Source organism: Methylobacterium sp. UNCCL125, assembly GCF_900116795.1.
Lineage (GTDB): Bacteria > Pseudomonadota > Alphaproteobacteria > Rhizobiales > Beijerinckiaceae > Methylobacterium > Methylobacterium fujisawaense.
In genome coordinates, this window is the sequence record NZ_FPBW01000017.1 from 54,458 (window position 1) to 110,565 (window position 56,108).

55 protein-coding genes (2 of these 55 running past the window's edge) are annotated in these 56,108 nt (G+C 71.1%); 32 read left to right on the top strand and 23 right to left on the bottom strand.

Annotated elements, in window-relative coordinates:
• The 4 genes from BM396_RS18150 to BM396_RS18165 form a co-directional block, all read left to right on the top strand.
• Positions 1–688, top strand: the 3' portion of a protein-coding gene (locus tag BM396_RS18150; RefSeq protein WP_043389017.1) for an ABC transporter permease. 56 nt of this gene lie to the left of the window's left edge; 688 of the gene's 744 nt are visible here — the last part of the coding sequence; its start codon lies beyond the left edge, outside the window; its stop codon occupies positions 686–688.
• Positions 689–945: 257 nt separating this feature from the next.
• Positions 946–1,158 (top strand): hypothetical protein, encoded by a 213-nt coding sequence (locus BM396_RS18155; RefSeq protein WP_043389020.1) that lies wholly within the window; start codon positions 946–948, stop codon positions 1,156–1,158.
• Between the two features lie 464 nt (positions 1,159–1,622).
• Positions 1,623–1,988, top strand: a complete 366-nt coding sequence (locus BM396_RS18160; protein WP_236952768.1) for a hypothetical protein — start codon at positions 1,623–1,625, stop codon at positions 1,986–1,988.
• Positions 1,989–2,040: 52 nt separating this feature from the next.
• A complete protein-coding gene (locus tag BM396_RS18165) occupies positions 2,041–2,493 on the top strand; it encodes a hypothetical protein (RefSeq protein WP_043389021.1) in 453 nt (150 codons plus the stop codon).
• 27 nt (positions 2,494–2,520) lie between these two features.
• Here the strand turns inward: BM396_RS18165 and BM396_RS18170 are convergent, their stop codons facing one another.
• The 3 genes from BM396_RS18170 to BM396_RS18180 all read right to left on the bottom strand — a co-directional run bounded on the left by BM396_RS18170 (position 2,521) and on the right by BM396_RS18180 (position 3,585).
• Positions 2,521–2,832: a hypothetical protein gene (locus tag BM396_RS18170; protein WP_043389023.1), complete on the bottom strand. Its 312-nt coding sequence runs from the start codon at positions 2,830–2,832 to the stop codon at positions 2,521–2,523.
• 85 nt (positions 2,833–2,917) lie between these two features.
• Positions 2,918–3,325, bottom strand: a complete 408-nt coding sequence (locus BM396_RS18175; RefSeq protein WP_043389025.1) for a hypothetical protein — start codon at positions 3,323–3,325, stop codon at positions 2,918–2,920.
• Positions 3,325–3,585 carry a hypothetical protein gene (locus BM396_RS18180; RefSeq protein WP_043357527.1) on the bottom strand — a complete coding sequence of 87 codons (261 nt, stop codon included), beginning with the start codon at positions 3,583–3,585 and terminating at the stop codon, positions 3,325–3,327. Before BM396_RS18180 ends, BM396_RS18175 begins: the two co-directional genes overlap by 1 nt.
• A 529-nt stretch (positions 3,586–4,114) precedes the next feature.
• Between BM396_RS18180 and BM396_RS18185 the strand changes: the two genes are divergently transcribed.
• From BM396_RS18185 to BM396_RS18200, 4 genes are all read left to right on the top strand, one after another.
• On the top strand, positions 4,115–4,528 hold the full coding sequence (locus BM396_RS18185) for a Ros/MucR family transcriptional regulator (protein ID WP_043389239.1): 414 nt from the start codon (positions 4,115–4,117) through the stop codon (positions 4,526–4,528).
• Between the two features lie 219 nt (positions 4,529–4,747).
• Positions 4,748–4,993 carry a hypothetical protein gene (locus BM396_RS18190; RefSeq protein ID WP_043389028.1) on the top strand — a complete coding sequence of 82 codons (246 nt, stop codon included), beginning with the start codon at positions 4,748–4,750 and terminating at the stop codon, positions 4,991–4,993.
• 250 nt (positions 4,994–5,243) lie between these two features.
• Positions 5,244–6,653 carry an MFS transporter gene (locus BM396_RS18195; protein WP_244538906.1) on the top strand — a complete coding sequence of 470 codons (1,410 nt, stop codon included), beginning with the start codon at positions 5,244–5,246 and terminating at the stop codon, positions 6,651–6,653.
• 124 nt (positions 6,654–6,777) lie between these two features.
• Positions 6,778–7,782 carry a helix-turn-helix domain-containing protein gene (locus BM396_RS18200; RefSeq protein WP_051045118.1) on the top strand — a complete coding sequence of 335 codons (1,005 nt, stop codon included), beginning with the start codon at positions 6,778–6,780 and terminating at the stop codon, positions 7,780–7,782.
• Here BM396_RS18200 and BM396_RS18205 read toward each other — a convergent pair.
• Positions 7,748–9,889 carry a peptidase domain-containing ABC transporter gene (locus BM396_RS18205; RefSeq protein ID WP_043389033.1) on the bottom strand — a complete coding sequence of 714 codons (2,142 nt, stop codon included), beginning with the start codon at positions 9,887–9,889 and terminating at the stop codon, positions 7,748–7,750. The genes BM396_RS18200 and BM396_RS18205 overlap by 35 nt on opposite strands.
• Entirely contained in the window at positions 9,886–11,202 is a 1,317-nt protein-coding gene (locus tag BM396_RS18210) for an HlyD family secretion protein (RefSeq protein ID WP_043389035.1), read from the bottom strand. The genes BM396_RS18205 and BM396_RS18210 overlap by 4 nt, the downstream gene beginning before the upstream one ends.
• A gap of 553 nt (positions 11,203–11,755) precedes the next feature.
• Between BM396_RS18210 and BM396_RS18215 the strand changes: the two genes are divergently transcribed.
• The gene (locus BM396_RS18215) at positions 11,756–11,986 is read left to right on the top strand and encodes a hypothetical protein (RefSeq protein ID WP_043357549.1); all 231 of its coding nucleotides are present in this window, start codon (positions 11,756–11,758) and stop codon (positions 11,984–11,986) included.
• 81 nt (positions 11,987–12,067) lie between these two features.
• Positions 12,068–12,958: an AraC family transcriptional regulator gene (locus tag BM396_RS18220; protein WP_043389036.1), complete on the top strand. Its 891-nt coding sequence runs from the start codon at positions 12,068–12,070 to the stop codon at positions 12,956–12,958.
• Positions 12,959–12,970: 12 nt separating this feature from the next.
• On the opposite strand, the gene BM396_RS18225 is transcribed toward BM396_RS18220, so the two are convergent.
• Positions 12,971–14,332: an NAD(P)H-dependent oxidoreductase gene (locus BM396_RS18225; protein ID WP_043389039.1), complete on the bottom strand. Its 1,362-nt coding sequence runs from the start codon at positions 14,330–14,332 to the stop codon at positions 12,971–12,973.
• Positions 14,333–14,628: 296 nt separating this feature from the next.
• The gene (locus BM396_RS18230; protein ID WP_043389041.1) at positions 14,629–15,522 is read right to left on the bottom strand and encodes a LysR substrate-binding domain-containing protein; all 894 of its coding nucleotides are present in this window, start codon (positions 15,520–15,522) and stop codon (positions 14,629–14,631) included.
• A 131-nt stretch (positions 15,523–15,653) separates the two neighbouring features.
• On the opposite strand from BM396_RS18230, the gene BM396_RS18235 reads away from it, so the two are divergent.
• From BM396_RS18235 to BM396_RS18310, 16 genes are all read left to right on the top strand, one after another.
• Positions 15,654–16,958 carry an MFS transporter gene (locus BM396_RS18235; RefSeq protein ID WP_043389044.1) on the top strand — a complete coding sequence of 435 codons (1,305 nt, stop codon included), beginning with the start codon at positions 15,654–15,656 and terminating at the stop codon, positions 16,956–16,958.
• A 32-nt stretch (positions 16,959–16,990) separates the two neighbouring features.
• Positions 16,991–17,854 (top strand): class II aldolase/adducin family protein, encoded by an 864-nt coding sequence (locus BM396_RS18240; RefSeq protein ID WP_043389046.1) that lies wholly within the window; start codon positions 16,991–16,993, stop codon positions 17,852–17,854.
• A gap of 236 nt (positions 17,855–18,090) precedes the next feature.
• Complete coding sequence (locus BM396_RS18245) at positions 18,091–19,533, top strand: CoA transferase (RefSeq protein ID WP_043389048.1); 1,443 nt, start codon at positions 18,091–18,093, stop codon at positions 19,531–19,533.
• A gap of 270 nt (positions 19,534–19,803) precedes the next feature.
• A complete protein-coding gene (gene fumC / locus BM396_RS18250; RefSeq protein WP_043389241.1) occupies positions 19,804–21,261 on the top strand; it encodes a class II fumarate hydratase in 1,458 nt (485 codons plus the stop codon).
• A gap of 46 nt (positions 21,262–21,307) precedes the next feature.
• The gene (gene poxB / locus BM396_RS18255) at positions 21,308–23,035 is read left to right on the top strand and encodes a ubiquinone-dependent pyruvate dehydrogenase (protein WP_043389050.1); all 1,728 of its coding nucleotides are present in this window, start codon (positions 21,308–21,310) and stop codon (positions 23,033–23,035) included.
• Positions 23,036–23,065: 30 nt separating this feature from the next.
• Complete coding sequence (locus tag BM396_RS18260; RefSeq protein ID WP_043389052.1) at positions 23,066–23,461, top strand: cupin domain-containing protein; 396 nt, start codon at positions 23,066–23,068, stop codon at positions 23,459–23,461.
• A gap of 31 nt (positions 23,462–23,492) precedes the next feature.
• Entirely contained in the window at positions 23,493–25,004 is a 1,512-nt protein-coding gene (gene mqo / locus BM396_RS18265) for a malate dehydrogenase (quinone) (RefSeq protein WP_043389053.1), read from the top strand.
• A gap of 107 nt (positions 25,005–25,111) precedes the next feature.
• On the top strand, positions 25,112–26,536 hold the full coding sequence (locus BM396_RS18270; RefSeq protein ID WP_043389056.1) for a cytochrome ubiquinol oxidase subunit I: 1,425 nt from the start codon (positions 25,112–25,114) through the stop codon (positions 26,534–26,536).
• Positions 26,537–26,542: 6 nt separating this feature from the next.
• Positions 26,543–27,529 (top strand): cytochrome d ubiquinol oxidase subunit II, encoded by a 987-nt coding sequence (cydB, locus tag BM396_RS18275; protein ID WP_043389059.1) that lies wholly within the window; start codon positions 26,543–26,545, stop codon positions 27,527–27,529.
• 47 nt (positions 27,530–27,576) lie between these two features.
• Positions 27,577–29,433 carry an FUSC family protein gene (locus BM396_RS18280; RefSeq protein WP_043389061.1) on the top strand — a complete coding sequence of 619 codons (1,857 nt, stop codon included), beginning with the start codon at positions 27,577–27,579 and terminating at the stop codon, positions 29,431–29,433.
• On the top strand, positions 29,430–29,645 hold the full coding sequence (locus tag BM396_RS18285; RefSeq protein WP_236952766.1) for a DUF1656 domain-containing protein: 216 nt from the start codon (positions 29,430–29,432) through the stop codon (positions 29,643–29,645). The genes BM396_RS18280 and BM396_RS18285 overlap by 4 nt, the downstream gene beginning before the upstream one ends.
• 1 nt (position 29,646) lies before the next feature.
• Positions 29,647–30,642 carry an HlyD family secretion protein gene (locus tag BM396_RS18290; RefSeq protein ID WP_051976360.1) on the top strand — a complete coding sequence of 332 codons (996 nt, stop codon included), beginning with the start codon at positions 29,647–29,649 and terminating at the stop codon, positions 30,640–30,642.
• A 111-nt stretch (positions 30,643–30,753) separates the two neighbouring features.
• Positions 30,754–31,785 (top strand): aldo/keto reductase, encoded by a 1,032-nt coding sequence (locus BM396_RS18295; RefSeq protein ID WP_043357881.1) that lies wholly within the window; start codon positions 30,754–30,756, stop codon positions 31,783–31,785.
• 197 nt (positions 31,786–31,982) lie between these two features.
• The gene (locus tag BM396_RS18300; protein WP_043389064.1) at positions 31,983–32,921 is read left to right on the top strand and encodes a pirin family protein; all 939 of its coding nucleotides are present in this window, start codon (positions 31,983–31,985) and stop codon (positions 32,919–32,921) included.
• A 168-nt stretch (positions 32,922–33,089) separates the two neighbouring features.
• The gene (locus tag BM396_RS18305; RefSeq protein ID WP_043389068.1) at positions 33,090–33,614 is read left to right on the top strand and encodes a hypothetical protein; all 525 of its coding nucleotides are present in this window, start codon (positions 33,090–33,092) and stop codon (positions 33,612–33,614) included.
• 31 nt (positions 33,615–33,645) lie between these two features.
• Positions 33,646–34,161, top strand: a complete 516-nt coding sequence (locus BM396_RS18310) for a hypothetical protein (RefSeq protein WP_043389071.1) — start codon at positions 33,646–33,648, stop codon at positions 34,159–34,161.
• Between the two features lie 141 nt (positions 34,162–34,302).
• Here BM396_RS18310 and BM396_RS18315 read toward each other — a convergent pair whose 3' ends face one another.
• Positions 34,303–34,728: a Ros/MucR family transcriptional regulator gene (locus tag BM396_RS18315; protein ID WP_043389073.1), complete on the bottom strand. Its 426-nt coding sequence runs from the start codon at positions 34,726–34,728 to the stop codon at positions 34,303–34,305.
• A gap of 139 nt (positions 34,729–34,867) precedes the next feature.
• Here BM396_RS18315 and BM396_RS18320 point away from each other — a divergent pair, with 139 nt between their 5' ends.
• Positions 34,868–35,824, top strand: a complete 957-nt coding sequence (locus tag BM396_RS18320; protein WP_043357887.1) for a helix-turn-helix domain-containing protein — start codon at positions 34,868–34,870, stop codon at positions 35,822–35,824.
• 7 nt (positions 35,825–35,831) lie between these two features.
• Here BM396_RS18320 and BM396_RS18325 read toward each other — a convergent pair whose 3' ends face one another.
• The 3 genes from BM396_RS18325 to ppk2 all read right to left on the bottom strand — a co-directional run bounded on the left by BM396_RS18325 (position 35,832) and on the right by ppk2 (position 37,840).
• Complete coding sequence (locus tag BM396_RS18325; RefSeq protein ID WP_043389075.1) at positions 35,832–36,059, bottom strand: hypothetical protein; 228 nt, start codon at positions 36,057–36,059, stop codon at positions 35,832–35,834.
• Positions 36,060–36,593: 534 nt separating this feature from the next.
• Complete coding sequence (locus BM396_RS18330) at positions 36,594–36,842, bottom strand: hypothetical protein (protein WP_124262955.1); 249 nt, start codon at positions 36,840–36,842, stop codon at positions 36,594–36,596.
• 80 nt (positions 36,843–36,922) lie between these two features.
• Positions 36,923–37,840 (bottom strand): polyphosphate kinase 2, encoded by a 918-nt coding sequence (ppk2, locus tag BM396_RS18335; protein ID WP_043357892.1) that lies wholly within the window; start codon positions 37,838–37,840, stop codon positions 36,923–36,925.
• Between the two features lie 154 nt (positions 37,841–37,994).
• On the opposite strand from ppk2, the gene BM396_RS18340 reads away from it, so the two are divergent.
• Entirely contained in the window at positions 37,995–38,270 is a 276-nt protein-coding gene (locus BM396_RS18340) for a hypothetical protein (protein ID WP_043389079.1), read from the top strand.
• A gap of 59 nt (positions 38,271–38,329) precedes the next feature.
• Positions 38,330–39,190 (top strand): hypothetical protein, encoded by an 861-nt coding sequence (locus tag BM396_RS18345; RefSeq protein ID WP_043357896.1) that lies wholly within the window; start codon positions 38,330–38,332, stop codon positions 39,188–39,190.
• Between the two features lie 115 nt (positions 39,191–39,305).
• On the opposite strand, the gene BM396_RS18350 is transcribed toward BM396_RS18345, so the two are convergent.
• The 5 genes from BM396_RS18350 to BM396_RS18370 form a co-directional block, all read right to left on the bottom strand.
• A complete protein-coding gene (locus tag BM396_RS18350) occupies positions 39,306–39,830 on the bottom strand; it encodes a cupin domain-containing protein (protein ID WP_043389080.1) in 525 nt (174 codons plus the stop codon).
• 95 nt (positions 39,831–39,925) lie between these two features.
• Positions 39,926–41,284 (bottom strand): MFS transporter, encoded by a 1,359-nt coding sequence (locus tag BM396_RS18355; RefSeq protein ID WP_081948911.1) that lies wholly within the window; start codon positions 41,282–41,284, stop codon positions 39,926–39,928.
• A gap of 44 nt (positions 41,285–41,328) precedes the next feature.
• Entirely contained in the window at positions 41,329–42,243 is a 915-nt protein-coding gene (locus tag BM396_RS18360) for an amidohydrolase family protein (RefSeq protein ID WP_043389084.1), read from the bottom strand.
• Between the two features lie 4 nt (positions 42,244–42,247).
• A complete protein-coding gene (locus BM396_RS18365; RefSeq protein WP_043389086.1) occupies positions 42,248–43,483 on the bottom strand; it encodes an MFS transporter in 1,236 nt (411 codons plus the stop codon).
• An 86-nt stretch (positions 43,484–43,569) separates the two neighbouring features.
• Positions 43,570–44,310, bottom strand: a complete 741-nt coding sequence (locus BM396_RS18370; protein ID WP_043389087.1) for a GntR family transcriptional regulator — start codon at positions 44,308–44,310, stop codon at positions 43,570–43,572.
• 141 nt (positions 44,311–44,451) lie between these two features.
• On the opposite strand from BM396_RS18370, the gene BM396_RS18375 reads away from it, so the two are divergent.
• Together BM396_RS18375 and katG are read left to right on the top strand one after the other, a co-directional pair.
• On the top strand, positions 44,452–44,697 hold the full coding sequence (locus BM396_RS18375; RefSeq protein WP_043389089.1) for a hypothetical protein: 246 nt from the start codon (positions 44,452–44,454) through the stop codon (positions 44,695–44,697).
• Between the two features lie 364 nt (positions 44,698–45,061).
• Entirely contained in the window at positions 45,062–47,380 is a 2,319-nt protein-coding gene (gene katG, locus BM396_RS18380) for a catalase/peroxidase HPI (RefSeq protein WP_043389091.1), read from the top strand.
• A gap of 106 nt (positions 47,381–47,486) precedes the next feature.
• On the opposite strand, the gene BM396_RS18385 is transcribed toward katG, so the two are convergent.
• The 7 genes from BM396_RS18385 to BM396_RS18415 form a co-directional block, all read right to left on the bottom strand.
• A complete protein-coding gene (locus BM396_RS18385) occupies positions 47,487–48,641 on the bottom strand; it encodes a M20 aminoacylase family protein (protein ID WP_043389094.1) in 1,155 nt (384 codons plus the stop codon).
• A 78-nt stretch (positions 48,642–48,719) separates the two neighbouring features.
• Positions 48,720–50,084: a DUF3100 domain-containing protein gene (locus tag BM396_RS18390; protein ID WP_236952765.1), complete on the bottom strand. Its 1,365-nt coding sequence runs from the start codon at positions 50,082–50,084 to the stop codon at positions 48,720–48,722.
• A 103-nt stretch (positions 50,085–50,187) separates the two neighbouring features.
• Positions 50,188–51,726, bottom strand: coding sequence for an aldehyde dehydrogenase family protein (locus tag BM396_RS18395; RefSeq protein WP_043389098.1), 1,539 nt, complete (start codon positions 51,724–51,726; stop codon positions 50,188–50,190).
• The gene (locus tag BM396_RS18400; RefSeq protein ID WP_043389101.1) at positions 51,726–52,610 is read right to left on the bottom strand and encodes an NAD(P)-dependent oxidoreductase; all 885 of its coding nucleotides are present in this window, start codon (positions 52,608–52,610) and stop codon (positions 51,726–51,728) included. Before BM396_RS18400 ends, BM396_RS18395 begins: the two co-directional genes overlap by 1 nt.
• Before the next feature lie 102 nt (positions 52,611–52,712).
• Positions 52,713–53,624 carry a LysR family transcriptional regulator gene (locus BM396_RS18405; protein ID WP_043354113.1) on the bottom strand — a complete coding sequence of 304 codons (912 nt, stop codon included), beginning with the start codon at positions 53,622–53,624 and terminating at the stop codon, positions 52,713–52,715.
• The gene (locus BM396_RS18410; protein ID WP_043389104.1) at positions 53,621–54,862 is read right to left on the bottom strand and encodes an amidohydrolase; all 1,242 of its coding nucleotides are present in this window, start codon (positions 54,860–54,862) and stop codon (positions 53,621–53,623) included. The genes BM396_RS18405 and BM396_RS18410 overlap by 4 nt, the downstream gene beginning before the upstream one ends.
• A 37-nt stretch (positions 54,863–54,899) precedes the next feature.
• Positions 54,900–55,349, bottom strand: a complete 450-nt coding sequence (locus BM396_RS18415; RefSeq protein ID WP_043389107.1) for an Lrp/AsnC family transcriptional regulator — start codon at positions 55,347–55,349, stop codon at positions 54,900–54,902.
• 148 nt (positions 55,350–55,497) lie between these two features.
• Here BM396_RS18415 and alr point away from each other — a divergent pair, with 148 nt between their 5' ends.
• A protein-coding gene (gene alr, locus BM396_RS18420) for an alanine racemase (protein WP_043389108.1) crosses the window boundary here: on the top strand, positions 55,498–56,108 show its 5' portion. Its footprint extends 523 nt past the window's final position; the window shows 611 of its 1,134 coding nt (coding positions 1–611); the start codon lies at positions 55,498–55,500; its stop codon lies off the right edge, out of view.

Here is a 56,108-nt window from a genome sequence, read left to right on the forward strand (position 1 = left end):
CCTGGTCGCTCCGGGCCGATTCGCGCCCCTGTTTCAGCCGTTCGCCCCCGGCGACACGCCGCCGATCTACGCGCAGACGCCGCTGCTGACGCTCGCCGTCAATCACCTCCTGCTGGTCGCCGCCGCGACCCTGACGGCCGCCGCGATCGCCGTCGGCCTGGCGGTCGCGGCCACCCGGCCGGCCGGGCGCGACGTGCTGCCGTTCGCCCGGTCGGTGGCCCGGATCGGGCAGACCTTTCCGCCGGTGGCGGTCCTGGCCCTGGCGGTGCCGATCTTCGGGTTCGGCGCCGTCCCGACCCTGATCGCCCTGGTGCTCTACGGGCTCCTGCCGATCTTCGAGACCGCGCTCACCGGGCTCGACGGGCTCGATCCCGCGCTGATGGAGGCCGCGCGCGGCATGGGCATGACCGACCGGCAGCGGCTCCTCCGCGTCGAACTGCCCCTGGCGCTGCCGATGATCCTGTCGGGGATCCGCCTCGCTGCCGTCATCGGCCTCGCGACGGCGACCATCGGCTCGACGGTGGCGGCCAGCACCCTCGGCGAAGTGATCATCTCCGGCCTCCTCACCGGCAACACCGCCTACGTGCTGCAGGGCGGCCTCGTGGTGTCGGCGCTGGCTCTCCTGATCGATGCCGGCTTCCGCCATGTCGAACGCAGGGCGGCACGCCGGGCTGGATTTCGTTCCTAGACGCGACTAAAACGCCAGCGGGGCCGTACGCGCGGCCCTGGGGCGTGGAACCCCCTGTCTGATGGTTGGTGCCGACCAGAACGGCACCCGCATCCTTGGCCATACGGTCGGGGAGCCTGCGACGCATGTCCAGGCGTTCCGGCGCTAAAGGTCGTAGGGACCGTTCAGACACGGTTTTCCAACTCCCCGACTCGGGATGGTCGAAGGCTCGTTCGCGGGGGCGCACCGCGGATCAGAGCCCGCCGGGGGGATGGACCATGGGCTCCAGCGATCCCGAAACGCGCGGACGTCAGCTCGCCCGGCTGCGCGCGGCCTACGAGGGCCGTCCGGGGCGGCCGGACCGCGCCGGCAGTGGCGCGCGGCACTCGCGGGCGCTCTTGGGACGGATCCTCGTGGTGCTCGGCGGCCTGCCGGACGGGACCGGCTTGCCGGTGATCGGTCCGGGCGGGGACGGACGCGCCCGCTCGTAGCATCGGCCCGCCCACGCGCCGGAATCGCGCGGCATGACCGGCCCCAGACGCACGGCGGGCCAGGCGCATATGGACCGCCAGCCGGCCCGGCAGTGATGGCGACGCGCAGATCGAGCGACAAAAACTGTCAAACTCCAAACATATTGAATATTTAAACTCGCTATAACAATATTAACTCGACACACACGATTCGTTCGGCCGTCGTCCAATTGCGCGATCGATGCCGACCGGTCTTGAAAGCGTCGGACTGGGAGGTCGCCATGACACGAAGGACCATCCACACAGCATTCGCCCCAGGACTCTCCGCTGTCGCGCTCGTCCTGATGCTGCCCGCTGCCATAACGGCCCGCGCCGAGGACATGCCGCGACAGGGCGATTTCAGGATAACTTACACATCGACAAATATCTCTGCGCCGAAACCTGTCACGATCGGCGACAACCGAACGGCTTCGGCAACGATCAACATGATGACCGCCGTCAACGAATCGGGCGGGCGGCTCCTGCACAACATGGCCGGACGCTGCACCTCCGCCCCGCTGATCGACACCGCCGCCAAGACCCTCGAGAATCACGGCTATTGCGACTACGTCGACGCCGACGGCGACCACGTCTTCGAGAAGTGGGACTATCCGGTCCAGCCCCTGGGCGCGGTCAACGAGGGCACGGGCGAGTGGATCGGCGGAACCGGCAAGTACGCCGGCATCTCCGGGACCATGAAGATCCGCTCCCGACGGCTGAACTCCCTCACGGACGGCGCCATCCAGGTGGTCGGCGAGAAGCTCGGCAGCTACAGCTTCACCAACGCGGTGGCCAGCGCGAAGCGGGACTGACGGGTTCGGGGCGACGGGACAGGCGGGCCGACTTGGCGGTAAGACGCCGTTCATGACGCCCGCCGACCGAGACCGGTTCGAAAAATGCCTCGCCCTCGCCGCCCAGGGCGCCACGATGGGTGAGCGCGCGGCCGCCCGGGCCGCCGCCGAGCGCATCGCCCGGGGCGCGGGCCTCACCTTCGCCGAGGCGGCCGAAGCGCTCCGGCGGACGGGACAGGAATCGGCCCACCGGGCGACCCGTCCGCCACCGCCCCGGCAGCCATATCCCTGGGCGCAACCCAAGGCGCCGGTGACGCCCATCACGGTCGAGGAACTGCTCCGCCAGAAGGCCGAGACGGAGGCGTGGCAGAAGCGGTCGGCGGCCGCCGCCGACCGCCGCCGGAAGCGGGAGCGCGCCGACCAGGACGCCTACGTGGCGGAGCAGCGCGCCCGGCAGGCGGAGCGCGACCGGGACTGGGCCCGCACCCGCACGGATCCTCCGGCCGCGCCGGGGGACGAGGCCTGAGCGTCCCTCGGCCGGCGGAGAGCCGTCTCAGCGGCGGGGCTGCGGACGTGCGCTCCGGTGCGCCCGCGCCCGGCGATGGCGCGGGGCGACCCGCGGCGTGGCCTGCGGCGCCGCTGCGGCGGCCGGGGGACCGGGCGCGACGCCGTCATGGGCCGCGACGATCCGGCGGGCCTCCTCGACGCTCATGTCGCAGGCGCTCGTCATGCCCTGCAGGGCGCCCAGGGCGCGGTTGTATTCGGGAAGGTTGGTGCATCCGGGAACGCCCCACGCCCAGGCGGACGCCGGCACTATCCCCACCGCCGCCAGCACGAGGGCGACAAGACCGTTCCTGATCGACACGGATGCTCCTCCGCTCCCCGAGACCCGATTCCGGCTCCCGGCGGGGAAACGCGGTCACACCGGTGGCGGGTTCACCGCCGCCGGGTCAGGCCCCGCCGCACATGTGCTGGGAGTCCGGCAGAGTCCAGGAATCCAGCGTGCGCAGGTTGGTCGTCGTATACATCTTGCCGCGATCGTCGCCCTTGGGGCAGCCGGTCGGCAGGGCGACGAGGCAGGTCATCACCCGATCGCCAACCCGCGACCGCGCGATCGCGTCGATATAGGCGTAGGAGACGCCGTAGACGCCGTTCTTGAGATCGACGCTCGTCCCCTCGTCGATCCCGTCGCCCTTCGGCTTCACGAGCTTGTCGCTGAACCGCGTCCCGATCCGCGAGATCGTGGTCGCCACGCAGGTGCCGACCCGTGTCGGCATCTGCGCCGCGGCGGTGCCGGGGGCGAGCCCGAGACCGACGACGAGCGCGCCCGCCAGAACCGCACCGGTCCGGCCCCCCATCAGGCGGCTTCGAGCAGGAAATTGGCCCGCCGGAACATCAGCTCGCGCCGGTAGAGGTAGACGCCGCCCCGCCGCATCGCCGCATGCGCCGCGTCCGCATCGAACCCGTACGGCTTGTCCCGCGCGGTATCGATGCAGCCCACATACATCCAGTGCACACCGTCGATGATCGCCGGGATCGGCTGGTCTTGTCGGACGGCGCAGAACTGCTCACCGTCCGTGGCCGCCACGAAAATGTAGAAGGTCTTCCGCGCGCACATCCGAACCTCCAGAGGTCTCGGGGGTGTAACCGCAAGGCAACGGTCAAGGGATAAACTGATTCCGCTACAATAGTCAAGCTTCTGCCACATTTTCGTCACGCCCGAGACAGAACCGGCGCAGCCTCACACCCACCACCCCTCGAAGATCGGCCGCGCCCGAGAGCCCGCCCCGTCCGGCGCGCCTCCCATCGCGAACGAGGCATGACCCAGCAAGGTCCGGCGCCGGCCTGGATCCATCGACGGCTCGGCCCCGTCGGACCGTCGCATCGGCCGCGCTCCTTCGCCCGGCTTCAGGCAGCCGCACATTCCCTGCGCCCGACGGTGGACCACCCCGGCGCGAAGGCTGAAAACCTCAGACAACAGCGCAGACCGATAAGCCTTCGGATCCGACTCCCTGAGATCTCAATAAAATTTTGTATGCATAATTAGAGGGTTACCGGACATGCGAACAAGTATTGACAGGCCATAATGTACGAGTAGTCATAAAGACCGAGCGAGGTTACCGGGACCAGAGATGCGATCGATCGCGTTGCCGAAAGACCAAGACCATCTCGAATCGACGATCAGCGAGGTCGCGGTGCGCGTCGTCACGGCCTACCTGTCTAACAACGCAATTCCTCACACCAGCCTGCCGCCGCTTCTGGCCACCGTGCACGGCGCCCTGTTCGCACTGACAGACCGGCCGAAGGCCGCCGAGATCCCCTACGAGCAGCCGACCCCCGCGCAGATCCATCGGTCGGTCCGCCCGGACGGCATCGTCAGCTTCATCGATGGCCGATCTTACAAGACCTTGAAGCGGCATCTCACGGCGCATGGGCTGACGCCGGCCTCGTATCGCGCACGCTACGGGCTGCCGGAGGACTACCCGATGACCGCGCCCGGCTATGCCGAGCGACGTTCGGAAATCGCCAAGGCGATCCGGCTCGGCCGCAACGCGGCCTGACCGGCGCGATCCCCGGCGCCGCTCCCGGCTGCCGCGCGGCACCCCGACCGCGCCCGCGCACGATGGCCGGGCGGGCTCCCGCCGGGAGCCTCACCGGGCTCGGCGGACCAGCCTCGCGCTCGCTTGTGAACCGATCGTCCGCGTGGACGTAGATACCATGGACCTATGACGCGCGCCGGCGACGCTGGGACGACGCGATCAGGCGAGGGGAATGCGGGCATGAAGGGTCTGTCGGGCTGCGTCGTCCTCCTGTCCCTGCTCGGCGGGGGAGCGGCCTCCGCACAGACCGTCCTGGCGCCATCCGGCGACTCGGCCGTGACGCAGCCCGGTGGGACGGCCGGTCGCTCCGCACGACGCAACATCCGGGAGGCCTACCGCAACGGCGACGTGATCGGCCATCGGCCCGGCCCGGTCGCTCCCGTATCGCAGCGCGATCGATCTAAGCACACGCAACCGCGCTTCTAGCCGGCGGCTGCGGACCCTATCAGCGCGGCGCGCGCCCAGGCCGGCTTCGCTCCGTCGGCGAAACGAGCGGGAGGCAGGGACGTCCGCGGCAGCCGGCCGGCCTGCGCGGCGCCGGATCTCGTGTGACCCGCGACAGCAGCGCATTGTGCGTTTGTGAGCGCCACCACGTTTCCCGGTTCGAGGCGCGCAGCTATGGCGGTGCGGCACCGGTTGCACGCACGCTCCGGTCGGGAGAGGACAAACGCCCGTGATGGACGCCCGCCTGCAGGCTGCGACGCCCTCCGATAGCGCCGCGCCCGCGGCCGGATCGGTGGCGGTCGTCACGCGGCGGCTCGATTCCCTCCCGATCACGCGGCTCCACGTGGCGGCGCTCGCTGTCTGCACGCTGGGCCTGTTCACCGACATCGCCGAGGTCGCCTTGAGCAACGCCTTGGCGGCCATCTTCCTCGCACCGCCCCACAACATGCCACGGGGCAGCCTCTCGCTGCTCCTCGCCTCCGTCTTCGCCGGTGGGGCGGTGGGCGCCCCCTTCTTCGGGATCCTCGGTGATCGCTTCGGCCGCAGGCGCGCCCTTCAGGCCTCCCTGGCGCTGATGGCCGCCGGATCTCTGGCGGCCGCCGCGAGCCAGGGGCTCACGGCGCTGACGCTCGCCCGCACGGTCTCGGGTTTCGCGATCGGCGGGTTTCCGCCCCTCGTCGCGACCTACCTCGCCGAGGTGACGCCGGCGCGCCACCGCGGCGCGACACTGATGGTCTGTGCCGGGATCGGGCTCCTCGGCGGCTTGGCCGTCCTCCTCCTGGTGCAGGCGCTCGCACCGGGGGCTCCCCTCGGCGTCGAGCCGTGGCGCTGGGCCCTGATCCTCGGGGGCGCCCTGGCGGCCCTGGGCAGCATCCTGTTCGCGGGGCTGCCGGAATCGCCGCGATGGCTGGCCTCGGTCGGGCGACCCGTCGAGGCCGACGGGGCCTGCCGCCGGTTCGAGCGCGCGGCCGGCCGGGCGCCGGTCGTCGGAGCAGCCGACCTCGCCCCAGCGCCGGCGATACACGGGCCGGCGATACACGGGCCGGCGGGCTTTCGCGCCCTGTTCACCGGGACGCGCCAGACGCGCCAGACGGCCCTGTTCGTGGGCCTCTTCACGCTCGCCCCCCTGGCGACGATCGCCTTCCCGCTGCTCAGCGCCGTCGTGATGGTGGAGAAGGGCTTCCGGGTCGATCAATCCCTCGCCTTCGCCGCGCTGTCGATGCTCGGCCCGCCGCTGGGCACCCTCCTGACCGCGCTGGTGATCGACCGGCTCGAGCGGCGCGCCTGCCTGACGGCCCTGGCGGCCGCGATGGCGGCCCTGGGCACGGCCTTCGCGGCGAGCGGCACGTTCCTGACGCTGGTTCTCGTCGGCATCGCCTTCAACACCGCCGCGGCGACCTACGGCAGCGTCCTCGCCGTCTACGCCACGGAACTCCTCCCGACGCCGCTGCGGGCCTCGGCCATGACCTGCGCCTGGGCCGGCGGCCGGGTCGCCGCCGCCCTGGCGCCGCTCATCCTCCTGCCGGTCCTTTCGGCCTACGGACCGCACGCGATGTTCGCGGTGATCACGATCGTCCTCGGGGCCAGCGCCGCGCTGCTGCTTGCCGGACCGCGCGGCCTGTCCGGCCGGGCCGTTGCATAGGCCGCGCGGGGACGCCCCGCATCGTCAGGCCCGATCGGCGTCGGTTGCCAATCCGGCAAGATTCACACGATAGAGTTGCACAGGCGCTGGGACAGCGCCGCCGGGCCGGACGGGAGTGTCACACGTGTTGAGCCCGGTGCTCGTCCCAAGCCTCGTCGAGACGACCAATCACGTCGAGCCCAAGCAGGCCTTCGAATTCTGGCGCTGCACGGCCCTGGCCGCTTTCGGCGACATCGGCCGGCGGCATCCCCGGGAGCGCTTCGCGGCCAAACGCCTGACCGTGGCGTCGGCCGGCTGGTCGCTGACCCATACGGTCAGCAGCCCGGTGGAGCTGGAGTTCCGGTCCCGGCACGTCGACCGGAACGCCCGCGCGATGGTGGTGATCGGCCTCGGGCTCGACGGCATCGGCTATCACGAGCAGCACGGCCGCGGCGCCCAACTGAACCCCGGTGATATCAGCTTCCTGTCGCGGAACCGGCCCTTCGTGGCCGGCACCCAGAGCGCCTACGGCGAGATCCGGCTCGCCGTGCCGCGCGAGGTCTTCGAAGCCTGGGTCGGCGATGCGGACGCCTTCGCGGGCCGCAGCCTCAACCCGCACCCGGCCGGGGTGGCGTTCCGGACACGCCTGTGCACCGTGGCCGCCTCCATCGCCTGGATGTCCGAGGGCGAGGCACAGACTGCGATCGAGGGCGTGCTGCACCTTCTCGGCCACCTCGTCGACGGCACGGCCCGGCGCACGAAGCCCGCGGAGGTTTCGCAGGCGGCGGTGGTCTCGCTCGCCCGCGCCCATATCGCGCGCCGGATGCACGATCCCGACCTGGCCCCGCAGGACATCCAGAGGGCGCTGGGCCTGTCCCGGACGAGCCTGTACCGCGCCTTCGCGGAGACCGGCGGCATCGCGACGGCGATCCGCGACGCGCGCCTCGACCTCGCGCGCCGACGGCTGGAAGCCGCCCGCGACGGCAAGGTGCGGATCGCCTCGATCGCCTATGCGTGCGGGTTCACCGACGTGCCGACCTTCAACCGCGGGTTCCGCAAGCGCTTCGGCCTGGCACCGGGCGACCTCCGGCCCGCGCAGCCTCAGGCGAACCGCGTCAGCCCGCGGCAGCCAGATCCGCCGCGCCCCTGACCTGGGCGGGGAAATCGAACACCGCGTCCGCATGGGCGATCGTCGCCGGGCGATGGGCCACGATGACCCGCGTCATGCGCAGGTCCCGCAGAGCCTCGGCGATCACCGCCTCGGTGGCCTCGTCGAGATGGCTCGTAGCCTCGTCGAGGAACAGGATCTCGGGCCGCCGGTAGAGGGCGCGCGCCAGCACGATGCGCTGCTTCTGGCCCCCCGACAGGGTCGAGCCCATGTCGCCGACGAGGCTCTCGAAGCCCATCGGCATGCGGCGGATGTCGTCCAGGATCGCGGCCCGGGCCGCACATTCGGCGATCCAGCCGGCATCCGGATGCTCGTCGAAGGCGGCGATGTTCTCGGCGATGGAGCCCGCGAACAGGCCGTCGTTCTGCATCACGCCGGCGATCCGGCGGCGGTAGGATCCGGCGGCGGTGCGGATGTCCTGGCCGTCGGCGGCGACGATCCCCTCGGTCGGGGGCGTCAGCCCCATCATCACCTTCATGAGCGAGGTCTTGCCGCATCCCGAGGGACCGGTGATCGCGAAGCAGGCGCCGGCCCGGACCGACAGCGAGACCCCGCGGAAGATCCAGGGCTCGTCCGCGCCGTAGCGCAGCGCCAGGCCTACGCCGGCGAGCGCCCCGGCCTTCAGGGCGACGACCGGCGCCGCGGGCGGCGCGGCGGCAGCGAGATCCTGCTCCTCGGGCTCGCACAGCACGATGTCGGCGAGCCGGTCGGTCTGCACGTCGAGCATGCGCAGCTTGAACCACGCGTCGATCAGGCTGCCGATCCGCGTGGCGAACTGGTCGCGATAGGCCAGGAACGCCACCAGCATGCCGAGCGACAGCGACCCGCCGATCACGGCGCGGGCGCCCAACACCAGCAGGATCAGGCGATCGAGGCCGAACAGGAACTCGTTCGCACGGCCGAACACGAGGTCGAGGCGCTGCAGCCGCAGCCGGGCGTTCAGGGCCGTGACGAAGTGGTTCATCCAGGCGCCGCCGCGCCGCTCGCGCAGGTCGAGGAGCTTGACGCTCGCCATGCCGCGGACCGTCTCGATGAAGTGCGTCTGCTGGCGGGCCTCGGCCACGAGGGCCTCCTCGCTGCCCTCGCGATAGGCGCCGTAGGCGAAGACCCGGAGGATCGCGTTGAGTGCCGTCGAGGCCAGAACAACGGCGACCAGCCAGCCGCCATAGACCATCAGCATGGCCAGCATCCCGACCGCCATGAGGCCGTCGAGGACGGCCTGGACGAGGTCGGTCGTCAGGCCCTTCTGGATGGTGGCCAGGGAGCCGAACCGGGAGATCACGTCGCCGACATGGCGCTTCTCGAAATAGTCGAGGGGCAGCCGCGACAGGTGGTCGAACAGGCCGGCCGACCATTGGTAGTTCAGCCGGGTCCCGGCCAGCATGATCGCCCAGGTCCGGGCGATGCTGAGGCCGAGCTGGAGCAGCAGCAGCAATCCGAGGCCGATCGCCACCACGAGGAGCAGGTCGTGGTCGGCATTCACGATCACCTCGTCGATCACGACCTGCGAGGCGATGGGCATCAGCAGGGCGACGAGTTCGATCCCCAGGGAGAGGGCCAGCACCTGGGCCAGGGCGGCGCGGATGCCGGACATGTTGCGGAACAGGTCGCGCAGCCGCAGGCCCGGGTTGGCCCGCTCGCGCTTGAAGCCCGGGTTCGGCACCGCCTCCAGGGCGACACCGGTGAATTCCCGCGAGGCCTCCGCGAGGCTGATCCGGCGCCGGCCGCGGCCCGGATCGTTGATGACGAGGCCGCCGCGCTCGACACGGGTCAGCACCACGAAGTGGTTGAGGCCCCAGTGCAGGATGCAGGGGAGCCGGAGCCGGGGCAGATCCGTGAGCTCGACCCGCAGGGCGCGGGCGGTCAGGCCCTGGGCGCCGCAGAGGTCGATCAGGTTGCGCAGGGTCATGCCCTTGAGCGACAGGGGATGGCGCCGGCGCAGCGTGGCGAGGTCGAGCTGGCGGCCGTGATAGGCCAGGACCATGGCGAGGCAGGCCATGCCGCATTCGGCGGCCTCGGCCTGCAGGACGACCGGCACCCGGCGGCGAAGCCCGAAGTCCAGCCGGGCGGCACGGGATGGCGCCGTCACGGGGCCGCCTTCCGGACCGGCAGGGCGTCGAGGCCGCCGCGCGTGACGAGGGCGAGGCTTTCCCGGACATGCGCGACGGGATCGAGCAGCCAGCGGTAGAGCGACCGCTTCTCCAGGGCGATATCGGCCTCGACCCGCATGCCCGCCTCGAGGCTGCGCCGCTCGCCATAGGCCAGCACGGTGTCGGAATCGGGCCGGACGACGATGCGGTACAGGTCGGTCCCCTCCCCCCGGGCGGAGGCGCGCCGCGCGAAATCCGGGGCGTCGTCGCTGCCCAGCGGCGCCCGCGTGACCTCGGTGACGACGCCGCGATGCAAGCCGAAGCGCTGGAACGGGAAGGCGGCGTAGCGCAGCATCACCGGCGCGCCGGCCTCGGCGAAGCCGATGGCCGACGAATCGACGAACAGGTTGGCCTGGAGGCGCCCCGCGCTCGGCAGCAGGGTCAGCAGCGTCGCCCCGGCCGCCACGGTCTGGCCGACCTGCGCGCGGATCGACGTCAGGGTCCCGGCCTCCGGTGCCCGGACCTCGATGGCGCGGCGCGCCTCGCTCTCGGCCTTCTGCTGCGCCAGCTGGGCGGCGGTCCGGTCGAGGTCGGCGAGGTCGCGGGCCAGCCGGTCGTCGTAGGCGGCGAGCTGGGATTTCGTGTCGGCGAGCTTGCCGTCGACCTGGAGGCGGCTCTGCTGGAACTGCGCGAGCTGCGCGCTCGCCTGCATGTAGAGGTAGTTCTGGCTCTGGAGATCGGCGGCGCGGGCGAAGCCGCGCGCCACGGCGTCGGCGAGTTCCTCGACCCGCGACCGGAGCGGCGGCACCAGCTTCTCCTGCAGCTCGATCTGCTTGGCGAGCTGGGCGGATTGCTCGCTCAGATTCGCCACCTGCTCCCGGAGGGCCTGCCGCTCCGTCCCGGCCAGATCGGCCCGGGCGGCCCGCTGCCGCTCCACGCTCTGCCGCTGGCGCTCCAGCTCGGCGATCACCCGTTCCTGCGTAGGCCCGCTCGCCGACACGGCGTCGAGGTCGATCGTGTAAAGCAGCTGCCCCCGGGCGACCTTGTCGCCCTCGCGCACCCCCGTCGAGCCGACGCGGCCGGCGACCGGGCTGGCGAGACTGATCAGACCGATATCGGGCGCGAGCAGGCCGACGGCGTGGATGCGGCGGGTATAGGTGCCCTGCCAGGCATAGAGGCCGATGGCCGCCACCATGGCCACGCAGGACAGGGCCACGATGCGGATCGGCAAAGGCTGGATGATCTGCGCCTCGCCCAGCCACGCATTGCGTCGCGCCTCTATAACTTCCAGTCGAAAGAGCGGACTTGGCACCCGGCTAAAGCAACCTTCCCAGAACGAGACCACATCTTCGAGGATAGCACGCCTCGGCGTCATCCGGCTTGCTCGGTCGCATCGTACGAGTGCTGTGTCAACACTGCACGGGAATGCGAATTTTGTATTCCCGATGTCGCGTCAGATTGTCGCATTTTTCTATAAAAATTCAACGATATCAATTACTTGAACGAAATGAGGATCCGGCTTGTTTTGCGCCGCAAAACAAGGTCAATTTTTGCGCGCTCTCGTGCTGCAGCGCAAAGATCGCGTCTTCGCGATGCTGTCGAGAGGCACGGGGCCCCAGCGAAGACGGCGCTTGATGCGAAAGCGCCTGGAGCGCGCCCTGGGAAAGGCAAGCCCGGTCAGTTTTTGCGCATTCGCCGAATTCGAGAGAACTCGACACGTATCGGCAGCCAGATACCGATTGACACGAAGCACATCTCTGTAATCCTAAAGGCAGGTGCCGACGTCCAAGGCGCCTCGACGCTGCGATCAGACAATAGATCGAGCAGAATAAACTTCTTCTTGAATCTCAATCAGGAGAACGATCATGCAGGACAGCATCGATACCGTCCGCGAGCTGAGCGCCACCGAGCTTGACCAGGTGGGCGGCGGCCTCGGGGTCGGCCTCACCGTCGGCCTGGGGGTCGACGCAAGCCAGGAACTCGGTGCGGTCTCGGGGGTCGTCGGCCAAGCGGGCAGCCTCGTGAGCGGCTTGGTGGGCAGCGTGCTCGGCGCGGTTGGCGGCCTCGTAGGCGGCGTGACCGGCGCCCTTCGCTGACGGAGGAGAATCGGGAGGGCGGCCGCGAGGCCGCCCTCCTCAGGCGCCCGAGGGCGACGAAGCCGGAACCGACTGGCCCGCATGGACAGCACGCCCGAGACCATCACGTACGCCACCAGCGGCAGTTCCGGACATCTCTCCGGCCGTCCCGAACTGACCTGCTGCGCGCCGGGCGACCGCGGTCTCCCGGAGATCACCTTCATCGATTTCCGCTTCGCCACCGGGGGCTGGAGCACGCATGCGGTCTCCGGTCTCGAAGTCGCCGCCAGCACGCAGCCCGCGGGGGCGCATCACGAGGTCGATTACGAGATCGCGGCGCGGCTGAGCGACCGCGAGGGCCTGCTGGTCCGGCGCCCCGGTCTGCACGGCACGACCCGGTGGGTCGGCCCGTATACCGGCCGGGTCCTGTCCTTCTCGGCGGCGGCCGTCGAGCGCCTCGCGGAAGCGCCCATCGGAAAGATCGCGTTTGCGACCGACGGGCGCGACCTCCGCGCCTGCCGGAGCACCTGTCACATCCTCAGCGCGCTGAGCTACGCGCATCGGGACGATCCTTCGCCCGACCCGCTTTTGATCGAGAGCCTCCATCTGGCGGTCCTGCGCTCGGTCATCGCGGTCCGCACGGCGGGCCGGTCGGCCGGACCCGATCTGTCGGCGTCGCAGGCCGGGCGCGCCTGCGCGTATATCCGGGAGCACCTGGACCGGGAGATCACCGTGTCGGCCCTGGCCGGGATCGTCGGGCTCAGCGAGGGCTACTTCATCCGGGCCTTCCGCCAGAGCACCGGGGTGACGCCGTACCAGTACATCATGCGCGAGCGCGTCGGCCGGGCCGAGGCCCTGATCCGCTCCGGCGCGGGGTCCATGGCGGAGGTCGCCGCGCGGTCGGGCTTCACGAGCGCCGGCGCCATGAGCCGGACGTTCCGGAAGCTGGTCGGGCGCTCGCCGACCGGGCGCACGGCCGGCCGGCGCGCCTGAGCGCCTGAGCGCCTAGCCGGCGGCCCGCCCCGTCGCCCCGCGAAACAGGTCCTCCATCTCGCGCCGGACGCGGATCGCCTCCTGGTCGGCCTCGTACGCGACGTCGCTCCAGCGCACGGCCCGGCCGGCGGGCACGTCGGTCTTGAGGACCATGTTGTGGGCGAGCCCGATCGGCAGGGCGTCCTGCGCCAGGGACTCCGCCGCCGGCATCAGCTTGCCGTAGACGGTGAACCCGCCCTCGCCGTCGAGCCGCTCGCCCGCCCGCAGGGCGCGCTTGGCGGTGGCGGCGACGTCGCCGCGCCAGTCGCCGGTGGCACCCGTGGCCTCGCCGCGGACCGCGATGGAGGCCACCGAGATCCCGAGCTCCAGCCCGATCAGGTGATAGGGCTTGTAGGTGGCGGCGAACCGGCCGCTGGCGTCGGTCTTGAGGCCATACTGGGCGAAGCAGTCGCGCACGTAGGGGCTCGGCGCCTCGAACACCGCGTAGACGCCCCAGCGCAGGTCCCGGAACACCGGCCGCCCGTCCCGCTCGACGGACGAGACCACCTCGACGGTGCCGCGCTCGGTGAGGAGGCCGCCATCCGCCACGGGCTTCAGGATGCTCGGCAGGTCGTCGACGCCGCAGGGCGGGAAGGCGAGGCCGTCGCGCGGGGGGGTGAGCCCGCAGGCATTGGCCACCGCGGCCATCTCCAGGGCCGACTTGGTGCCGTCGAGGAAGGAGTTGAACATCTGCGGGTTGAAGTCGCCGCCCGCGACCTGGCTCTCGCTGAAGCCGTAATGGCCCCAGACCGTGTCGGGCGTGGAGGCATGGTAGGCCGGCAGGTACTTGGTGCCCTTGCCGGCGCAGATCACCTCCAGCCCGATCGTGCGCGCCCAGTCGACCAGCTCGGCGATCAGCGCCGGCTGGTCGCCCGAAGCCATGGAGTAGATCACCCCGGCCTCGGCCGCCTTGCGCGCCAGCAGCGGCCCGGCCAGCACGTCGGCCTCGACGTTGACCATCACGATGTGCTTGGCCGCCGCGAAGGCCCGCAGCGCGTGGCGGATTCCGGCGGCCGGGCTGCCGGTGGCGTCGATGACGATGTCCACGAACGGGCTCGCGATCATCGCGTCGGCATCCTCGGTGACGAGGGTCGTGCCGGCCCGGGCAGCCTCCTCCAGCCCGCGCGCCGCGAACCAGGCCTCCTCCCAGCCGACCCGCCGCAGCGACGCGCGCGCCCGGTCGGGCGACAGATCGGCCACGGCGATCAGGTGGATCCCGGGCGTGCGTGGCGCCTGCGAGAGGTACATCGCGCCGAACTTGCCGGCCCCGATCAGGCCGACCCGGACGGGCCGGCCCTCGTCGGCGCGCCGCTGCAGCTTGGCGAAGAGGGACATGGGGCGTTCTCCCTGGGGGCGCACGGTCGGGCTCGGGTCCCGCCGCGTTTGCCGCGTTGTTTGGACCCGCACCTAGCGCGGCTCGCGATCCCGTTGAGACCCGCCGCATGACAAGACTGACATAACCGTTGCGACCGAGGGGACGCGCGCCGGACCCTGCGCCGCCCGTGTCTCCGGGTTCCGGGCTCGCCTCCGGCGCCCCGGACCGACGGCGTGAGGCGCCCGCCTGTCGCCGAAGCGATCCGGCCGACGACGATCACCGCGCCCATGTCTTTCCGCGCCAACATCTTTCCGCGTCAGGCCGGAACCGCCCGGCTCTCCACCTCCACGTCGAGCAGCCAGCGGCGGAAGGCCCGGATCTTCTCCAGGGCCCCGTCGCGCTCGCGGTAGCAGATGAAGTGCAGGTCCCGGGACAGGCTCTCGAACCGCCCGCCGCCGAGGCGCACCAACTGCCCGGCGGCGAGTTCGTCCCGGGCGAACCGCAGGGTCTCCAGCGCCACGCCGAGCCCCTGGACAGCCGCCGAGATCACCAGCGAACCCCGGTCGAAGGCCGCGCCCGATGCCCCGGTCGGGATGGGCAGGCCGTTATGGGCGAACCAGTCCGGCCAGCGGATGGGGCTGAAGGACGAGTCCAGCCGGGTGAAGGCCCCGGCCCACCCCGCGGCCCGGGCAACCTCCGGCGTGCACAGGGCGGCGATCTCCTCCGGCCCAAGGGACTCGACGGTCAGTCCGGGCCCGCGCGGCGGCCGGCCGTAGGCGATCAGGATGTCGATCTCCTCGTGCCGGGCGAGATCCAACGGGTCGGCGCTGGTGGAGAGGCGGATGGCGATGCCGGGATGCGTCTCCACGAAGGCGGGGAGCCGGGGCCCCAGCCACTTCGCCGCGAAGCTCGGCGTGCAGTGGACGGCCAGCGACGAGGGCGGCGGCGGGCTCAGCTCGGCACAGACCGCCTCGATGGCGTCGAAGGCGCTGGAGAGCCCCGCGAGCAGGCGCTGGCCGTCGGCGGTGAGCGTCGCCTGACGATTCGCCCGCCGGAACAGGGCCCGTCCGAACCAGCGCTCCAGGGCGCGGATCTGGTGACTCACCGCCGAGGGCGTGAGGTGCAGCTCCTCGCTCGCCCGCGCGAAGCTGCCGAGGCGCGCGGCCGCCTCGAAGGCCCGTAGGGCGGGGAAGCTCGGGATCCGGCGCATGGGACAATCCATGAATTGAATTCACGAAAAGCGTGAAAAATCGTCGTTTGTCAACGATTGGACGCAGCACGATAGTGCCGGCCGCGCCGCGCAGACGGTGGCGAAACGATAAAGTCTAGGGAGACACCGGAATGGCACAGGGGGTCATGACCCTCGTCGAGCCCAGTATCGACGAGACGACGCGGGTCTACCGCAAGGTTACGTGGCGCCTCGTGCCGTTCCTGTTCGCCTGCTACGTCGCGGCCTATCTCGACCGCGTCAATGTTGGTTTCGCCAAGCTGCAGATGCTGAGCGACCTGCAGTTCAGCGAGACCGTCTACGGCCTCGGCGCCGGGATCTTCTTTCTCGGCTACTTCCTGTTCGAGGTGCCGAGCAACATGATCCTCCACAAGGTCGGCGCCCGGATTTGGATCGCCCGGGTCATGCTGAGCTGGGCCGTCATCTCGGCGGCCATGATGTTCGTGACCTCGCCGACCTGGTTCTACGTCCTGCGCTTCCTGCTGGGCCTCGCCGAGGCGGGCCTGTTCCCGGGCGTGATCCTGTACCTGACCTACTGGTACCCGTCCGAGCGCCGCGGCGGCATCATCGCCCTGTTCATGACCGGCATCCCGATCGCCGGCCTGATCGGCGGACCGGTCTCCGGCTGGATCATGAACGCGTTTGCCGGCACGGGCGGCCTCGCGGGCTGGCAGTGGCTGTTCCTGATCGAGGCGCTTCCGTCCGTCGTGCTGGGCTTCTGCGTCCTCGCCTATCTCGACGACGGCATCCAGAAGGCCAAGTGGCTGAGCGCCGACGAGAAGGCGCTGCTCGCCCACAACGTCGCCGCCGACGGCGCCTCCGTGACCGCGCACCGGTTCCGGGACGGCTTCACCAGCGGCTGGGTCTGGCTGCTCTGCGGGATCTACTTCTTCTTCATCATGGGCCTCTACGGCGTCGGCTTCTGGCTGCCGACCCTGATCAAGGGCGCGGGCGTCTCCGACCCGCTGCAGATCGGCCTCCTGACCATGCTGCCCTACGGCGCCGCCGCCGTGGCGATGATCACGGTCGGGCGCCTGTCCGACGCGGCCCGGGAGCGGCGCTGGCACATCACGGTGCCGGGCCTCGTCGGGGTGGCGGGCTGGCTGGTCAGCATCCGGTTCAGCACGGATCTCGTGATCGCCGAGGCGGCGCTCACCGTGGCGACGATCGGCGTGCTGGTGACGCTCGCCCAGTTCTGGTGCCTGCCGACCGCCATCCTGGCGGGGGCGGCCGCCGCCACCGGCATCGCGGTGATCAACTCGGTCGGCAACCTCGCGGGCTTCGTGAGCCCCTACCTGATCGGCTGGATCATCGACACCACCAAGTCCACGAGCCTCGGCGTCTACACCCTCGCCGCGTGCCTCGCCCTGGGCAGCCTCCTGGCGCTGACGGTGCCCAAGCGCCTCGTCAACCGCTGACGCCCTCCCCTCATCCGACGAAAGGATACGCCATGCTCAACGATCATTCCCACGACGCGCCCGTCGCCCTCGACCTGCCCGACGACGATGCCGGCCGCAAGCGGACCTCGATCTACCAGCCGGAGCAGGCCGGCCTGATCTTCCCGGAGATTCCGGAATTCGCCAACCACGCCGAGGCGCGCGAGTACCGCAAGAAGCACCTCGTGGCCGCCTGCCGCGCCTTCGCGATGCACGGCTTCGACTACGGCTTCGCCGGGCACCTGACGATCCGCGACCCGGAGCGTCCGGAGCTCTACTGGACCAACCCGATGTGCGTGCACTTCTCGCAGGTGCGGATGTCGAACCTGATCCTGGCCGACCACAAGGGCCGGGTGGTCGAGGGGCGCCACGCCATCAACCGGGCGGGCTTCGTCCTCCACGCCGCCGTGCACGACGAGTACCCCGAGGTCATGGCGATGTGCCACGCGCACACCACATACGGCACCGCGTGGTGCGCCACCGGTCGGCCCCTCGACATGATCAGCCAGGACGCGGCGGCCTTCTACAACAGCCACGCGGTGATCGGCGCCTCGGCCGGCGCCGTGGCGGTGGAGAAGGAGAGCGGCCTCTCGGTCGCCCAGCAGATCGGCCGCAACCGCGGCGTGCTGCACCAGAACCACGGCCTGCTGACCTGCTCGCACCACAGCATCGACGACGCGGCCTTCTGGTTCATCGCCCTGGAGCGGGCCTGCAAGCAGCAGCTCCTCGTCGAGGCCTCCGGCATCAAGCCGCAGCTCCTCTCGGAGAAGACCGCCCGCTACAGCCGCGAGCATGTCGGCAGCGACTATATCGGCTGGCTGCACTTCCAGACGCTGTACAACCACATCGCCGAGACCCAGCCCGACATGTTCGCCTGAGGCCCGGCGGGCGCCGCCCCCGCGCGGACGGCGCCGCGACGCGCATCGGGGCCGGCCGCGAGGCCGGCCCTGCCGCTATGGGCCGGCATGGGCCGGTATGGGCCGGTATGGGCCGGCGCCCGGACGGCGCCGTCCGGATGGAGCGGGGAGCCGGTCCGTCCTGCCCATCAGCGGTACAAGATTGATTCATCCGTCGGCGGCCGCCACCCTGCACAGGTCATGTGAGGGCCGCGACCATGCGCAAGCGACACGCCGACGAGGACGCCCTGCGGTCGATCTTCGCGGAGGCGCTGGCAGCCCTGGCGCTGCGGCCCGATGCCGGAGACCGGCTGACGGTCACCGGCACGGAGAGCCTGCCGTCCTGCTTCCCCGTCACGGAGCTGGCGACGGCGGCGATCGGTGCCGCCGGCCTCGCCGTCTCCGAACTTCTGGGCCTGTTCGGAGATGCGCCCGCCGTGACGGTGGACCGGCATCTCGCCTCGGCGTGGTTCGGCCCGTCGGTGCGGCCGCGCGGATGGACGATGCCGGCCGCCTGGGACCCGATCGCCGGCGACTACCGGGCGGCGGACGGCTGGATCCGGCTGCACACCAACGCGCCCCACCATCGCGCCGCCGCCCTCTCGGTGCTCGACTGTCCGGGCGACCGGGAGGCGGTTGCGGCCGCCGTGGCCCGGGAGGCGGCCGAGACCCTGGAATCGGCGATCCTGCGCGCGGGGGGCTGCGCCGCGGCGATGCGCAGCCTGGAGGCGTGGCAGCGACTGGACCAGGGCCGGGCGGTCCGGGCCGAGCCCCTCGTGGCGGTCACGGAGGCGCCCGGCCTCGACTCCGGACGGTGGCGCCCGGACCCGGCCCGTCCCCTCGCGGGGATCCGGGTCCTCGACCTGACCCGCATCCTGGCGGGGCCTGTGGCCACGCGCTTCCTGGCCGGGCTGGGCGCCGACGTCTTGCGAATCGACCCGCCCGGCTGGGACGAGCCGTCCCTGGCGCCCGACGTCACCCTGGGCAAGGTCTGCACCCGGCTCGACCTCCATCGGGCAGCCGACCGACAGCGGTTCGAGGGGCTGCTCTCGGAGGCGGACATCCTCGTGCATGGATACCGCCCGGATGCCCTGGAGCGGCTCGGCTACGGGGAGAAGCATCGCCGGGCGCTCAATCCGAACCTGATCGACGTCACGCTCTGCGCCTATGGCTGGACCGGGCCCTGGGCCGGCCGGCGCGGCTTCGACAGCCTCGTCCAGATGTCGGCCGGCATCGCGTCGGCCGGACAGCGCTGGAAACAGGCCGACCGGCCGGTGCCGCTGCCCGTCCAGGCGCTCGACCACGCCACCGGCTATCTGATGGCGGCGGCGTCCATACGGGGCCTGATCGCCCGGTTGCGGGAGGGGCGCGCCGTCACCGCGAGGCTCTCCCTGGCCCGCACGGCGTTTCTGCTCACCGACCATGTCGGCGGCGCACCGGGGCCCGCCTTCAGCGGAGATCAGGACCGGGACTTCTTACCAAAGATCGAACACACGGCGTGGGGACCCGCCCTCAGGCTGTACGCGCCCGCGCGGATCGACGGCGTTCCCCTGCGATGGGATAGGCCCGCCCGGGATCTCGGATCTACGGAGGCTGCACTGGTTTCCAATTTCGATAGCGCGCAATTTTCCAGCCCGAACAGCAGCCGCGCTATAAATTGATCAATCCATCTAATATTTTTGCACCGGCGACATTACGCGACCCTTGACATTGATACGCGTCGTCTGGCAATCGGCACGTACGATATGCATGACACTATGTTAATATATTCAGAAATTTGTAAAAAAGGAACAGAAAATTCCTGAAGATCTCGATTTGGCAAAAGTCCATCAAGCAACAGGGAATATTAATACGATTTACCTCAAAGCACATCCGTTTCGCCGACCCAGACTTGCTCTGTGCCATACGGTTCGACACCGAGAAGGATGACGATGCCCGCGTCTGCCCCGGACCATCCTGTCCTGCGCGAAATCCCGATCGGCATCTCCGCCACGGGGACACGCCGCGAGACGGATTCGATGGGGGCGATCGACGTGCCGGCGGACCGCTACTGGGGGGCGCAGACGCAGCGCTCGCTCCAGCATTTCTCGATCGGCAACGATCGCATGCCCAAGCGGGTCTATCACGCCTACGGCTACGTCAAGAAGGCCGCGGCCCTGGTCAACGCCGCGGCCGGACGCCTGGAGGACTGGCGGGCGCAGGCCATCGTTCGGGCCGCCGACGAGACGATCGCGGGAAAGCTCGACGCGCATTATCCGCTCTACGTCTGGCAGACCGGCTCCGGCACCCAGTCCAACATGAACGTCAACGAGGTGCTGTCGAACCGCGCGATCCAGCTCCTCGGCGGTGAACTCGGCTCCAAGAGCCCGGTCCACCCGAACGACCACGTCAACATGGGCCAGTCGTCGAACGACACCTTCCCGACCGCGATGCACATCGCGACGGTGCTGGAACTCGACGAGGTGCTCCTCCCGCAGGCGCACGCCCTTGCCGACGCGATCGACGCGAAGGCGCAGGCCTGGATGGATGTGGTCAAGACCGGCCGGACTCATCTTCAGGATGCGACGCCGTTGACGGTCGGCCAGGAATGGTCGGGCTACGTGGAGCAGATGCGCGACGCGCTGGCCCTAGTCGCGGCGTCGCGGGCCGGGCTCTACAAGCTCGCGGCCGGCGGCACCGCGGTCGGCACCGGCCTCAACGCCCCGGAAGGCTTCAGCGCGGAGATCGCCGGCCAGATCGCCGCGCTGACCGGCAAGCCGTTCGTCACGGCGCCCAACAAGTTCGCCGCCCAAGGCTCCCTCGACGCCATGGTCGCCGCCATGGCGGCGGTGCGCGGGCTCGCGGTCGCGCTGATGAAGATCGCCAACGACATGCGCTGGCTCGCCTCGGGGCCGCGCTGCGGTCTCGGCGAATTGCTGCTGCCCGCCAACGAGCCGGGCTCCTCGATCATGCCCGGCAAGGTCAACCCGACCCAGTGCGAGGCCATGGTGATGGTCTGCATTCAGGTGATCGGCGAGGACAACGCGGTCGCCTTCGCGGGCGCGCAGGGCAATTTCGAGTTGAACGCGATGCGCCCGATCATCATCAACAACACGCTGCACGCGATCCGCGTGCTGGGCGATGCCTGCGAGAAATTCCGGACCTACTCGGTCGCGGGCACGGAGCTCAACCGGAAGCGGATCGACGAGACCGTGAACCAGTCGCTGATGCTGGTCACGGCCCTGTCGCCGGTGATCGGCTATGACCTCGCCTCCAAAATCGCCCACCGCGCCAACGACGAGGGTACGACGCTGCGCGAGGCCGCCCTGGCCGAGGGCGTTCCGGCCGAGCGCTTCGACGCGGTGTGCGATCCCAAGACCATGACCGGCCACGGACTGGCCGGCGCCTGAACCCGCCGGGACCATCCGTCGGGGCCTCTCAGCTGAGCGAGACACCATGAGCACGAAGGTCGCCGATCTGTTCGTCCGGGCGCTGGCGCAGGCCGGCGTGAAGCGCATCTACGGCGTCGTCGGCGACAGCCTCAACGGGCTGACCGAGGCCCTGCGCCAGGACGGCTCGATCGCCTGGATCCACACGCGCCACGAGGAGAGCGCCGCCTTCGCGGCCGGCGCCGAGGCGCACCTGACCGGCAACCTCGCGGTCTGCGCCGGCTCCTGCGGGCCGGGCAACCTCCACCTGATCAACGGCCTGTTCGACGCGCACCGCTCCCGCGTGCCGGTGCTGGCCATCGCGGCCCAGATCCCCTCGGCGGAGATCGGCCGGGGCTACTTCCAGGAGACGCACCCGCAGAACTTGTTCCAGGAATGCAGCCACTATTGCGAGCTGGTCTCCTCGCCGGCCCAGCTGCCCGGCGTGATCGAGACCGCGATCCGCGTCGCCGTCGCCGAGCGCGGGGTCGCCGTGGTGGTGATCCCCGGCGATGTCGGCCTCATGGCCATGCCGGGGAACGCGCCCGAACTCTCCGCCGCCCTGGTGCCGCCCCCGCCCGTGGTGCACCCGCGTGACGCCGACCTCGATGCGCTGGCCGGGATGCTTAACGATGCCGGCCGCGTGACCCTGTTCTGCGGCCGCGGCTGCGCCGGCGCCCACGCGGAGCTGCTGCAGCTCGCCGAGGCGCTGAAGGCGCCGGTGGTCCACGCGCTGGGCGGCAAGGAATACGTCGAGTGGGACAATCCCTACGACGTCGGCATGACCGGGCTGATCGGCTTCTCCTCGGGCTACCGGGCGATGCTCGACTGCGACACCCTGCTTCTGCTCGGCACCGGCTTCCCTTATCGCCAGTTCTACCCGGAGGACGCCAAGATCGCGCAGGTCGACCTGCGGGCCGGGAGCCTGGGGCGCCACTGCCGGATCGATCTCGGCCTGATCGGCGACGTCGGCGCGACGATCACGGCGCTGCTGCCGAAGCTGCAGGCGAAGACCGACCGGGCGCATCTCGACGACAGCCTCGCCCATTACCGCAAGGCCCGCGCCGGGCTCGACGCCCTGGCGGTGGGCAAGCCCGGCGGCAAGATCCACCCGCAATACGTCGCCCGGACGCTCAGCGAGGCGGCCTCCGAGGACGCGGTCTTCACCTTCGACGTCGGCACGCCGACGATCTGGGCGGCCCGCTACCTCGCCATGAACGGCAAGCGCCGGCTGATCGGATCGCTGAACCACGGCTCCATGGCCAACGCCCTGCCGCAGGCGATCGGCGCGCAGGCGGCCTATCCCGGGCGGCAGATCATCTCGTTCTCCGGCGACGGCGGCTTCGCCATGCTGATGGGCGACCTGCTGACCCTCAACCAGCACAAGCTGCCGGTGAAGATCGTGGTGCTGAACAACGGCACCCTGGGCTTCGTCGAGATGGAGATGAAGGCCGCGGGCTTCCTCGAGACCGGCGTCGAACTGGTGAACCCGGACTTCGCCGCCATGGCGCGCGGGGCCGGCATCTTCGCCCGGCGCGTCGAGGATCCGGCCGAACTGCCGGACGCGATGCGCGCGCTGCTCGACCACGACGGTCCGGCCCTCCTCGACGTCGTCTCGGCCCGCCAGGAACTGTCGATGCCGCCGAAGGTCGGCCTCGAGCAGGTGACGGGCTTCGGGATGTGGCTCGCCAAGGCGGTGATCGACGGGCGCGGGACCGAGATCGTCGACCTCGCCAAGACCAACCTCTGGCGCTGACGCGCCGATCCCAAGCTGGAGATCAGCCCGATGATCCGCTGCGTTCGCATCTGGACCGGTGACGACGGCAATTCCCACTTCGCGGAGGGCGTCATCGACCTGCCCCACGGCGAGCGCGGCGACATCCTCAGCGGCACGACCGACGTGGTTTCGATCTCCTTCCGGGAGACGCAGTCCGGCGGCACCTACGCGTGGCACACGGCCCCGACCCGCCAGTTCGTCATTACCCTGCGCGGCACCCTCGACTTCCAGACGAAGGCCGGGGCGCATTTCACGATCCGCCCCGGCGACATCCTCATCGCCGAGGACACGGCCGGCTCCGGCCATTCCTGGCGCCTCGTCGACGACGAGCCCTGGTGCCGGGCCTACGTGATCCTCGCCCCCGGCGCCGAGGCCCGGCTGCCCTTCGTCCCGAACGCCCAGTGAGTTCCCCCGAACCGGTGCCAGGAGTTCCGCGATGGCCGGCCTAAGCGACGACGACACTCCCGACGTGGTGCTGATCGGCGCCGGGATCATGAGCGCGACCTTCGGCACGGTCCTGAAGGAGCTGGAGCCGTCGCTGCGGATCGCGATGTTCGAGACGCTCCACGACTGCGCGCAGGAGAGCTCGGAGGGCTGGAACAACGCCGGCACCGGCCACGCGGCCAATTGCGAGTTGAACTACACGCCCCAGCGCCCCGACGGCAGCGTCGACATCGCCAAGGCCCTGGAGGTCAACACCGAGTTCGACATCTCGCGCCAGCTCTGGGCGCATCTCGTGCGGAAGGGCGCGATCCCCGATCCCCGCGCCTTCATCCATCCCTGCCCGCACATGAGCTTCGTCTGGGGGGCCGAGAACGTCGCGTTCCTCAAGGCGCGCTACGCCGCGATGTCGGCGCACCATTGCTATCACGGCATGGAATACAGCGAGGATCCGCAGGTCATCGCCGGCTGGGCGCCCCTGATCATCGAGGGCCGCGCCCCCGGCGAGCCCATCGCCGCCACCCGGATCGTCACCGGGACGGATGTCGATTACGGCGCCCTCACGCACCTGCTGGTCAAGCAGCTCGCGGCGCAGCCCGGCTTTTCCGTGCACTACAACCGGAAGGTCGTCGCCCTCGACCGGGTCGACGACGGCCGCTGGGCCGTCACCGTCGAGGACACCTACGACGGCACGCGCCAGACCGTGACGGCAAAGTTCGTGTTCATCGGCGCGGGCGGCGGCTCGCTGCCGCTGCTGCAGGCCTCGAAGATCCCGGAGGGGCGCGGCTACGGCGGCTTCCCGGTCTCCGGCATCTGGCTGCGCTGCGACGTCGACGCGGTCAGCGCGCGCCACCACGCCAAGGTCTACGGCAAGGCGGCCTCCGGCTCGCCGCCGATGTCGGTGCCCCACCTCGACACCCGCATCATCGGCGGCAAGCGCTCGCTGCTGTTCGGACCCTATGCGGGCTTCTCGTCGCGCTTCCTCAAGCACGGCGCGCTCACGGACCTGTTCACCGCGCTGACCCCGCACAACATCGTGCCGCTGCTCGACGTCGCCAAGGACAACGTCGCGCTGACCGAGTACCTCGTGGGCCAGGTGCTCCAGAGTTCCGACCACCAGTTCGCGACCCTGAAGCAGTTCTTCCCCAAGGCGCTGAAGCAGGACTGGACGTCGGCGGTCGCCGGCCAGCGGGTGCAGACGATCAAGCCGACCGGCCAGTCGAACCCGCTGGAGGAGGGCTACCTCGAGTTCGGCACCGAGCTCGTGGCCGCCGCCGACCACTCGATCTGCGCGCTGCTCGGCGCCTCGCCGGGCGCCTCGACGGCGGCCTTCATCGCGGTCGAGGTCCTCGAGAAGTGCTTCGCCGACCGGCTGACGCCGGAGGGCTGGCTGCCCCGCCTCAAGGCCGTGATCCCGACCTACGGCATCGACCTCAAGCAGGACGCCGAGGCCTGCCGGCGCAGCCGGGCCGAGACGGCGCCGATCCTGAGGATCGACACCGTCTGACACTTCCGCGAGGCGCGGTTCCCCGCGCCCCGCCGGTGGACATCTGAGGGTGCGACGCGCCCGAGCGGGGGCGGCGGACCGGCGAGCTTCGGCTGGAGAGAGGAACGATGGACATCTCCGCCCTGATGCTGTCGCGCATCCAGTTCGCCTTCACGGTCTCGTTCCACATCATCTTCCCGGCCTTCACGGTCGGGCTGGCGGCCTGGCTCGCCTTCCTCCAGGCGCGGGCGATGATCTCGGGCGAGCCGGTCTACGACCGCCTGTTCGACTTCTGGCTCAAGATCTTCGCGGTCGCCTTCGGGCTCGGGGTCGTCTCCGGCATCGTCATGGCGTTCCAGTTCGGCACCAACTGGAGCGAACTCGCCCGCCGCACCGGGCCTGTCCAGGGGCCGCTTCTCGGCTACGAGAGCTTCACGGCCTTCGCGCTGGAGGCCTCGTTCTTCGGCGTGCTGATGTTCGGCCGGCGGCGGGTGCCGCGCTGGTTCTACCTGTTCGCCTGCCTGATGGTCTGCCTCGGCACCAGCCTGTCGTCGTTCTGGATCCTCGTGAACAACTCGTGGATGCAGTATCCGACCGGCTTCGCCCTGCGGCCGGACGGCGTGTTCGTGCCGACCGACTGGTGGGCGATCCTCTTCAACGGGGTCGTCTGGGTCCGCTTCCCCCACATGGTCCTGGCCGCCTACGTCACCACCAGCTTCTGCGTGGCGGCGACGGGCGCGTGGTCCATGCTGCGGGGCCGGGACCGCGTCGAGGCCCGCGCCATGGTCCGGATGGGGCTCGGCCTCGCCGCGGTCCTCGTGCCGCTGCAGCTGTTCTTCGGCCACCTCACCGGCGACTACGTCGTCCGGCACCAGCCCTCGAAGATCGCCGCCATCGAGGGCCACTGGGAGAGCCGGGCGCCGGCCGGCGAGATCCTGTTCGCGTGGCCCGACGAGGCGCAGGAGACAAACCACTTCGTCATCGCCCTGCCCGCCCCCGCCGGCAGCCTGATCGACGACGGCACCCTCACCGGCAAGGTGATCGGCATCAAGGACATCCCCAAGGCCGACCGGCCGCCGGTGCTGATCCCGTTCTTCGCCTTCCGCATCATGGTCGGCTGCGGGCTGCTGATGCTGGCGCTCGCCTGGGGCGGGATGGCCTTCTACGCCACCGGGCGGCTGGAGCGGGCGCGCTGGCTGCAATGGGCGATCTTCCTGTCGTTCCCCCTGGGCTTCGTCGCGACGCTGACCGGATGGTTCACCGCCGAGGTCGGGCGCCAGCCCTGGACGGTCTACGGCCAGCTCCGCACTGCCGATGCGGCGACGCCGTTCCTGACATCCCCGCAGGTGGCGACCTCCCTCGCCGTGTTCGGCGCGGTCTACGCGCTGATCTTCGCGGCCGGCACCGTCTACATCTACCGCATGCTCAGGGCCGGCATCCTGCCGACGCCCGCGCATGCGGGGAGCGCCGCCAACCCCAAGAGGCCGCTCGCCGTACCGGGCGACAGTCCCGGCACACCCGGCGCCACGCCGACCGGCACACCGGCGGAGTGAGCAGCCATGATCGAATTCTGGGCCGCCGCCCTCGCCCTCACCCTGATGCTCTACGTGCTGCTCGACGGGTTCGACCTCGGCGTCGGCATGCTGTTCGGGATCGCCCCGGACGAGGCGGCGCGCCGCCACATGATGCAGGCGATCGCCCCGGTCTGGGACGGCAACGAGACCTGGCTGGTTCTGGCCGCGACGATCCTGTTCGGGGCCTTCCCCGCGGTCTACGCGCTGCTGCTCTCGGCCTTCTACCTGCCGCTCCTCCTGATGCTCGCGGCCCTGATCCTGCGCGGCGTCGCCTTCGAGTTCCGCTACAAGTCCCGGCGGCTGCGGCGGGTCTGGGACGCGGGCTTTGTCGGCGGCTCCTTTTGCGCGGCCTTCGTGCAGGGCGTGACGGTCGGGGCGCTGGTGCAGGAACTGCCGGTCCGGGACGGGCTCTATGTCGGCGGGGCGTTCGGGTGGCTCACGCCCTTCTCGCTGCTCTGCGGGCTCGGCCTGTGCCTCGGCTACGCGCTGCTCGGCGCCGCGTGGCTGTGCGGCAAGACCGAGTCCGACGTGCGCGACCTCGGCTTCCGGCTGCTGCCGCGGCTCCTGCTCGGGGTGCTGGCCTTCCTGGGCGCGGCCTTCGTGTACGCGCTGGCGATCAACCTGCGGGTGCTGCACCGCTGGATCGAGCGGCCCGAGATGCTGGTCCTGCCCCTCGTGGGGGCCGCGGCCTGCGCGGGGCTCCTCTACGCGGCGCGGCGCCGGAACGACGCCCTGCCGTTCCCGCTGGTGGCGCTGATCTTCGCCGCCGCCTTCGCGACGCTCGCCGCCTCGTTCCTGCCCTACATGGTGCCGTTCAGCGTGACGGTGACCGAGGCGGCGGCGCCGGAGGCGAGCCTGTCCTTCATGTTCTGGGGCGCGGGGATCGTGGTCCTGCCGATCACCCTGATCTACACCCTGGTCGTCTACCGGGTGTTCAAGGGGAAGGTCGACGTCGCCGAGCATTATGAGTGAGCCCGCGACCGGGCTCCCCGACCCGCCCCGGCCGCTGAGGCCGCGCCGTGGCCGGTGAGGTCGCGCTCTCCGAGGACGCGCCGGGCCTCCTGCAGCGCCTCGCCGCGTGGTGGCCGCGGGAGGCGGCCGAGGCCGTGCGCATCGCGCTCACCGCCATCGCGGCGATCTGGCTCGCCATGTGGCTCGAACTGGCGCTGCCGCACTGGGCCGGCTGGACGGTCATCTCGGTGACGCTCGCCACCCGCGCGGCCTCCCTGCGCAAGAGCCTGTGGCGGGCCGGCAGCACGCTTGTCGGCGTCACCGTCGCGATGGTGCTGGTGGCCAATTTCGCCCAGGCGACCCTGGCCTTCGACCTCGCCCTGGCCCTGTGGATGGGCCTGCTCACCGCGGCCTCCAGCGTCGAGAGCGGCCAGCGCGCCTACGGCTTCGCCTCCATGGGCTTCACGGTGCCGATCATCGCCCTGGCCGACGTGCAGAGCCCCGAGACGGTGTTCCAGATCGGCGTCGACCGCTGCTCGACGATTCTGCTCGGGATCGGCTGCGCCTACGCGTCGAACGTGTTCGTGGCGCCGGGCGTCCCCGCCGTCAGCCGCGCCCTGGCGGGGCGGCTCGAGGCGGCCGCGCAGGCCTGCGACGCCTGGATGGCCGCCCTGCGGCGGGGCGAGCGGCCGGGCCCGATGCCCATCGCCGCCGTGATGACGCTCGGCGAGGAGGTCACCGACACGTTCACCGAGCAGCCCTCCCTCCGTTCCGGCGGCCGGGGGATCCGCAACGCCGCCCCCCGGCTGCGGCGCGTGCTCGCCGCGGGCCTGCTGCGGGCCCTGCTGCCGGACCGGCCGGGATCGCGCTCGACCGACCTGATCGGGGCCGGCGGGGCGATCGCCGTCCGGCAGATCGGGCGCGTCCGGGTCTCGGCGCGGCTCCTGCGGGCCGGGGGCCGGGTGGGGCGGCGGCGCGTTCCGTTCCGCCCGCACCTGCTCCTGTGGAACGACCTGGACTGGGACGGCTGGCACGCCTTCGACAACGGCCTGCGCACCGCCGCCGCCGTCCTGCTCGTCAACGGCTTCTGGTACGCCACAGGCTGGTCGCACGGGGCCGGCGCCGCGACCTGGGCGAGCCTCGTCTGCGTCCTGCTCGCCGCCCATGCCGACCCGCGGGCGGAATCCCGCGCCTTCCTGATCGGCGCGCTGCTCGCCGCCGTGGTCGGGCTGACCCTGCGCTACACCCTGCTGACCACCACCGGGAGCTTCGTGCTCCTGGCCGCCGTGCTGCTGCCGGTGGCGATGCTGGCGGTGGTCGGCCGGGCCGACAAGCGCGCGATCTACGGCATCGGCTTCGGCTTCTTCGTCTTCGGCGTCCTCGATCCCAAGAACCCGATGACCTACGACCTCGCCGACTCGCTCAACACAGTGCTGGCCGAGCTGCTCGGGATGGCGGTGGCGGCGGTCGCGTTCGCCGCCCTGCCGCCGCCGGTGAGCCCCGCGACGCTGCGGCTGCGGGCCCGCCGCCGGCTGGTCCGGTCGGTGCGCGGCGCGGCCCTCGATCCGGCGCTCCTGCTGCCGCCCCGCGACCGCTACCTCGCCCGGGGCTTCGGCCGGCTTGCCCTCATCGGCGCGGATGAGGCGATGGCCCGGGGCGGCGAGCGCCTGCTCGTCATCGGGCTCCTGCTGCTCGCCCTGCGGGAGACGGACGACCGGGAAGGCCGCCGGGTCGGCCGGGCGGTCTGGGCCCGGCTCGCCGCGTCCCGTCCGGCAGAGGCGGATGCGGTGCCGGATCCCTTGCGCGAGCTCGCCGACCGGGCGACCCTGCCGCTCCAGGCGGAGCGCATCGGGGCGCTGGCCGCCCTCGTGTCGGATCTCGACCGCGCGGGCTGGCCGAACCTCGATCCGGGGGTGCGGGCGTGATCGGATTGCGGGCGGTCGACGTGCTGGGGCTCTACGTCGAGCCCGCGGTTATCTGCCTGCTCGCCGCCCTGGTGATCACCTGGGGCCTGCGCTGGATCCTGGACTGGATCGGCATCAACCACCTTGTCTGGAACCGCGCCCTGTTCGACTTCAGCCTCCTGACCGCCGTGACGGCTCTGCTGATCCTGTCTCTGCGCGTCCAGGGTCCGTGACATGGCCACGACCCCGCGACCGTCCCTGCGCGACTGGCAGCCGCCGCCCGCCTACAACGTCGCCGCCACCCTGCTGGCGCTGGCGGCGGCAATGGGCCTCGCCTACCTCGCCTTCCTCTACTACGCCTACACGCCCTGGACCCGGGACGGGCGCGTGCGCGTCTACACCGTGCAGGTGGCTCCCGAGGTCTCCGGGACGGTGGTGGCGGTCCGCGTCCGGGACAACCAGTTCGTCCGCAAGGGCGACGTGCTGTTCACGATCGATCCCGGCACGTTCAGGAACGCCGTGACCCAGGCGGAGGGCGCCCTCGCCAGCGCCCGGGCACAGGCCGGCTACCTCGCGGGGATCGCGCAGCGCACCGCCGAACTCGACGATCTCGCCACCACCCCGCAGCAGAAGCAGACGACCAGCGGCCAGGCGCAGGCCGCCCAGGCCAACGTGGTCCAGGCGGAGGGCGCGCTGGCGCAGGCGCGGCTCAACCTGGAGCGCACGACCCTGCGGGCCACCGTGAACGGCTGGGTCACCAACCTGCTGCTGCAGGAGGGCGGGTTCGCCGCCACGGGGCAGCCGGCGCTGACGCTGGTCAACGGCGACAGCTTCTGGATCGAAGGCTACTTCGAGGAGACTCAGTTGCCGCGCATCGGCGAGGGTGACGCCGCGCGGGTGTCGCTGATGGCGTGGCCGGACCGTCCGATCCAAGGCCGGGTGACCGGCCTCGGCCGCGGCATCAGCGTCGCCGACGCCGCCCCGGGCGTTCAGGGGCTGCCGACGGTCAACCCGATCTTCACCTGGGTCCGGCTGGCGCAAAGGGTGCCGATCCGGATCGACCTCGACGACGTGCCGTGCCCGATCGTGCTGGCGGCGGGGATGACGGCGAATGTCGCGATCCTGCCCGAGAAGGCCGGATCCCCGAACGCCCTGCCGCCCGACCGGCGCACCGGCGCGGCCGCCGGCCAGCGCTGCGAGGGGGCGCCGGTCGTCGAGTCGCGGCGCTGACGCGCACGGCCCTGGTCGTGCCGTGCCCGCCTCCGGGAAAGCCGGGGCGGCGACCGCGTTAGACCGGCAGGCGCGCCGACATGCGGCGCCCGCGATCGCGATGAGGATCCGATGGACTACAGGCAGTTCGGACGCTCCGGCCTTACCGTGCCGGTGCTCAGCTTCGGCACCGGCACCTTCGGCGGCACGAACGAATTCTTCCAGCGCTGGGGCCAAACGGACGTCGCGGAGGCGACCCGCATGGTCGATCTCTGCCTCGATTCCGGGGTCAACTTCTTCGACACGGCCGACATCTACTCGGGCGGCGCCTCCGAGGAGATCCTGGGTCAGGCCCTCAAGGGCAAGCGCGACCGGGCGCTGATCTCCACCAAGGCGACCTTCCGGTTTAACGACGACCTGAACCAGGTGGGCTCCTCGCGCTACCACCTGGTCCGCGCCTGCGAGGCCAGCCTGAAGCGGCTCGGCACCGACCATATCGACGTCTACTTCATGCACGGGTTCGATGCGCTCACCCCCGTGGACGAGACCCTGCGGGCGCTGGACGACCTCACCCGCGCGGGCAAGATCGGCTACATCGGCGCCTCGAATTTTTCCGGCTGGCAGCTCATGAAGGCGCTCGCGACCTCGGAGCGCCACGGCCTCGCCCGCTACGTCGCCTACCAGGGCTACTATTCGCTGATCGGCCGGCACTACGAGTGGGAGTTGATGCCCCTCGGGATCGACCAGGGTGTCGGCCTGATGGTCTGGAGCCCGCTGGGCTGGGGCCGCCTCACCGGCAAGATTCGCCGCGGACAGGCCAACCAGAGCGGCCGCATCGCCGCCGGTGGCGCCGAGGGTGGGCCGCCTGTCTCCGACGAATACCTGTTCGGCGTGGTCGACGCCCTCGACGCCGTGGCGGCCGAGACCGGCAAGACGGTGGCGCAGGTGGCGCTCAACTGGCTGCTGACCCGGCCGACCGTGTGCAACATCGTGGTCGGCGCCCGCACCGAGGAACAGCTGAAGCAGAATCTCGGCGCCCTCGGCTGGACCCTGACCGCCGAGCAGGTCGCCCGCCTCGACGCGGCGAGCCACGAGACGCCGATCTATCCGTACTGGCACCAGAAGGGCTTTGACGAGCGCAACCCGAAGCCGACGGTCTGGTAGCCAGCGGCGCGCGGCCGGGACCCTGAGGGCGGAAATCGGAAACGATGCGTTTCGATCGTTTCTGTTTCAACTCGTGCGGTCCCGGTCCAGGATGCCTGCGGATGGCCGGCCGATCCCGAACGATGTCGGCTCCGCCATCCGGGGCGCCGCGCAGCAGCCGATGGCGCTCCTCCCTCCCCGCGCGAAGGAGCAAGGCGATGAGCTGGCACAGTGCCGAGGATCCGATCCCGGGCGACCATTTCAGCTGCGACGCGATCCGGACCCTGATCGTGCCCCGCTCGCGCGATCTCGGCTCCTTCGCGGTGCGGCGGGCGCTGCCCTCCACCGAGTGCCGGATGGTCGGCCCCTTCATCTTCTTCGATCAGATGGGCCCCTCCGAGTTCCTGCTCGGGCAGGGCATGGACGTGCGGCCGCATCCGCATATCGGCCTCTCCACCGTCACCTACCTGTTCGACGGCGAGATCATGCACCGCGACAGCCTCGGCACGGAGTTGCCGATCCGGCCGGGCGAGCTGAACTGGATGACCGCGGGCCGCGGCATCACCCATTCGGAGCGCACGGCCCCGACGCTGCGGCAGACCGGCTCCCGGCTGTTCGGCATCCAGAGCTGGGTCGCCCTCACCGACCGGGACGAGGAGAACGCCCCCGCCTTCGAGCATTACGACGCCGCCGCGCTGCCGGTCCTCACCGGCGAAGGCAAGACCGTCCGGCTGATCGCGGGCGAGGCCTTCGGCGCACGCTCGCCGGTGCGCACCTCGAGCCCGATGGTCTACGCCGACGTGGCGCTCGAGGCCGGGGCCGTCCTGCCCCTCGATCCGACCTACGACGAGCGGGCGATCTACACGGTGGCGGGCGCCATCGAGATCGCCGGCGACGGCTTCGGGCCCGGCCAGCTGCTGGTGTTCCGGCCCGGCGACCGCATCAGCGTGCGCGCCCTGGAGGGGGCCCGGTTCATGGTGCTGGGCGGCGAGCCGATGGATGGTCCACGCCACTTGTGGTGGAACTTCGTCTCCTCCCGCCCCGAGCGGATCGCGCAGGCCAAGGAGGATTGGCGCCAGGGCCGGTTCGACACGGTGCCGAACGACGCCGAATTCATCCCCCTGCCGGAGGATCCGCAGCCCGTCCGCTACCCCTGAGCCGACAGCCCGATCCGGCGGTCCGGCGTGCAGCGACAGGCGATCATGGCCGCTCGAACGCAACCCTAGCGCGAGTGTTAAGGAGTTGTTAACCATTTTCCATCGGTGTGGGACGGACACCGATGCCTCATCGGAGGCTTGCGCTGCACCCTGCCGGCAGGACGCGTGATGGAACAGACGAAGCACCCTAAGGCCGAGACGCTGACACCGATCGAAGCCGCCGCGCGCGACGTCCGCGAGCCGACGACCCGGATTCGGACCGGCAACCTGGTCCTTCTCGCCGCGGACGAGCGCGCCACCGCGCAGGGCCGGAATCCGAACCCGTCGCCGGTGGAGCGGTGGCCGGACCTGCTGGAGCGGGTGCAGGGCGCGGCCCGGTACATCCGGGACGTCGAAGACCGGGCGCAGGAGCAGGAGACGCACGTCCAGGATCTCCTGCGGCAGGTGCGGGCCGACATGGATGCGGCCCGCGCCCAGGTGCAGGCGGCCGAGCGGGAGACCCACGAGGTCCATGCGCAGGCGATCAAACTGATCCAGGCCGCCGAGGACCGGGCCGCGGCCGCCGAAGAGCGGGCTGCAGCGGCGGAACTCATGCTCCAACGCATCGCCGAGACGATCGACGCGGAGTTCGTGACGCAGGCGGGCCCACAGGACGCCCGGACCCGGGCCTCCGCCACCCGGGCGGCCTCGTGACCCGCGCGGGCCCGGCCGGATCGCGGCGGCGATGAACGCGGCCTTCTGGGCAGAGCTCGACGCACGCATCGCGCGCGCGGAGCCGGCCCCGGCGACCGCCGACGGCAATCCGGCGGTCGCCGGGCCGCTCCCGGTGGCGGCCTCCGGAGCGGGTCCCGAGACGCCGTCCGAGCCACCGTCCGAGCCACCGTCGCGGCCGGATGCGGACTGGAGCCAGGTTCTGGACACGCTGTCGGCCGCGAGCATCGCGGCCCAGGAGCAGGATCAGCGCCTGCGCCAGCGATCCGCCACCTGCGAGACCCTGTCTGCGGAGCTGCAGGCGGCCCGGCAGGAAATCGAGGCGCTGCGGGCGCATCTGCAGGAGGTGCAGACCCAGGCGGCACTGCGCGTCCGCGAGGTCGAGGCGCTGGCCGACGGGCGGGTCCGGGACGCCGACGAGCGCGCCGAGGCCGCGATCGTGCGGGCGGAGTCGGCCGAGGACTGGCTCAAGCGTATCGAACAGGCCAGCCGGGATCTGCTGCCGGACGGCCGGCATGCGGCCGCCTGAAGCGCGGGACGCCGGGCCTTTCGGAAACGCCGGTCTCCCGGTGGGTCATCGGCCCCGGGAAGACGGCCCGTTGCCCGGTCAGGAGAACCTCCTCGTCGGAATCCGAGGTGGGGCGGCCTCAGCCCGTCGGGATCCGCCGGCTCAGGCGGCCCGGTCGCGGGGCACGCCCTGGGCGATCGCACGCGCCAGCGCGGCCCGGCGTTCGGCATATTCCCGGGCGACCATCGGATAGTCGCCCGGCAGGCCGAAGCGCGCGCGATAGCTCTGCGGGTCCAGCCCATGCGCCGTCAGATGGCGCTTGAGGGTCTTGTAGACGCGCCCGTCGATGAAGCTCATGATGCCGTCGGGCCGGACCGAGCCGCGGACCTGTGCCGCGCTCGGCTTGTCGAGCCGCACCTGCAGATCCGGGGCCGCCGTCACCGGCCCGCTCCCGGGATACGCCAGCGCGCTGATCGCGCTGTGGCACTGCGCGATCAGGGCCGGCAGTTCGCTCACGGGGACCCGGTTATTCGACACGTAGGCAACGACGAGCCCAGCAACCAGCTCGATATTGGATTGGGGGCTCATCGGAGTCGATGGGGACACGGGGCGGCCTCCTGAATGGGATGAAAACCTTCATAGGTTGGTCCGTCCCATTGCGCTTGCCTGGAAGCGTGCTACCGTTTTCCTGAGCGCGCACGCGGGCGCCCGAATACAAGAAGTTGCAATGAGGACTTTGTTCTCGACGGCGGATTACGCGCCAGAAGACAGTTTCCGCTTCTGGCGTGAGACGATCTTCGATCGCATTGTGCCTGTCGAACTTACGCCCACCGCCGCTCACGGATTCGCCGGCTCCCTGGAGGCCGCCGAGGTCGGACCTCTGCTCATCACCCGGGTGACGCAGAGTGCCGTCACGACCGTCGCGACCCCGGACACGATCCGGCGGCACGGCAAATACGAGACGCTGAACGTCGCGATCACCCTGAAGGGCCGCGTGTTCAGCGCGCAGGACGATCGCACGGCGATCCAAAATCCCGGCGACATCGTCGTGATGGATCGGCGGCCAGCCGTCATGGGTTCGGATGGCGACACGCAGACGCTGTTCATCGAGATGCCGCGCGCGTGCCTGGAACGGGCGCTCGGCTCGACGCGCCGCTTCACGGCCCTGACGATCGGGGCCGACCAGGTCGGCACGTCGATGGTCACGACCTTCTTCCAGGAACTCGCCCGCACCGCCGGTCAGATGACCCCGGACATGGCGAACCGCATGGCCTCGATCGGCGTCGATCTGGTGGTCGCCAGCATCGCGGAGCGCCTCGCCCACGAGCCCCCGAGGAACATCCAGGGGATCCTCATCTTTCAGCGCGCCTTGGCCCATATCGAGGCCAATCTGGGCGACGTGAATCTCGACCCCGCCCAGCTCGCGGCGGCGGTCGGCGTGTCGCTGCGCCACCTGCAGACGCTGTTCCGCGAGCAGGACCGCAACATCGCAGACTGGATCTGGCGGCGGCGTTTGGAGAGCGCCGCACAGCGGCTCACGGATCCCGGCTTCAGCCACCTGTCCGTGGGCGAGCTGGCCTATAGCTGCGGCTTCAGTACCCAGAGCCACTTCAGCCGACGCTTCAAGGAGAGCTACGGACTCTCACCGAGCGATTACCGGAGGGCGCCCGGGATCGCGGGCTGACGGCCGGCTATTGGCGACGGGTCTCCGCGGAGTTCGCCCGGATCCATCCCGGCGCGAGGATGTCGCCGTCCTCCGTGATGATCCACGGGCTAGCATCCTCGGCGTCGATCGCCGCGACCGCGGCGGCCAGGGCGGCCCGCAGCGTCGGGAAGCTGCGCGAGTCGGCGACCCGGGCGGGCGCGTAGCCCGGCCACAGGGTCAGTTCGGCGGGTCTGTCGAGGTCGGTCGGCATCATGGCGTGGGCGGGCCTGGAGGGGCACGCCGCCGATGCCGCGGACGTGCAGGGGAAGCGAGCGGAGCGCGGGAGGCCTCCGGGGCCGCCCGCCGAGCGGAACGCGACGCGCGTTCAGGCGGCTTTCGGCTTCGGCCGGGGAACACGCACCTCGACGGTTTGTCCGGTCAGCGGATTCAAGATCAGCATGGCAGCACGTCTCCGGTGGAACTGCCCGTAGAACGCCGGCCGATCGCATCCGGATCGGGGCGGTCGGTGCAAGTTTGCCGATTGGGTAAACCAATCGTTCACCGTGGCGGCGGGCCGTCCATCCGCCCCGTGATCGCCCCAGGATAGATCCGGGTCGCCGCGCCGATGGAAGGCCGCGCGCATACCGCTTTAGGAGGAGGTCCGGCACGGGCGAAGATCGGGCGAAGATCGGGCGCAGATCGCGCGCAAGCGGGCCGACCGGGCGCCGCCGCGACGCGACCGCGCCGGCGGTGCGACGGGGCCCGCCATCCCGAGCGCGACAGTCACGGGCCGAACGGCCCGGTTCGATCAGACCCGTTCGGGCTCCGCCAGCAGGATGGCGGCGCGGATCGCCGCCCGGCGCAGTCCGGTATCGGCCCAGGGCTGATCGATCAGCGTCCGGGCGAAGGGATGCGAGGCCACCGCCACCGCAGGGTCGATGCGGAAGCCGTCCCCGAACGCCACAGAGCCGGGCGTGGGATCGGCCAGATACGCGTCCACGACGGCCGAGACGTCGTCATCGACGATGTCGAGGGTCGTGAACAGGTCGAGGGTCATCGGGCGCTTCGCCATGGCGGCGCTATAGCGGCGTCTGCACGACAGGATCACGACTCCCGCCCCGGGCCGCGGCGCCCCGTTCAGTACGCGTCCGGCACGTACATCTCGGCGGGGACCGGACCGCGCACGTAATCCGCATGCCGCAGGCGGGCCGGCAGGTGGACCGGCGGGTGCTCCACGCTGCCGTACGGGATCTGGCCGAGCAGATGGCTGATGCAGTTCAGGCGGGCCCGGCGCTTGTCCACCGCCTCGACCACCCGCCAGGGCGCCTCGGGGATGTGGGTGCGCGCCAGCATGTCCTCCTTCGCCCGCGTGTAATCCTCCCAGCGCCGACGCGACTCGACGTCCATCGGCGACAGCTTCCACTGCTTGAGCGGATCGCGGATCCGCATCTGGAAGCGGAATTCCTGTTCCGCGTCGGTGATCGAGAACCAGTATTTGAGGAGGACGATGCCGGAGCGCACCAGCATCCGCTCGAACTCGGGCACCGAGCGGAAGAACTCCTCGACCTCCGCCTCGGTGCAGAAGCCCATCACCCGCTCGACCCCGGCGCGGTTGTACCAGGACCGGTCGAACAGCACGATCTCCCCGCCGGCCGGCAGGTGAGAGACGTAGCGCTGGAAGTACCATTGCGTCCGCTCGCGCTCGCTCGGGGCCGGCAGGGCGGCCACGCGGCAGACGCGGGGGTTGAGGCGCTGGGTGATCCGCTTGATCACGCCGCCCTTCCCGGCCGAATCGCGGCCCTCGAAGAGGACGACGACACGCAGCTTCCGATCCTGCACCCAGTCCTGGAGGCGGACCAGTTCGTGCTGCAGGCGCAGCAGTTCGCGGAAATAGACCTTGCGGTCCAGGCGCTCGGGCTGTGCGCCGTCGGCGGCGAGCCGATCGAGGCGCTCCTCCTCGAGCCCGAGTTCCACCTCCTCATCGTAGCTGTCGGCAAGGTCGCGCCGGATCGCCTCCAGGGCGGCATCCAGGGCAGCACTGTCGTCGAGCCTCATCGCGGGTCCCCCTGCGTGTCGGACGGCCGAGCTAGAGCAGCCTTCCGTGACAGGCCTGAGAAGCGATCGGTCCGCGGGCGGACGATCCGGTATCGCCCCCGTGATCGTTCCGTCATACGCTTCGGCCACGGAGCACCGCGACCGGAGACGCGTCATGGCTGGAGAAGCGACGAAGCCCCCGCCTGGGCGGGCGCCGGGCGATCTGGATCCGGCGCGGGCCGAAGGCGAGAAGGTCGGCGCCCGGATCGACGCGGCGTTCGAGAAGCTCGCCAGGAAGATGCGCGCCCGCGCCGACAAGGCCCATGGCAAGCTCGATGCGGCGACGCCGGCCGAGAAGCGCGCGGTCCTGCTCCGCCGCTACGAACTCTACGCGGATGCGGCGGCCTATCTCGAAGAACGGCTGGTGCAACGCGGGGAGCGGTCCACGTGATCTGCACCGACCCGGCCCGGCGCGTCGCCGCCGGCCGCAGCTGACGGCGAGGCCCGACCATGTTCGACGCGACCAAGATGCTCGCCGATGCCCTCGGCGAGCACCTCGCCGTCACCTACCAGCGGACCTTCGGCAGCCGGGAGCCGCGCTATGCCGAGATCATCGAGGCCTCGGCGCGCCTGACGATCGAGCGGATCGTCGGGAGCGATGCCCTCTACCATGACGGCGATCATACGGCCCTCGTCACCCTGGTCGCCCAGGACATCCTGCGCGGCCGCTTCCTGCACGAGGGTGTCACGCCGGAGGACTGGCTGCACATGATCCTGGCCGCTCTCTACCACGACATCGGTTACGTGCGCGGCGTCTGCGCGGGCGACCGGGCCCAGGCCTTCGTCATCGACGCGCGGGGCGGGACCGTGTGCCTGCCCCGCGGGGCCTCCGATGCGGCGCTGGCGCCGTATCACGTCGAGCGCTCGAAACTCGCTGTCCAGGAGCGCTTCGGCACGCACGATCTCGTCGATGCGGGCCGGGTCATCCGGGCGATCGAGCTGACCCGCTTCCCGGTGCCGGAAGACGACGCGCATCGCGAGACCGGGACCGAGGCGGGCCTGTTGCGGGCGGCCGACCTGATCGGGCAGCTCGGCGACCCGCTTTATCCGCGCAAGTTGAATGCGCTGTTTCACGAATTCGCCGAGATCGGCGTCAACGCGGAACTCGGCTACGACAGCCCGGCCGACCTTGCCGAGCGCTATCCGTCCTTCTTCTGGGGCAAGATCGAGCCCGTGATCGGGGATGCGATCCGCTTCCTCGACCTCACGGTCGAGGGCCGGGGCTGGGTCGCCAACCTCTACGCCCATGTCTTCGCCATCGAACACGACCGCCGCCGCATGGGCCCGCATCCCGGATCGGGGCCCGTCTGAGGCCGGCGGGGCGTCCGGCGGGAAGACGCGGTGGGCCGGCCGGGCGAGGCCGCGGTCGCACTCGACGCGGCCGCCGGGGCGCGGCGTCCGGCCTATCGCCGCGGGCGCCGGTCGCTCACGGATGCCTGTGGATCGGATCGACCCAGTAGACGGTCTCGGGCGTCTCGGCGGCCTCGACATCGGGCAGGTTGACCACCACCGCCTCGTTGTCGGAGCGCACCAGCACGCAATGCAGGGGCTCGTCGGTCGAGGCGTTGATCTCCTGGTGCGGCACGAAAGGCGGCACGAAGATGAAGTCGCCGGGGCCGGCCTCGGCCACGTATTCGAGCTTGTCGCCCCAGCGCATCCGGGCCCGGCCGGAGACCACGTAGATCACGCTCTCCAGCTCGCCGTGATGGTGCACGCCGGTCTTGGCGTCGGGCTGGATCGCCACCGTGCCGGCCCAGATCTTCTGGGCGCCGACCCGGGCGGCGTTGACGGCCGCCTGCCGGAACATGCCGGGCGTCTGCGCGGTGTTGGCATCGAGCCGGTCGCCCGGGATGACCCGCACGCCGTCGTGCTTCCACCGCTCCGGGGCGCCCGGCTCGTGGGCCTCGTCGTGCGCATGCGGGTGCGTGTGATCGTCGCCGCTGTCGTGCATGTCGAATCCTCCCGCGCCATCATGGCATGGCGGCGCGGGATCGCCGAGGAGGCCGGTCGCGGGATCGACGCGCGGCCGGCCGGTTCCCTGCCGCTTCAGCCCCCCGCAATCGACGGGGCCGGGCCGACGGCCGGCGGCCGCGACGGGTGCCGGCCGATCCAGAAGACCAGGGCACAGCCGATGCCCGTGAGGGCGCAGAGCGGCAGCAGGGCGACGGGGAAGCTGCCGGTCTGCTCGCGCAGCACCCCGATCAGCGAGGTGATCGCTCCGGTCCCCAGATGCGCCAGCGTGTTGATCGCCGCGATGCCGGCCGCCGTCTGGGCTGGCGGCAGCGTCTCGGTCGCCAGCGCGAAGAACGGGCCCTTGATCGCGTAATTGCCGAGCAGGACCAGCGAGAGCAGGACCAGGGTGATCCAGAGGGAGCCCGTCAGCAGGGTCAGGGCGAAGCTCAGCGAGGTCAGTGCCAGCGGCAGGGCCGTGCTCCAGATGCGCTCGCCGCTGCGGTCCGCCCGCAGGCCCCAGACGATCATGAACACCGAGGCGATGCCGAAGGGGATCATGTTCAGCAGGCCGGTCTCCAAGTTGCTGAGGCCGAACCCCTTGAGGATCTGCGGCATCCACAGCGACAGCGTGTTGCTGGTGGCCGAGCTGCCCGCGTAGATCACGGCGAGGAGCCAGACCTGACGGCTGGCGAGCACCGCCCACACCGCCGCGAGGCCGTGGGCGTGGTGGGATGCACCCGCCTCCGCGGCGCGGCGCTCGGTCTCCAGCCGGTCCGCCAGCCATCGGCGCTCCGCCGGGCTCAGGAAGGCCGCCTCGGCCGGCCGGCTCGGCAGCAGCGCCAGGGCGGCGATGCCGAGGAGAACGGCCGGGATCGCCTCCATGATCAGCAGCCACTGCCAGCCGCGCAGGGACGCGGCCCCGTCGAGGGTGAGCAGCGCCGCCGAGAGCGGCGAGCCGAAGAAGCTGGAGAGCGGGATCGCGACCATGAACATCGCCACGATCCGCGCCCGGTAGGCCTTGGGGAACCAGTAGGTCAGGTACAGGATCACGCCGGGGAAGAAGCCGGCTTCGGCCGCGCCGAGCAGGAAGCGGGCGGTGGCGAAGCTCGCCGGACCGGTGACGAAGGCCGAACCGATGCCGACGAGCCCCCAGGTGATCATGATCCGCGCGATCCAGATCCGGGCGCCGACCCGCTCCATGGCGAGGTTGCTCGGCACCTCGAACAGCACGTAGGCCACGAAGAACAGGCCGCCGCCCAGGCCGAAGGCCGCGGCGGAGAGGCCGAGGTCGCGGTTCATGGTCAGCGCCGCGAAACCGACATTCACCCGGTCGACGTAGGCGATGAAGTAGCAGAGCACGAGGAAGGGGATCAGGCGCAGGCCGACCTTCCGCATCGTTCGGCTCTCGAAGGCGGCCGCGTCCGCCCCGTGAGGCATGGTCGGTGTTGCCATGGTCCTGTCCTCGTTGAAATCCGGGCTGGCGCGCGCCGGGCGGCTCAGTGGTCGAAGCGGAAAAGGGCGGCGGGCGTCTCGCCCAGGATGATCCGGCGCTCGGCCGGGTCGGGTACCCAGGCGTCGAGGTCGCGCCGCGCCTCGGCGGGGCTGGCCTGGGTCTCGAACTGCGTGTGCGGCCAGTCGCTGCCCCAGAGCAGGCGCCGCGCACCGAAGGCACCGCGCAGGCGCTCGGCCGCCTGCAGCGCCGTCTGCCGGCCGGCCGCGCCGCTGCCGATGCGGTAGGCGCCCGAGAGCTTGACCCAGACGCGGCCGCCGCGGCCGAAGCCGAGGAGGTCGGCGAAGCCCGGATCGGCGATGCCGAGGGCGGGGTCGATCCGGCCGAAATGATCGACCACCACCGGGACGCCCGCTTCGATCAGCGGCGGCAGCAGATGCGCGAGGCGCCGCGCCTCGGCCTGGACCTCGATCTGCCAGCCGAGATCCGCCACGCGGGCGAGGTGGGCCCGCCAGACCGGACTGCCGAACTCCGGGTCCGGCCGGCCGATCAGGTTGAGGCGCAGACCGACGACGCCTTGGTCGGCGAGATCGCGCAGGGTGACCGTCTCCGCCGCGGGGTCCAGCACCGCGATGCCGCGCAGCCGCTCCGGGGCGGATCGCAGGGCCGAGACCATGTAGCTGTTGTCGGTGCCGAGGAAGCTCGGCTGGATCAGCACGCCGCGCGCCATGCCGTTCCGGTCCAGCATGGCGCGATAATCGGCGACGCTCGCGTCGTAGGCCGGGGCGTAGCGCCGGTCCCCGACCAGGGTGAGGGTCCGGGTGAAGACGTGGGCGTGGGTATCCACCGCCGCCACGCCGTCGCGCGCGTCGAGGCCCGTCTCGGCCGCCCGGCCGCGGACGGGGAATGCGAGCGCGACGCCGCCCGCGAACAGGGTACGGCAGAACAGGCGCCGGTTCATCGGATCATCTCACGGTCTGGGGGAGCAGCGCGCCGCCGGACTGCCGATCCGGCAGGAGCGCGACGGCGAGGAGGACGAGCCCGTAGGCGCCGATGGCCGACAGGCCGATCGCCGTCCCAAGGCCGCAGATCTCGCTGAGCAGGCCGACGCCGAGGGGCAGCACCCCGGAGGCGAGACGGCCGGCATTGTAGCAGAAGCCCATCCCGGTCCCGCGCAGGCCGTCCGGGAAGAGCTCGCTGAACAGAGCGGCGAGACTCGCGGGGATCCCGGCCGTGCAGAAACCGAGCGGGGCGCCGAGAAGGAGCAGCCCCGTGCCGCCGACCGGCACCAGCAGGTAGAGGACGACCAGGGCCATGCAGCCGGCGGCGAACAACGCCACCGTCCGCCGGCGGCCGAGCCGGTCCACGAGGCCGCCCGCCACGAGGCAGCCCAGGCCGAAGGCCGCGATGATGATCGCGAGGTAGAGCCCGGTGCCCGCCACGGAGGCGCCGCGCTCGACGCTCAGATACGTGGGCAGCCACGTGAACAGGGCGTGGAAGCCCCCGTGCGCCCCCAGCCCGAGCAGCGTCCCGATCACCGTGATCCGGCGCAGGCCGGGCGAGAAGATCAGGAGCGGCCCGATGGCCGGCCGGATCGGTCCGGCGGCCGGTCGGACCGGCTCCGGGACCGAGCGGCGGAGGTAAAGGAGGAGGAGCGCGGGCGCGAGGCCGCAGGCGAACAGAGCCCGCCAGGCGGTCTCCTGATCCAGTACGGAGAAGGCCGCGGTGGACAGGAGCACGGCCGCGCCCCAGCCGAGCGCCCAGCCGCCCTGGACGGCGCCCAGCGCCTTGCCGCGATGCTCGGGCCGAATGGCATCCGCCATCAGGACCGCGCCGGCCGCCCATTCGGCGCCGAAGCCGATCCCCTGCAGCGCCTTCACGATCAAGAGCTGGCCGAAGCTCTGCGCGAAGGCCGCCAGGAAGGTCGCGACCGCGAACCACAGCACCGTGATCTGGAGGGCCCGGACGCGGCCGATCCGATCCGCCATGAGGCCGCCGAGCCAGCCGCCGATCGCCGCCGTGACCAGCGTGACCGCGCCGATCAGGCCGGCCTCCGGGCGGCTGAGCCCGAAGCTCGCGACCAGGGCGGGGATGGCGAGGCTGAACATCTGCACGTCCAGGGCGTCGAGCGACCACCCGCCCAGACAGGCCCAGAAGGTGCGACGCTCGGCCGGACCGACCTCACGGTACCAGCGGAACACGGGCTTTCCTCCGCCCTCTAAAGAGGACTAGTCATTTATATGACTTAATGAGCATGGGCCCGACGGCCCGTCAAGGCGGCGGCCTTTCACCGGATGTCGATGTGGTACCGGAAGTCCCTGGCGGCGCCGCGCGTCACGCGCCACTCGATCGGGCGGGCATCGAAGCCGAAGGCGAGGCGCGCGATCACGACGACGGGCTCGCCCTCCGCGATCCCGAGGCGTTCGGCGTCGGTCGCATCGGCGATGCCGACCGTCAGGGTCTCCTCCGCCCGGGCGACGATCTCGCCGCACAGGCGCTCGTAGGCGGGGTAGAGCAGATCGCCGATCTCCGTCAGCGGCGCCTCGAGGAGCGGTGCGAAGCGTGCGGCCGGCAGCCAGATCTCCTCGGACAGGATCGGTCGGCCCTGCAGGAGCCGCGTCCGGATCAGGCGGATCGCCTCGCCGCCTGCGTCGGGGCCGAGGGCTTCGCGCACGGCCGCGGGCGCCGGCCGGGCCTCGCGCAGCAGAATCCGCCCTTCCGGCACGGCCTGGCTCCCATCCGGTCCCAGATGCCGGAAGAACCGGAACAAGGATCGGTCGAAGCGCGGCCGGCGGACGAAGGTGCCGCGGCCCTGCTGGCGCTCCACCAAGCCGTCGGCGACCAGGACATCGATCGCCTTGCGCACGGTGCCGATGGCGACGCGATGGGTCGCCGCGAGTTCCGCCTCCGTGGGAATCGGTTCGCCCGACCGCCAGACGTTGCGCGCGATCTGGAAGGCGATCGCGTCGCGCAGTCGCTGATAGAGCGGCAGACGGAGATCGGGCTGCGGCGCGGGCGTGAAGGTCATGTGTATGACTGTATGATCCTCGCGCATCGCCGCCAATGGGGCCGAGGGCCAGCGGCGGTGCACAGCGTCGCAGGGCGGGACCCAGGCGCAGCGTCGCGGGTTTGAGCCCGGATGTCTAAAGACGGGCTCAGCGAGGAGCGGATGATCGAACGTCGCACGGCTCAAGAGAGCCGCCAGGGCCGGCGGGGCAGGCCGGTTCTCGTCGTACTCGCCGTGAGTGTGGCGCTGATGATCGCCGCATGGGCCGGTCTGCTGATCTGGCAGGGCGCGGCATCCCCCCCCGATTACGCCAGCCAGAGCCAGGCCGCGGCCCGAAAGGTCGTGACCGGTTCCGAGACGGGCTCCGCCGGAGCCGCCCCGGCAGCCAGCGCGCGTCCGGCGCCCTGACGAGGAGCGGATTCACGCCAGAGGGTGCGCCAAGTGGTGCGCTGAGACGCCGAGACACAGATTCGCGAGGATCAGCGACCCCCGGGCGGGTATCCGTGTCGACGTGGAATCCCCGCGCGCCCTCGGCGCCTGCGGCGGCGTGTCGGATCACGGCAATGTCATCGGGACTATTGCGAGGCCGCCTGCCCCGGTCCTTGGAAGGACTTCGCTGCTCCGAACTTGATCCCGGGAGCGACTGCCTCATTTCGTCACCAGCCTCGAGCGCGACGGGGATTCCCCGGAGGTTCGAACTGCCTGCACCGCCCCGCCGCCTTCGATGCCCGAGCCTCGGGCGGCCGGCGGCTCAATGCCTAGGGGACCACTGATGAGCGAGACGATCGACAAGACGGACACCACGACGTTCCCGATGGCGGGCAAGTGTCCGTTCGGCGGCGACCGGATCGGTGGCGCCCACGGCAACCGGCCGACGCTGGAGAACTGGTATCCCCATCGCCTGCGGGTGGAAGTGCTCCACCAGAACGGGCTGGCGGCCGATCCCCTCGGGCCGGATTTCGACTACGCGGCTGAGTTCGCCAAGATCGACTTCGAGGCGCTCAAGCGCGACATCAAGCAGTTCCTGACCTCGTCGGTGGACTGGTGGCCCTCCGACTACGGCAATTACGGCCCGCAGATGATCCGCATGGCCTGGCACTCGGCCGGCACCTACCGGATCGCCGACGGGCGCGGCGGCGCCGGCACCGGCATGCAGCGCTTCGCGCCGATCTCCAGCTGGTGGGACAACGGCAACACCGACAAGTCGCGCCGCCTCCTGCAGCCGATCAAGCACAAGTACGGCAACGCCCTGTCCTGGGCCGACCTGATGGTCCTGACCGGCAATTGCGCCCTGGAGATCATGGGTCTGCCGACCTACGGGTTCGGCGGCGGGCGGCTCGACGCCTGGGAGGCGGACAACGCCACCTACTGGGGCCCCGAGGTGGTCGAGATGGGCTCGGTCTCGAGCTTCGACGACATGGTGAACCGCGACAAGCGCTGGCGCGGCAAGAACGGCGACGCCGACTACGATCTGGAGAACCCGCTCGCCGCCTCCCACCAGGCGCTCATCTACGTGAACCCCGAGGGACCCTACGCCAACGGCGATCCGCAGGGGTCGGCCAACGACATCCGGGTGACCTTCACCCGCATGGCGATGAACGACGAGGAGACCGTGGCGCTGATCGCGGGCGGCCACGCCTTCGGCAAGAGCCACGGCATGACCCCCGCCAAGGAGATCGGTCCGCCCCCCGAGATGGCGCCGATGGAGGCGATGGGCCTCGGCTGGCACAATCCGAAGGGGTCCGGCTCCGGCAAGGACACGATGACCAACGGCATCGAGGGCAGCTGGACGCCCGATCCGACCAAGTGGGACAACGCCTATCTGGAGAACCTCTTCAAGTTCGAGTGGGAACAGACGAAGAGCCCGGCCGGGGCGCTCCAGTGGACGCCGAAGGACCCGAACGCGCCGAAGACGCCGGACGCCCATGTCGCGGGTCAGATGCACCCGCTGATGATGATGACCTCGGACATCGCCCTCAAGGTCGATCCCGAGTACCGCAAGGTCTGCGAGAAGTTCCTCAACGACTTCGACGCCTTCACCCAGGCCTTCTCCAAGGCGTGGTACAAGCTCACGCACCGCGACATGGGTCCGAAGCACCGTTATCTCGGCCCGGAGGTGGTGATCGAGGACGGGCTCCTGTGGCAGGATCCGCTGCCGGAGCGCGACTACGACCTCGTCGGCGAGGCCGAGATCGCCGTGCTGAAGCAGGCGATCGCCGGGACCGGCCTGTCGGTGTCCGATCTGGCCTTCACGGCCTTCTCGGCGGCCTCGACCTATCGGGACAGCGACAAGCGCGGCGGTGCCAATGGCGGCCGACTCGCCCTCGCCCCGCAGAAGGATTGGGCCGTCAACCGCCGGGCCGCGCCGGTGATCGAGGCCCTGCGCAACGTGATGTCGACCTTCAACGGCGGGCGCAGCGACGGGAAGAAGATCTCCCTCGCGGACCTGATCGTGCTCGGCGGCTGCGTCGCCGTGGAGAAGGCGGCCCGCGATGCCGGAGTCGACACGCCGGTGCCGTTCACGCCGGGCCGGGTGGACACGACCCAGGCGCTCACGGACCTCGAGATGTTCGAGTGGCTGAAGCCGGTGGTGGACGGGTTCCGCAACTACGTCGATGACGGCTTCGGGCAGATGACCCGCAGCGTCTCGCCGGAGGAGATGTTCCTCGACAAGGCCAACCTGCTGACGCTGACGGCCCCGGAATGGACCGTCCTGACCGGCGGCCTGCGGGCGCTCAACGCCAACCACGACGGGTCGAACCGGGGCGTCCTGACCGATCGGATCGGGGTGCTGACGACCGACTTCTTCCGCAACCTGACCGACGTCGATCTGGTCTGGGAGAAGGCGGATGCGGACGGGATGACCTTCGCGCTCAAGGACCGTGCGAGCGGCCAGACGAAGTTCGAGGCGACCCGCAGCGACCTCGTCTTCGGGTCGAACGCACAGCTCCGGTCGATCGCCGACGCCTACGCGGGCAGCGACGGCCAGCGGCGCTTCGTGGCGGACTTCGTCAAGGCCTGGGACAAGGTCATGATGCTCGACCGCTTCGACGTGAAGGGTCACAAGCGCTACGCGCCGATGGCGGCCTGACACCCGCCCTCAAGATACGCCCGCGCGGCCTGCGCGGGCGTTATTCCGGAGCATGCGCCGCGGACGGACCGACGATGTCCGCGGCCGCGCCTTCCGTGCCGCAGCTTCAGGTCCCGAGGCTGTGTGCGGCCAGTGCAGCCCAGTAGGCCGCGCCGACCGGCAGGGCCTCGTCGTTGAAATCGTAGCCCGGATTGTGGAGCGGCAGGCTCGGCCGCGTCCCGTCGGTGCCGATCCAGGCATAGGCGCCCGGGCAGGCTTCGAGCATGTAGGCGAAATCCTCCGACGCCATGGAGGGGCCGACATCGCCGCGGCGCGCGGTGATGTCCGGGACGGTCCCGGCGGCCGCGAGGGCGGTGCCGACGGCATCGGCGGTGTTGACCGTGGCCGGGTATCCGAACCGGTACGCCACCTCCGCGCGGGCGCCGTGCGTGCCGGCGGTCCCGCCGGCGATGGCCTCGATGAGTTCCGCGACGCGCTTGCGCACCGCCTCGTCCAGGCAGCGGACCGTGCCGCGGATGACGGCGTGGTCGGGAATGACGTTGTAGGCGTCGCCGCCATGGATCTGCGTGACGCTGAGCACGACCGGCTCCGTGGGGGCGATGCGGCGGCTGACGATGGTCTGCAGGGCGAGGACGATCTCGGAGACGACCACGAGCGTGTCGGTGCCGCGCTCCGGCATGGCCGCATGGGTGCCGAATCCGGTGACCGCGATCTCGAACGTGTCGAGGGAGGCCATGATGGCGCCGACCCGGGTCGCGAAGGTCCCGAGGGGCAGGCCCGGCCAATTGTGCAGCCCGTAGACGGAGTCGCAGGGGAACAGCCGGAACAGGCCGTCCTCGACCATCGCGCGCCCGCCGCCCTCGCACTCCTCCGCAGGCTGGAAGATGAAGTGGACCGTCCCGGTCAGGTCGGTGCGGGCCGCGAGATGCCGCGCCGCCCCGAGCAGCATCGCCACGTGGCCGTCATGGCCGCAGGCATGCATCACGCCGGGCGTCCGGGAGGCGTAGGCGACGCCTGTCGCCTCCTGGATCGGCAGGGCGTCCATGTCGGCCCGCAGGCCGATGGTCGGGCCGTCGCCCCGGCTCAGGGTCCCGACCACGCCCGTGCGCCCGAGCCCGGTCTTCACGGACAGGCCGCAGGCGGCCAGTTCCCGGGCGACGAGATCCGCCGTGCGGACCTCCTGGTAGGCCAGTTCGGGATGGGTGTGCAGGTCGCGCCGCCACGCGACCATCCGCTCCACGGTCTCTGCCTCGATCCCCATGTGGTCTCTCACCCATGCCAGAGGCCGCCGGAGCGCCTCGTTCCCCCTGCCTCACCCTACGCCGGACGGCGCGGCGGTTCACCCCAGCGGCGGATGCATGAAGAACTGCGCGATCAGGGCCGCGCCGAGGAACGTCCCGGCATTGGCCATGAACGAGACCACCACGATCCGCCAGCCGAGGCGGCGGAAGGCGGGCACGTCCTTGGCGACAGAGAGGCCCGCGAAGGTCAGGATCGGCGTGGCCAGGGCCAGGAAGTTGATCTTGCCGGTCAGGGCGGCGATCTCGGCGGCGTAGGGCGTGCCGGGATAGGTCAGGGCCATGCCGATGATCGAGACCCACAGGACCGCCGGCAGGCGCCGGCCGAGGAGCAGGTAGACGATCCAGCCGGCCAGCACGGTGCCGATGATGATCGCCATCCCGCCGACGACCTTCGCGTCCGGGACGACGCCGTAGGTCAGCCAGTTGCCGATGAGCCCGTAGGCACCGATCAGGATCCAGGCCAGGACGGTCTCGGCGAGGCCGATCCGCACCTCCTGATGGACCGGTGCCTCCGCCTGCGGGTCGACCGCCGCCGGGCGGGCGGCATCCGGCCGGTTGCGGCCGAGGATCGGCTCCAGCTTGCCGTAGGCCCAGATCGTGAAGGGCAACGACAGGAACAGGGTGAAGTACGTGCCGATCGTCGTGGTGACGAGGTTGCTGGCCGCCGCGAAGGTCGCGACATCCTTGGCGACCTCGGGGGTCTGCTGAGCGGCGATCGCCCCCGAGGCGGCGGCCATCATGCTGCCGGAGCCGACGCCGGCGCCCATCGCCAGGGCCAGCGGGTTGAAGACGCCCAGGCTGGCGATCAGCCCGGCCAGCAGGGCGATGAACACCGCGCCGAACACCGTGCCGGTCAGGTACTCCGCCAGCACGCCGCGGCCCTCCGGAGAATCCATGCCGTAGCGCTCGCCGATGATCGCGAGGCTCGGCTCGCGGCCGACCGAGAAGGTCGCGCCGATCGCCTCGCGCTTGATGCCGAGGAGGAGCGCCACCGGCAGGCCGAACACCATCGTCCCGAAGAAATGGCCGAATTCCTGGAAGGCGAGCGCCCAGCCCGAGGCCAGGATCTTCGGAAGAGACCCGCCGACCAGCAGGCCCAGCTTGGCGATGAAGATCAGCAGCGCCGGCTGGAGATAGGCCCCGGCCGCGTTCTGCAGGGCGCCCGTCAGCCGCAGGGGCGCCGGGAGGCGCGGGCTCATCAGCCCCAGGGCCCCGCCGAGGAGCAGGGCCCAGAGCAGCGGCAGCAGGACGATCTTGCCGGCCCCCACCGGGATGCTGACGTTGCCGATCGCCTCGGCGATGATGACGATGACCAGGGCGAGCAGGAACAGCGTCAGCTTCCCGCCGCCGGAAACGGGCGGCGCGTCCGGCCGCGTGTTCGTCGCAAACAGTTCGCCCGCCATCGTCATCCTCCCCGCCCCTCCGGGGCTGCCCATCGCCCTGCCTGCCGGACTTGGCCGCCGGTCGTGTCGGTTGATCCCGTCCGTCGCCCCCCGCGCCCGGCGCCTAGCCCACGTAGCCGAAGGTCACCGCCGGCTGGGCCGCGGTCTCGACCCAGACGCTCTTGGTCTGCGTGTAGGCCATCAGCGCCTCGCGGCCCGAGGAGCGGCCGAAGCCCGAGCGGCCGAAGCCGCCGAAGGGCGAGGCCACGTTGATGGTCTTGTAGCCGTTGACCCACACCGTTCCGGCCCGCAAAGCCGCCGCGACCCGGTGGCCGCGGCCGCCGTCGCCGGTCCAGACCGCGCCCGCGAGGCCGTAGGGCGTGCCGTTGGCCAGCGCCACCGCCTCGTCCTCGCCGTCGAACGGCAGGACCGTGAGGACCGGGCCGAACACCTCCTCCCGGGCGATCGCCGCGTCCGGCGCGACGCCGTCCACGATGGTCGGGCCGAAATAGAAGCCGCCCGTGTCCCGCAGGGACGCGGGGCAGGCGCCGCCGGCCGCGATGGTGGCGCCGGCGCTCGCCGCGGCCTCGACCATGCCGGCGATCTTGTCGCGCTGGCGCCGGTTGTTGATCGGCCCGATCTGCGTCGCCGGGTCGGTCGGCGCCCCCACCGGGATGCGCGCGGCGGCGTGGGACAGGCGCTCCACGAAGGACGCGTGGATCGAACGGTGCACGAGGAGGCGGGAGCCCGCCACGCAGCTCTGGCCGGCGCCGCCGAAGATCGCGGCCTGCGCGCCGATCAGCGCCCGGTCGAGGTCGGCGTCGGCGAACACGATGTTGGCCGACTTGCCGCCGAGCTCCAGCACGCTCGGCACGATGGCGCGGGCCGCCGCGGCGGCGATCTGCGCGCCGGCCTCGGCCGAGCCGACGAACACGACGAGGCGGGTGTCGGGATGGGCCACCGCGGCGGCCCCCGTGGTCGGACCGGCGCCGGCGAGCACCGAGACGAGGCCGCGGGGCATCCCCTCGGCGCGGTCGCAGAGCAGGCCCAACGCCAGCGAGGTCAGCGGCGTCAGCTCGGAGGGCTTCAGCACCACGGCGTTGCCGGCGCAGAGGGCCGGGGCGATCTGCCAGCCGGCGGTGAAGATCGGCGCGTTCCAGGGGGTGATCTGCACCACGGTGCCGAAGGGCTCGTGGCGGGTGTAGTTCAGGTGCGAACTCGGCACCGGGATGACGTCGCCGTGGAGCTTGTCGCACCAGCCGGCATAATACTCGAACATCTCGGCGACCTTGGCGACCTCGCCGCGCGTGTCGCGGATCGGCTTGCCGGCCGAGAGGGTCTCCAGCTCGGCCAGCGCCCCGGCGTGCTGCCGGACCAGGGCCGCGACCGCCCACAGGGCCCGGCCGCGGGCGGCGGCGCTCATCCCCCACCACGCGCGCTGGGCGTCGCGGGCCGCCGCCATGGCGGCCTCGACCACCGACGGCCCGGCATCGGCGAAGGTCGCGAGCACACCGCCGTCCGCGGGGTTGACGAGGTCGAGGGCGGCGCCGGTCCCGGCGAGGACCTCGCCGGCCACGACGCTGCCGATGCGGCCGCCCGGCAGGAAGTCGGTCAGGAGGGCGGCGACCCGGTCGGCGGCGGGCGAGTGCGACGTGCCGGACATCAGTGGGCTCCCTTGGGATCGCGGTAATCGGCCATGCGGGTGAAGTCGGCCGTGTCGGGGATGGCGGCCTGCGTGGCCTGCCAGATCCGCTTCACCTCGGCGGAGAGCGGCAGGTCGATCCCGCATTCGGCGGCGAGCTCCAGGGCGAGGCGCACGTCCTTGCGCATCAGGCCGGCCGAGAAGCCGCTGTCGAAGGTGCCGGACTGGACCCAGCGCGGGACCATGACCTCGCTGATCGCGCTGCGGCCGGTGGCGGTGTTGACGACCTTGACCGCCTCGTCGGCCGAGAGGCCCGCGGCCTCGGACAGGCGCAGGGCCTCGCCGGTGGTCACGAGATGGGCCGCCACCAGCAGGTTGTTGACGAGCTTGACGATGTTGCCGGCGCCCGACGGCCCGACATGGGGGGCGCGGGCCGACATGGCCTCCAGGACCGGCCGGGCCAGGGCGTAATCCGCCTCCGCCCCGCCGACCATCATGGTCAGGGTCCCCTCGGCGGCGCCGGACGGGCCGCCGCTCACCGGCGCGTCGAGGAGGGCGTGGCCGGCCGCGGCGAGGCGCTCGGCCAAGCGCCGGGTGGTGCCGGGATCCGAGGTCGAGGTGTCCACCACCACAACCTTCCGGTCGGTCCGGGACAGGAGGCCGCCCTCCGCGGTGACCACCGCCTCCACGTCCCGCGCCAGCGGCAGCGAGAAGACCAGGGCGTCGGCCGCGCGCAGGACCTCGTTGAGGGTGTTGCGTGTCGTCACGCCGGCGGCCTCCGCGGCCGGGCGCCGGGCCGGGCTGAGGTCGTAGCCCAGGACCGTGAAGCCCTTGCGGGCCAGGGTCGCGGCCATGCCCAGACCCATATTGCCGAGCCCGACGACCCCTACCGTTGCGATGGTCATGCCGATCCGTCCTCACGATGCGGCACTATCGTTCCGGCAATCGAGCGTTGCGACAACAACCGATTTCTGCACGATGCGTGCGGAAATTCAGCACGGTCCCGATCAGGCCGGCGGCGGCCGGAACGCCACCATGTGGTCGGCCAGCCAGCCCAGCAGCCGGGCCGCCCCCTCGGGCAGCCGTCGCCCGGCCCGGATGACCAAGTGGGCGCTCGCCTCGGACAGGATGGCGTCGCGCAACGGCACCGCGTCCAGAAGGTCGGCGCGCAATTCGGCCGCGACCACGAAGCGGGGCAGGAAGGCCACCCCCATGGCCGCCATGACGAAGCGGCGGTGCAGCTCGAAGGACGCCGTCTCCAGCCGCGGCACCAGCCGGAACCCGCCATCCGCCTCGACGCGGCCGAGGAGCTGGCGCACCCCGTGGTCGGGCGGCAGCAGGGCGGCCGGCTCGGTGGCGAAGCTGCGCAGGGGAACCGGCGCCGACCCATTGGCGAGGGGGTGACCCTTCGGCAGGACGGCGAGCAAGGGCTGCCGGGCGGAGACGACGCCGCGGACATCCGGATGCGCGGGCGGATTGTAGACGAGGCCGATATCCGCCTCACCCCGCGCGATCGCCGCGAGGATGCCGTCGGTGGTGCCGATCTCGACCTGATAGGCGATGCCCGGATGGTCCTGCGCGAAGCCCGCGAGGGCGTTGTCGAGGAGGTCGATCAGGAAGCCAGCGCCGCAGCGCAGGCTGATCGTCCCCCGCTGCACCCCGCGCAGGCGCTTGAGCTGGTCCTCGAGGAGCGCCGCCTCGTCGGCCTGCCGCTGCGCGTGCTCGGCGACCAGACGGCCGGCCTCGGTGGGGACCACGCCCCGGGGCAGGCGTTCGAGCAGCGTCTCGCCGACCTGCGCCTCCAGCTCGATGATCTGCCGACTGACGGCCGAGGCGGCGACATTCAGGCCCTCGGCGGCGGCCCGGACCGAGCCCGCGCGCACGACGGCGAGGAGATAGCGCAGGGCGCGGTCGTTCACGGCGGCGGGCCTCCGGCGGCCGCACCGTGCCGGTCGACCGCGACGGTCCCCCGCGCCACGACGAGCACGGGCGGCTGGCGCTCGACGATCACCTGGGGCACGTTGCCGGCGCGGAAGGCGATCAGGTCGGCCCGGGCCCCCGGCGCCACCACGCCCGGGCCCAGCCCCAGAACCCGCGCCGGGACGGTTGTGACGGGATCGAGCAGCGCGGCGAGCTCTCCGTCGGTGCGGAGATCGAACCGATAGGCGGCGAGCTGGGCGCGGTCGACCATGCCGGTGACCGTGGCTGGATTCCAGCAGTCGCGGACATTGTCGGTGCCGAAGCAGACCGGGACGCCGAGGTCCCGCAGCCGCGGAATCGGCGGGCATCGGCGCCCGCCCGGCACGCTGCTGAGGATCGCGACGCCGGCCCGGTTCAGGCCTTCCGCGATCCGGCCGAGTTGGAGATCGTCGGCTTCCGCGAGGGCGAAGGCGTGGCTGATCGTGACCCGCCCGCCGAGGCCGGCCGCCGCCGTGCGGGCCGCGATCGCCGCGATCGTGTCGAGGCCGGCTTCGCCGCCGTCGTGAAGGTGGATGTCGATACCCCTTCCGTGACGCTCGGCCAGGGCGAAGACGATGTCCAGGTGACCGTCGCGATCGCCGTCGATGCCGACGGGATCGAGGCCGCCGACGAGATCGGCGCCCATCCGCAGGGCCTCGTCCAGGTCGCCCGCGACCGGCGGGCATCCCAGGATCCCGCTCTGCGGGAAGGCGACGATCTGGATCTGCATCCGGTCGGACCAGCGCGCCCGCAGGTCGAGGATCTGGGCGAGGTGGTCGAGCCGCGTGACGTCGTCGATGTCGACATGGGTCCGCAGGCTCGTCGTGCCGCCGCGGAGCATGCGTTCGAGGAGGGCCTCGGCGCCCTGCGCGGCGAGCGGCACCCGCGTGGTCCGGCGGAAGGCCTTCTCGTCCGCGATGATCGCGCGGACGGATCCCTGCGCCCGGTGGGGGCGCCAAGCGAGGCCGAGCAGGCACTTGTCGAGATGGACGTGCCCGTCCGCCAAGCCCGGCAGCACCAGGGCGCCGCCGAGGTCGATCGTGCGAGCGGCAGGGGGCAGCGGCGCGCCGGGATCGTGCAGGACGGCCACGCGGCCGTCCCGGATGTCGATGGTCGCCCGGCGGCCTTCGGCGAGCGTGACATCGCGCAGGCGCAGGTCGCAGGGGACTACCGCGTCAGAACCGGGACTCGACGTCATGCCGGGGCTCCTCTCGCATCCTGATCCGCGTCGGCCATCAGAGGGGCCGGCCCGCCGCCACGACGGTCCGGATGGCGAAGCTCGATTGCAGCCGGGCCACGCCGGGGAGACGCGACAGGACATCCTTGTGCAGCCGCTCGTAATCGGCCGCGTCGACCACCTTGAGCTTGACCAGGTAATCGGCCGTACCGGTCATCAGATAGCAATCCTGCACCTCGGGACAGCGCCGGACGGCCGCCTCGAAGCGGTTGAGGTAATCCTCGGTCTGGCGGTCCAGGGTGAACTGCGTGAGCACCACGAGGCCCGGCGCGTCGCCGCCGCCGCCGATCAGCGCGGTGTAGCCCCGGATGATCCCGGATTCCTCCAGCAGGCGCACGCGGCGGTGGCAGGCGGAGGCGGACAGGCCGATTGCGGCGGCGAGGTCGGCATTGCTGATCCGGCCGTCGACGCGCAGGGCCTGGATGATGCGGCGGTCGATCTCGTCCACGGCGGGTCACGAAGGATCTTCGAAATCGCCGTAGGAAATTGCACGAGCCGCCAATCGTCGCAAGACGCTTCGACACATCGCACGCCTGTTCGACGATCCTCCGTATAGCTTGGCGGCAGCGCATCAGGGAGCCGCCCCGGGGGTCGCCATGAGCAGGATCGATCGCGATCACCGGCCCGATGCCGGTCCCGCAGGCACGGCAGCCGCGCTCCTGACGATCGACCTCGGGGCCATCGCCGACAATTACCGTGCCCTCGCGTTGCATGCCGGGCCGGCCGTCTGCGCGGCGGTGGTCAAGGCGGACGCCTACGGGCTCGGCGCCGACCGGGTGGCGCCGGTCCTGGCCGCCGCCGGCTGTCGGCACTTCTTCGTGGCGCAGGTCGGCGAGGGCGTCGCCCTCCGGGCGATCCTCGGCCCCGGCCCCGTGATCGCCGTGCTCAACGGCGCCTCCCCGGGCAGCGAGGCGGCCTGCGCGGCCCACGACCTCGTCCCCGTCCTCAATGACCGGTCGCAGCGCGACGGCTGGCAGGGTCTCGCCCGGAGCCTGGACCGGCGCCTGCCCGCGATCCTCCAGATCGATTCCGGCATGGCCCGGTTCGGCTTCGCGCCGGACGAAGCCTGCGCGCTCCTCGACGCGCCGGACGCGCTCGCGGGCCTCGACCTGCAGCTGGTGATGAGCCACCTCGCCTGTGCGGGCGAGCCGGACAGCCCCGTCAACGCGGCGCAGCGCGCCGTCTTCGAGGTCGTCCGGCGGCGCCT

Bases quoted from the DNA above. Each gene is read 5' to 3' on its own strand.
- BM396_RS18155 (WP_043389020.1), top strand. From the start codon at position 946: ATGGGCTCCAGCGATCCCGAAACGCGCGGACGTCAGCTCGCCCGGCTG.
- BM396_RS18160 (WP_236952768.1), top strand. From the start codon at position 1,623: ATGATGACCGCCGTCAACGAATCGGGCGGGCGGCTCCTGCACAACATG.
- BM396_RS18165 (WP_043389021.1), top strand. From the start codon at position 2,041: ATGACGCCCGCCGACCGAGACCGGTTCGAAAAATGCCTCGCCCTCGCC.
- BM396_RS18175 (WP_043389025.1), bottom strand. From the start codon at position 3,325: ATGGGGGGCCGGACCGGTGCGGTTCTGGCGGGCGCGCTCGTCGTCGGT.
- BM396_RS18180 (WP_043357527.1), bottom strand. From the start codon at position 3,585: ATGTGCGCGCGGAAGACCTTCTACATTTTCGTGGCGGCCACGGACGGT.
- BM396_RS18190 (WP_043389028.1), top strand. From the start codon at position 4,748: ATGAAGGGTCTGTCGGGCTGCGTCGTCCTCCTGTCCCTGCTCGGCGGG.
- BM396_RS18195 (WP_244538906.1), top strand. From the start codon at position 5,244: ATGGACGCCCGCCTGCAGGCTGCGACGCCCTCCGATAGCGCCGCGCCC.
- BM396_RS18215 (WP_043357549.1), top strand. From the start codon at position 11,756: ATGCAGGACAGCATCGATACCGTCCGCGAGCTGAGCGCCACCGAGCTT.
- BM396_RS18220 (WP_043389036.1), top strand. From the start codon at position 12,068: ATGGACAGCACGCCCGAGACCATCACGTACGCCACCAGCGGCAGTTCC.
- BM396_RS18225 (WP_043389039.1), bottom strand. From the start codon at position 14,332: ATGTCCCTCTTCGCCAAGCTGCAGCGGCGCGCCGACGAGGGCCGGCCC.
- BM396_RS18230 (WP_043389041.1), bottom strand. From the start codon at position 15,522: ATGCGCCGGATCCCGAGCTTCCCCGCCCTACGGGCCTTCGAGGCGGCC.
- BM396_RS18235 (WP_043389044.1), top strand. From the start codon at position 15,654: ATGGCACAGGGGGTCATGACCCTCGTCGAGCCCAGTATCGACGAGACG.
- BM396_RS18240 (WP_043389046.1), top strand. From the start codon at position 16,991: ATGCTCAACGATCATTCCCACGACGCGCCCGTCGCCCTCGACCTGCCC.
- BM396_RS18245 (WP_043389048.1), top strand. From the start codon at position 18,091: ATGCGCAAGCGACACGCCGACGAGGACGCCCTGCGGTCGATCTTCGCG.
- fumC (WP_043389241.1), top strand. From the start codon at position 19,804: ATGCCCGCGTCTGCCCCGGACCATCCTGTCCTGCGCGAAATCCCGATC.
- poxB (WP_043389050.1), top strand. From the start codon at position 21,308: ATGAGCACGAAGGTCGCCGATCTGTTCGTCCGGGCGCTGGCGCAGGCC.
- BM396_RS18260 (WP_043389052.1), top strand. From the start codon at position 23,066: ATGATCCGCTGCGTTCGCATCTGGACCGGTGACGACGGCAATTCCCAC.
- mqo (WP_043389053.1), top strand. From the start codon at position 23,493: ATGGCCGGCCTAAGCGACGACGACACTCCCGACGTGGTGCTGATCGGC.
- BM396_RS18270 (WP_043389056.1), top strand. From the start codon at position 25,112: ATGGACATCTCCGCCCTGATGCTGTCGCGCATCCAGTTCGCCTTCACG.
- cydB (WP_043389059.1), top strand. From the start codon at position 26,543: ATGATCGAATTCTGGGCCGCCGCCCTCGCCCTCACCCTGATGCTCTAC.
- BM396_RS18290 (WP_051976360.1), top strand. From the start codon at position 29,647: ATGGCCACGACCCCGCGACCGTCCCTGCGCGACTGGCAGCCGCCGCCC.
- BM396_RS18295 (WP_043357881.1), top strand. From the start codon at position 30,754: ATGGACTACAGGCAGTTCGGACGCTCCGGCCTTACCGTGCCGGTGCTC.
- BM396_RS18300 (WP_043389064.1), top strand. From the start codon at position 31,983: ATGAGCTGGCACAGTGCCGAGGATCCGATCCCGGGCGACCATTTCAGC.
- BM396_RS18305 (WP_043389068.1), top strand. From the start codon at position 33,090: ATGGAACAGACGAAGCACCCTAAGGCCGAGACGCTGACACCGATCGAA.
- BM396_RS18310 (WP_043389071.1), top strand. From the start codon at position 33,646: ATGAACGCGGCCTTCTGGGCAGAGCTCGACGCACGCATCGCGCGCGCG.
- BM396_RS18315 (WP_043389073.1), bottom strand. From the start codon at position 34,728: ATGAGCCCCCAATCCAATATCGAGCTGGTTGCTGGGCTCGTCGTTGCC.
- BM396_RS18320 (WP_043357887.1), top strand. From the start codon at position 34,868: ATGAGGACTTTGTTCTCGACGGCGGATTACGCGCCAGAAGACAGTTTC.
- BM396_RS18325 (WP_043389075.1), bottom strand. From the start codon at position 36,059: ATGATGCCGACCGACCTCGACAGACCCGCCGAACTGACCCTGTGGCCG.
- BM396_RS18330 (WP_124262955.1), bottom strand. From the start codon at position 36,842: ATGACCCTCGACCTGTTCACGACCCTCGACATCGTCGATGACGACGTC.
- ppk2 (WP_043357892.1), bottom strand. From the start codon at position 37,840: ATGAGGCTCGACGACAGTGCTGCCCTGGATGCCGCCCTGGAGGCGATC.
- BM396_RS18340 (WP_043389079.1), top strand. From the start codon at position 37,995: ATGGCTGGAGAAGCGACGAAGCCCCCGCCTGGGCGGGCGCCGGGCGAT.
- BM396_RS18345 (WP_043357896.1), top strand. From the start codon at position 38,330: ATGTTCGACGCGACCAAGATGCTCGCCGATGCCCTCGGCGAGCACCTC.
- BM396_RS18350 (WP_043389080.1), bottom strand. From the start codon at position 39,830: ATGCACGACAGCGGCGACGATCACACGCACCCGCATGCGCACGACGAG.
- BM396_RS18355 (WP_081948911.1), bottom strand. From the start codon at position 41,284: ATGGCAACACCGACCATGCCTCACGGGGCGGACGCGGCCGCCTTCGAG.
- BM396_RS18360 (WP_043389084.1), bottom strand. From the start codon at position 42,243: ATGAACCGGCGCCTGTTCTGCCGTACCCTGTTCGCGGGCGGCGTCGCG.
- BM396_RS18370 (WP_043389087.1), bottom strand. From the start codon at position 44,310: ATGACCTTCACGCCCGCGCCGCAGCCCGATCTCCGTCTGCCGCTCTAT.
- BM396_RS18375 (WP_043389089.1), top strand. From the start codon at position 44,452: ATGATCGAACGTCGCACGGCTCAAGAGAGCCGCCAGGGCCGGCGGGGC.
- katG (WP_043389091.1), top strand. From the start codon at position 45,062: ATGAGCGAGACGATCGACAAGACGGACACCACGACGTTCCCGATGGCG.
- BM396_RS18385 (WP_043389094.1), bottom strand. From the start codon at position 48,641: ATGGGGATCGAGGCAGAGACCGTGGAGCGGATGGTCGCGTGGCGGCGC.
- BM396_RS18390 (WP_236952765.1), bottom strand. From the start codon at position 50,084: ATGGCGGGCGAACTGTTTGCGACGAACACGCGGCCGGACGCGCCGCCC.
- BM396_RS18395 (WP_043389098.1), bottom strand. From the start codon at position 51,726: ATGTCCGGCACGTCGCACTCGCCCGCCGCCGACCGGGTCGCCGCCCTC.
- BM396_RS18400 (WP_043389101.1), bottom strand. From the start codon at position 52,610: ATGACCATCGCAACGGTAGGGGTCGTCGGGCTCGGCAATATGGGTCTG.
- BM396_RS18410 (WP_043389104.1), bottom strand. From the start codon at position 54,862: ATGACGTCGAGTCCCGGTTCTGACGCGGTAGTCCCCTGCGACCTGCGC.